At 38.3% G+C, this 57,671-nt stretch carries 49 protein-coding genes and 1 pseudogene (1 of these 50 running past the window's edge); 36 read left to right on the top strand and 14 right to left on the bottom strand.

Features of this window, described 5'->3' with window-relative positions; genetic code table 11:
- The 22 genes and pseudogenes from J2Y67_RS20785 to J2Y67_RS20680 form a co-directional block, all read left to right on the top strand.
- Positions 1-385, top strand: partial view of a trans-sulfuration enzyme family protein gene (locus J2Y67_RS20785; RefSeq protein ID WP_310177149.1) — the end only. It extends 788 nt beyond the left edge of the window; the window shows 385 of its 1,173 coding nt (coding positions 789-1,173); the start codon falls outside the window, past its left edge; it ends in the stop codon at positions 383-385.
- Positions 386-402: 17 nt separating this feature from the next.
- Positions 403-1,383, top strand: coding sequence for a 1-aminocyclopropane-1-carboxylate deaminase/D-cysteine desulfhydrase (locus tag J2Y67_RS20780; RefSeq protein ID WP_310177147.1), 981 nt, complete (start codon positions 403-405; stop codon positions 1,381-1,383).
- 131 nt (positions 1,384-1,514) lie between these two features.
- Positions 1,515-2,690 (top strand): MalY/PatB family protein, encoded by a 1,176-nt coding sequence (locus tag J2Y67_RS20775; RefSeq protein ID WP_310177145.1) that lies wholly within the window; start codon positions 1,515-1,517, stop codon positions 2,688-2,690.
- Between the two features lie 28 nt (positions 2,691-2,718).
- Positions 2,719-4,191, top strand: a complete 1,473-nt coding sequence (gene nhaC, locus J2Y67_RS20770) for a Na+/H+ antiporter NhaC (RefSeq protein WP_310177143.1) — start codon at positions 2,719-2,721, stop codon at positions 4,189-4,191.
- A 262-nt stretch (positions 4,192-4,453) separates the two neighbouring features.
- On the top strand, positions 4,454-5,419 hold the full coding sequence (trxB, locus tag J2Y67_RS20765; protein WP_310177140.1) for a thioredoxin-disulfide reductase: 966 nt from the start codon (positions 4,454-4,456) through the stop codon (positions 5,417-5,419).
- A 15-nt stretch (positions 5,420-5,434) separates the two neighbouring features.
- Positions 5,435-5,776: a thioredoxin family protein gene (locus tag J2Y67_RS20760; protein WP_310177138.1), complete on the top strand. Its 342-nt coding sequence runs from the start codon at positions 5,435-5,437 to the stop codon at positions 5,774-5,776.
- A gap of 446 nt (positions 5,777-6,222) precedes the next feature.
- Complete coding sequence (locus J2Y67_RS20755; RefSeq protein WP_310177135.1) at positions 6,223-7,041, top strand: amino acid ABC transporter substrate-binding protein; 819 nt, start codon at positions 6,223-6,225, stop codon at positions 7,039-7,041.
- Positions 7,042-7,052: 11 nt separating this feature from the next.
- Complete coding sequence (locus J2Y67_RS20750; RefSeq protein WP_310177133.1) at positions 7,053-7,736, top strand: amino acid ABC transporter permease; 684 nt, start codon at positions 7,053-7,055, stop codon at positions 7,734-7,736.
- A gap of 21 nt (positions 7,737-7,757) precedes the next feature.
- Positions 7,758-8,501, top strand: coding sequence for an amino acid ABC transporter ATP-binding protein (locus J2Y67_RS20745; protein ID WP_310177131.1), 744 nt, complete (start codon positions 7,758-7,760; stop codon positions 8,499-8,501).
- 285 nt (positions 8,502-8,786) lie between these two features.
- Positions 8,787-9,986 carry an NAD(P)/FAD-dependent oxidoreductase gene (locus J2Y67_RS20740; RefSeq protein WP_310177129.1) on the top strand — a complete coding sequence of 400 codons (1,200 nt, stop codon included), beginning with the start codon at positions 8,787-8,789 and terminating at the stop codon, positions 9,984-9,986.
- Positions 9,987-10,012: 26 nt separating this feature from the next.
- A complete protein-coding gene (locus J2Y67_RS20735) occupies positions 10,013-10,594 on the top strand; it encodes a hypothetical protein (RefSeq protein WP_310177128.1) in 582 nt (193 codons plus the stop codon).
- 27 nt (positions 10,595-10,621) lie between these two features.
- Positions 10,622-12,070, top strand: a complete 1,449-nt coding sequence (locus J2Y67_RS20730; protein ID WP_310177126.1) for an MBL fold metallo-hydrolase — start codon at positions 10,622-10,624, stop codon at positions 12,068-12,070.
- 366 nt (positions 12,071-12,436) lie between these two features.
- Positions 12,437-13,240 (top strand): annotated as a pseudogene (locus J2Y67_RS20725) (sulfite exporter TauE/SafE family protein).
- Positions 13,241-13,370: 130 nt separating this feature from the next.
- The gene (locus tag J2Y67_RS20720) at positions 13,371-13,748 is read left to right on the top strand and encodes a RidA family protein (RefSeq protein ID WP_310177125.1); all 378 of its coding nucleotides are present in this window, start codon (positions 13,371-13,373) and stop codon (positions 13,746-13,748) included.
- Positions 13,749-14,077: 329 nt separating this feature from the next.
- Entirely contained in the window at positions 14,078-15,559 is a 1,482-nt protein-coding gene (locus J2Y67_RS20715; RefSeq protein WP_396954113.1) for an amino acid permease, read from the top strand.
- Positions 15,560-15,939: 380 nt separating this feature from the next.
- Entirely contained in the window at positions 15,940-17,112 is a 1,173-nt protein-coding gene (locus J2Y67_RS20710) for a MalY/PatB family protein (RefSeq protein WP_310177123.1), read from the top strand.
- Positions 17,113-17,155: 43 nt separating this feature from the next.
- The gene (locus tag J2Y67_RS20705) at positions 17,156-17,737 is read left to right on the top strand and encodes a cysteine dioxygenase family protein (RefSeq protein WP_310177121.1); all 582 of its coding nucleotides are present in this window, start codon (positions 17,156-17,158) and stop codon (positions 17,735-17,737) included.
- Positions 17,738-17,874: 137 nt separating this feature from the next.
- The gene (gene pyc, locus J2Y67_RS20700; RefSeq protein WP_310177118.1) at positions 17,875-21,324 is read left to right on the top strand and encodes a pyruvate carboxylase; all 3,450 of its coding nucleotides are present in this window, start codon (positions 17,875-17,877) and stop codon (positions 21,322-21,324) included.
- A 355-nt stretch (positions 21,325-21,679) separates the two neighbouring features.
- Positions 21,680-22,195, top strand: a complete 516-nt coding sequence (locus J2Y67_RS20695; RefSeq protein ID WP_310177115.1) for a DUF3189 family protein — start codon at positions 21,680-21,682, stop codon at positions 22,193-22,195.
- Positions 22,196-22,252: 57 nt separating this feature from the next.
- The gene (locus tag J2Y67_RS20690) at positions 22,253-23,287 is read left to right on the top strand and encodes a HEAT repeat domain-containing protein (protein ID WP_310177113.1); all 1,035 of its coding nucleotides are present in this window, start codon (positions 22,253-22,255) and stop codon (positions 23,285-23,287) included.
- Positions 23,288-23,350: 63 nt separating this feature from the next.
- Positions 23,351-24,703 carry a glycosyltransferase family 2 protein gene (locus J2Y67_RS20685; protein WP_310177166.1) on the top strand — a complete coding sequence of 451 codons (1,353 nt, stop codon included), beginning with the start codon at positions 23,351-23,353 and terminating at the stop codon, positions 24,701-24,703.
- Complete coding sequence (locus tag J2Y67_RS20680) at positions 24,700-27,939, top strand: hypothetical protein (RefSeq protein ID WP_310177110.1); 3,240 nt, start codon at positions 24,700-24,702, stop codon at positions 27,937-27,939. Before J2Y67_RS20685 ends, J2Y67_RS20680 begins: the two co-directional genes overlap by 4 nt.
- A 42-nt stretch (positions 27,940-27,981) precedes the next feature.
- Here J2Y67_RS20680 and J2Y67_RS20675 read toward each other — a convergent pair whose 3' ends face one another.
- The 5 genes from J2Y67_RS20675 to J2Y67_RS20655 all read right to left on the bottom strand — a co-directional run bounded on the left by J2Y67_RS20675 (position 27,982) and on the right by J2Y67_RS20655 (position 35,192).
- Positions 27,982-31,011 carry an efflux RND transporter permease subunit gene (locus J2Y67_RS20675; protein ID WP_310177109.1) on the bottom strand — a complete coding sequence of 1,010 codons (3,030 nt, stop codon included), beginning with the start codon at positions 31,009-31,011 and terminating at the stop codon, positions 27,982-27,984.
- Between the two features lie 121 nt (positions 31,012-31,132).
- Positions 31,133-31,708, bottom strand: a complete 576-nt coding sequence (locus J2Y67_RS20670; protein ID WP_310177106.1) for a YitT family protein — start codon at positions 31,706-31,708, stop codon at positions 31,133-31,135.
- Positions 31,709-31,821: 113 nt separating this feature from the next.
- Positions 31,822-33,225, bottom strand: coding sequence for a peptide MFS transporter (locus J2Y67_RS20665; RefSeq protein ID WP_310177104.1), 1,404 nt, complete (start codon positions 33,223-33,225; stop codon positions 31,822-31,824).
- Positions 33,226-33,561: 336 nt separating this feature from the next.
- Positions 33,562-34,563, bottom strand: a complete 1,002-nt coding sequence (locus J2Y67_RS20660; protein ID WP_310177103.1) for an inorganic phosphate transporter — start codon at positions 34,561-34,563, stop codon at positions 33,562-33,564.
- Positions 34,564-34,574: 11 nt separating this feature from the next.
- Positions 34,575-35,192 carry a DUF47 domain-containing protein gene (locus J2Y67_RS20655; RefSeq protein WP_310177102.1) on the bottom strand — a complete coding sequence of 206 codons (618 nt, stop codon included), beginning with the start codon at positions 35,190-35,192 and terminating at the stop codon, positions 34,575-34,577.
- 336 nt (positions 35,193-35,528) lie between these two features.
- Between J2Y67_RS20655 and J2Y67_RS20650 the strand changes: the two genes are divergently transcribed.
- Both J2Y67_RS20650 and J2Y67_RS20645 read left to right on the top strand, forming a co-directional pair.
- Positions 35,529-36,230 (top strand): pirin family protein, encoded by a 702-nt coding sequence (locus J2Y67_RS20650; RefSeq protein ID WP_310177100.1) that lies wholly within the window; start codon positions 35,529-35,531, stop codon positions 36,228-36,230.
- 171 nt (positions 36,231-36,401) lie between these two features.
- Positions 36,402-36,659, top strand: a complete 258-nt coding sequence (locus tag J2Y67_RS20645) for a GlsB/YeaQ/YmgE family stress response membrane protein (RefSeq protein ID WP_310177099.1) — start codon at positions 36,402-36,404, stop codon at positions 36,657-36,659.
- Between the two features lie 38 nt (positions 36,660-36,697).
- Here J2Y67_RS20645 and J2Y67_RS20640 read toward each other — a convergent pair whose 3' ends face one another.
- Positions 36,698-37,621, bottom strand: a complete 924-nt coding sequence (locus J2Y67_RS20640; protein ID WP_310177097.1) for an RluA family pseudouridine synthase — start codon at positions 37,619-37,621, stop codon at positions 36,698-36,700.
- A 127-nt stretch (positions 37,622-37,748) separates the two neighbouring features.
- Here J2Y67_RS20640 and J2Y67_RS20635 point away from each other — a divergent pair, with 127 nt between their 5' ends.
- From J2Y67_RS20635 to J2Y67_RS20625, 3 genes are all read left to right on the top strand, one after another.
- Positions 37,749-38,147 (top strand): YhcU family protein, encoded by a 399-nt coding sequence (locus J2Y67_RS20635; RefSeq protein ID WP_310177096.1) that lies wholly within the window; start codon positions 37,749-37,751, stop codon positions 38,145-38,147.
- Positions 38,148-38,338: 191 nt separating this feature from the next.
- A complete protein-coding gene (locus J2Y67_RS20630; protein WP_310177095.1) occupies positions 38,339-40,078 on the top strand; it encodes a phospho-sugar mutase in 1,740 nt (579 codons plus the stop codon).
- A gap of 214 nt (positions 40,079-40,292) precedes the next feature.
- Positions 40,293-41,015: an SDR family oxidoreductase gene (locus tag J2Y67_RS20625; protein ID WP_310177094.1), complete on the top strand. Its 723-nt coding sequence runs from the start codon at positions 40,293-40,295 to the stop codon at positions 41,013-41,015.
- 271 nt (positions 41,016-41,286) lie between these two features.
- On the opposite strand, the gene J2Y67_RS20620 is transcribed toward J2Y67_RS20625, so the two are convergent.
- A complete protein-coding gene (locus J2Y67_RS20620) occupies positions 41,287-41,541 on the bottom strand; it encodes a YhdB family protein (RefSeq protein ID WP_310177092.1) in 255 nt (84 codons plus the stop codon).
- 151 nt (positions 41,542-41,692) lie between these two features.
- Here J2Y67_RS20620 and J2Y67_RS20615 point away from each other — a divergent pair, with 151 nt between their 5' ends.
- Together J2Y67_RS20615 and J2Y67_RS20610 are read left to right on the top strand one after the other, a co-directional pair.
- Positions 41,693-42,667 (top strand): M14 family zinc carboxypeptidase, encoded by a 975-nt coding sequence (locus J2Y67_RS20615; RefSeq protein WP_310177090.1) that lies wholly within the window; start codon positions 41,693-41,695, stop codon positions 42,665-42,667.
- A gap of 90 nt (positions 42,668-42,757) precedes the next feature.
- Positions 42,758-44,173 (top strand): SpoVR family protein, encoded by a 1,416-nt coding sequence (locus tag J2Y67_RS20610; RefSeq protein ID WP_310177088.1) that lies wholly within the window; start codon positions 42,758-42,760, stop codon positions 44,171-44,173.
- Positions 44,174-44,244: 71 nt separating this feature from the next.
- Here J2Y67_RS20610 and J2Y67_RS20605 read toward each other — a convergent pair whose 3' ends face one another.
- The 3 genes from J2Y67_RS20605 to J2Y67_RS20595 all read right to left on the bottom strand — a co-directional run bounded on the left by J2Y67_RS20605 (position 44,245) and on the right by J2Y67_RS20595 (position 47,983).
- Complete coding sequence (locus J2Y67_RS20605; RefSeq protein ID WP_310177086.1) at positions 44,245-45,351, bottom strand: putative glycoside hydrolase; 1,107 nt, start codon at positions 45,349-45,351, stop codon at positions 44,245-44,247.
- Between the two features lie 128 nt (positions 45,352-45,479).
- Positions 45,480-46,613 (bottom strand): alanine dehydrogenase, encoded by a 1,134-nt coding sequence (gene ald / locus J2Y67_RS20600; protein ID WP_310177084.1) that lies wholly within the window; start codon positions 46,611-46,613, stop codon positions 45,480-45,482.
- A 116-nt stretch (positions 46,614-46,729) separates the two neighbouring features.
- Positions 46,730-47,983, bottom strand: a complete 1,254-nt coding sequence (locus tag J2Y67_RS20595) for a PucR family transcriptional regulator (protein WP_310177082.1) — start codon at positions 47,981-47,983, stop codon at positions 46,730-46,732.
- A gap of 475 nt (positions 47,984-48,458) precedes the next feature.
- Here J2Y67_RS20595 and J2Y67_RS20590 point away from each other — a divergent pair, with 475 nt between their 5' ends.
- The 4 genes from J2Y67_RS20590 to J2Y67_RS20575 all read left to right on the top strand — a co-directional run bounded on the left by J2Y67_RS20590 (position 48,459) and on the right by J2Y67_RS20575 (position 52,633).
- Positions 48,459-49,859, top strand: a complete 1,401-nt coding sequence (locus J2Y67_RS20590) for an amino acid permease (protein ID WP_310177081.1) — start codon at positions 48,459-48,461, stop codon at positions 49,857-49,859.
- A 492-nt stretch (positions 49,860-50,351) separates the two neighbouring features.
- Positions 50,352-51,221, top strand: coding sequence for a permease (locus J2Y67_RS20585; protein ID WP_310177080.1), 870 nt, complete (start codon positions 50,352-50,354; stop codon positions 51,219-51,221).
- 14 nt (positions 51,222-51,235) lie between these two features.
- A complete protein-coding gene (locus J2Y67_RS20580; RefSeq protein ID WP_310177079.1) occupies positions 51,236-52,132 on the top strand; it encodes a TIGR03943 family putative permease subunit in 897 nt (298 codons plus the stop codon).
- A 102-nt stretch (positions 52,133-52,234) separates the two neighbouring features.
- Entirely contained in the window at positions 52,235-52,633 is a 399-nt protein-coding gene (locus tag J2Y67_RS20575; RefSeq protein ID WP_310177077.1) for a FixH family protein, read from the top strand.
- Between the two features lie 77 nt (positions 52,634-52,710).
- On the opposite strand, the gene J2Y67_RS20570 is transcribed toward J2Y67_RS20575, so the two are convergent.
- The 3 genes from J2Y67_RS20570 to J2Y67_RS20560 all read right to left on the bottom strand — a co-directional run bounded on the left by J2Y67_RS20570 (position 52,711) and on the right by J2Y67_RS20560 (position 55,173).
- A complete protein-coding gene (locus J2Y67_RS20570; protein ID WP_310177075.1) occupies positions 52,711-53,076 on the bottom strand; it encodes a cytochrome-c oxidase in 366 nt (121 codons plus the stop codon).
- 164 nt (positions 53,077-53,240) lie between these two features.
- Complete coding sequence (locus J2Y67_RS20565; RefSeq protein WP_310177073.1) at positions 53,241-54,497, bottom strand: DUF445 domain-containing protein; 1,257 nt, start codon at positions 54,495-54,497, stop codon at positions 53,241-53,243.
- 115 nt (positions 54,498-54,612) lie between these two features.
- Positions 54,613-55,173 (bottom strand): DUF3939 domain-containing protein, encoded by a 561-nt coding sequence (locus tag J2Y67_RS20560; protein ID WP_310177071.1) that lies wholly within the window; start codon positions 55,171-55,173, stop codon positions 54,613-54,615.
- A gap of 110 nt (positions 55,174-55,283) precedes the next feature.
- Here J2Y67_RS20560 and J2Y67_RS20555 point away from each other — a divergent pair, with 110 nt between their 5' ends.
- Positions 55,284-55,970: a response regulator transcription factor gene (locus J2Y67_RS20555; RefSeq protein ID WP_310177069.1), complete on the top strand. Its 687-nt coding sequence runs from the start codon at positions 55,284-55,286 to the stop codon at positions 55,968-55,970.
- 212 nt (positions 55,971-56,182) lie between these two features.
- Here J2Y67_RS20555 and J2Y67_RS20550 read toward each other — a convergent pair whose 3' ends face one another.
- A complete protein-coding gene (locus tag J2Y67_RS20550; protein WP_310177066.1) occupies positions 56,183-56,494 on the bottom strand; it encodes a HesB/YadR/YfhF family protein in 312 nt (103 codons plus the stop codon).
- 264 nt (positions 56,495-56,758) lie between these two features.
- Here J2Y67_RS20550 and J2Y67_RS20545 point away from each other — a divergent pair, with 264 nt between their 5' ends.
- Together J2Y67_RS20545 and J2Y67_RS20540 are read left to right on the top strand one after the other, a co-directional pair.
- On the top strand, positions 56,759-57,016 hold the full coding sequence (locus J2Y67_RS20545; protein ID WP_310177064.1) for a CGCGG family putative rSAM-modified RiPP protein: 258 nt from the start codon (positions 56,759-56,761) through the stop codon (positions 57,014-57,016).
- Between the two features lie 88 nt (positions 57,017-57,104).
- Positions 57,105-57,440 (top strand): hypothetical protein, encoded by a 336-nt coding sequence (locus J2Y67_RS20540; protein ID WP_310177062.1) that lies wholly within the window; start codon positions 57,105-57,107, stop codon positions 57,438-57,440.
- Positions 57,441-57,671: the final 231 nt, after the last annotated feature.

Raw genomic sequence — 57,671 nt, 5'->3', positions numbered from 1 at the left:
TCAAAAACATAGCAAGGTGAAGGCTGTCTATTATCCGGGTCTTGAATATCACAATGGAAGAGAGATTCATTTTTCCCAAGCAAGCAGCGGTGGAGCTGTCTTAACATTTGATTTAGGAAGCTATGAAAATGTGAAGGACTTTTTTGCCCATGTAAGCATTCCTATAGTGGCCGTTAGCTTAGGCGGTGTAGAATCGATATTATCTTATCCTTACACGATGTCCCATGCCGTAATTCCTGAAAAAGAGAGGCTTGAATTAGGGGTGACAGTTGGGTTAGTTCGGCTGAGCTGCGGCATTGAAGATAAAAATGATCTTCTAAATGATTTATTTAAAGCCTTGGATCATGTAAAAACAGACAATGTCTTACAGAAAAAAATACTATAAGGAATGGAAAATGCTTTATGGAGAAAATAAAGATCGCCAATGTACCCACAAAGGTTGAAAAAGTGGACTTTTTCAATAAACACTTAAACAAATCAGTTTTTATCAAGCGCGATGACCAGACGGGAATGGGATCATCGGGGAACAAAATTAGAAAGCTGGAATATTTATTAGCTGATGCTAAAAACAAAAAATGTGATTATTTAATTACCTGTGGCGGAATCCAATCGAACCACGCGAGGGCAACTGCAGTGTTGGCGGCTAAATACCAAATGAAGTCCTTATTGATTTTAAAAGAAAGTGAAGTAAATAGAACGGAAGGGAATCTATTTCTTAATAAATTAGTTGGTGCAGCAATTAAGTTGGCAACTGAGGATGAGTATCAGGATTTAACGCCAATGATTGCAAAATTGACGAAAGATTTGACTAATTCCGGACACACCCCCTATGTCATTCCGATGGGAGGCTCAAACGGCATTGGTGCTCTAGGGTATGTAGAAGCCTACTATGAAATACTCCATCAAGAACAGGAATTAGGAATCGTGTTTGACACGATTGTGGTTACGAATGGGTCGGGCGGTACCTATGCCGGTTTGTTATACGGAAATAAAGAAAGCAATCAAAATAAAACCATTATTGGCATGAGTGTTTTAAATCAGAGGGAACAAGCCGTTCATGATCTATTTCACATTATAGAGGATATGAATCAATATAGAGCCAATCATTTCAGTTTTTCGGCTGAGGAAATCAACATTATTGATCGCTATATAGGTTTAGGTTACGGTAAGAGCCAATTGGATGAACTGAGATTTATAGAGAAATTCGCACAAGAAGAAGGAATTATCCTTGACCCGGTATATACCGGGAAGTCGATGTATGGTTTGTACAACGAACTTAAAAATGGAAAACTTCAGGGAAGACAAAACATATTGTTTATTCATACCGGCGGGATTTTTGGCTGGACGGACGAGAAGATTAATATGTTGTATGGAGCTATTTAAAATTGTCTGTTTTTTGGACATATCTCGGGATGTGTCCGGCAGATTTTTTAAAAGCTTATTTGATCATGTTAATGGTCATCGCAAAAATGTAAACGCATTCGCGGTGTTTTTAGAAAAATGAGGAGGTAAGTATGATTCACAACTTTGATGAAACGTTAGATCGAATTGGTTCTGATTCCGATAAATGGGACAATGAAGGAAAAGGCGGCACATTGATTCCACTTGGCATTGCTGATACCGATTACAAGGCACCACGTGAAGTATTAGATGCTGTAAGGGAAAAGGTGGATTTTGGCGTATTTGGTTATGGATATTTTCCTCATGATCGATTTACTAATGCTATAAGAGGTTGGTATGGCCGCCATCATAAAATCGATATTAGGGAAGACGAAATTAGTTATGCGCCTGGATTAATGACAGGGGCGTTATGGATGTTTTTAGATGCTTATACCAATCCGGGAGACAAAGTAGTGATACAGCCTCCTGTCTATGCCACCTTTAAAAAAGTAATTGAGAATTTTAATAGAAGAGCAATCGACAATCGATTAATTTACCACAAAGGAGATGGTTATCAGATTGATTTTGAAGATTTAGAAGACAAACTAAAGAAGCCCGATGTGAAAATACTCCTTGTATGTAATCCTGCCAATCCAATCGGGCGGGTATGGACAAAAGCGGAAATGCAGAAAATATATGATTTATGCCGTGAGAATAACGTAATTATTATAAGTGACGAAATTCATAGCGATATGATTCACAAAAGTTTGCCTTTTCACTCCTTTTTAGAGATTTGTGAGGAAGAAGATCAAAATGTGGTGGTAATGAACTCTCCAAGCAAAACCTTTAATTTAGCATCTTTCTTCAGTGCATATGTGATTGTAAAAAATAAAAATATGAAAAAAGCATTTGATGATATTTACACAAAATACCACTTTGATTATAACTATTTAGGAGTTGAGGCCTTAATCACTGCTTATAATAAATGCGATTATTATGTGGATGAATTAAATGCTTATTTACGAAGCAATATTGATTTTTCGATTGATTATATCCAAAAACATTTACCGAAGTTAAAAGTTCAGTATCCTGATTGTTCCTATTTGCTATGGATTGACTGTGTAGGGCTGGGCCTCACCGGTACGGAATTGGCTGAATTTTTTACAGACGCTGGGGTTAGAGTCAATGATGGGAGTTCATACGGAAAAGATAGTGGTAACTTTGTAAGAGTAAATATTGCTTGCACAAGGGCTTTACTTGAGCGAGCATTGAAACAGATTAAGCTAAACTATGACAAATATGGTTTTTAAAAACTAATTGAATTGTGAGGTTTTGCGTATGGGGAACAAACCTGAAAAGCAAGGAAATGCAACTGTTTCGTGGGATGATAAATCGTATAAATTTCCGGTATCATTTAAATATGCAGTGGTTTCTGTCTTAATCTTTTTCGGTCTGCTGCTTACAGGAACACTTGGTTTTGGTGCATCTCTGGAATTAATGTTTTTGTTGTTATGGATTGTCGTGGCCTTGCTAGTCATGAAACTAGGATACAAATATAATGAAGTTCAAAATATGGCTTGGGAAATGGGAAAGCAATCTTTTGAGCCGAATACGATTATATTAGTAGTCGGCGTCATGATTGCTACCTGGATGGCTTCTGGTACAATCCCTTATGTTATGTATTGGGGCTTAGAATTAATTTCACCGCAATACTTTTTAATCACGGCTTTGCTCCTAACATCAGCAACATCTCTTGCAACCGGAACTTCATGGGGGACTTTGGGTACAGTGGGTTTGGCCTTAATGACAGTTGGTAATGCACTTGGAGTTCCCCAAGCAATGACAGCAGGTGCCATTATTTGTGGTTCCTTCTTTGGAGATAAGTTGTCACCATTGTCTGATAGTACCATTTTAGCAGCTACCGTTGCCGGCTCTAAAGTAATGTCACACGTAAAACATATGTTATGGTCTACTGTCCCGGCGTATATTCTAACAGCAATTATATTTATCATTTTAGGCTTAAAGTATGGAAAAAACGGATCGAATATGCAGGAGATTCAACAAATCACTGGTGTGATATCAAAGCATTTCAATTTATCTTGGATTTCATTGATTCCTCTCCTGGTTGTACTAGTGATGCTCATAAAGGGCATTCCATCTATTGTTTCGCTGTTAATGGGAGTGTTTAGCGGCATGGCTGTCGCTGTTTTTGCTCAGGGATATAATTTAACAAAAATGTTTGATATCATGACCAATGGATTTGTGTTTAAAAGCGGCAGTACGTTAGTTGACCCCATCCTAAGCAGAGGCGGGCTCTACAGTTTAATGAGCTCATTCCTTGTTGTTCTTTTGGCCATGTGTGTAACGGGAATGCTGGAGCAATCTGGGATTCTGAGTTCTTTAGTGGAGCCATTAGTTAAACGAACACACGGCTCTACTTTTAAAATAACTTTAGTGACTATGTTGATTGCCTTAATCACAAATATGATTGGCTCATCGATGTTATTAACTGCAATTGTAGCGGGTTCACTTATGAAAAATGTCTTTAAAAATAATCATTTGGCGCCAGAAAATCTTTCGCGTAATATCGAGGATGTTGGAACGATGGGCGCACCAGTTATTCCATGGAATTCCAACGCAATCTATTGTTCGCAAATGTTGGCCGTATCGCCATATGCCTACTTCCCATATGTCTTTCTAGCCTTCTTTGTCCCATTATTCGATTTACTTTATGGTGTCACTGGATTTGCAATAAAGAAGTTAAAGCCTGAGAAGCTCGAAGATGTTGAAACAGTAACTAAAGCGATCTAAGTTAATAGGTTTTTATGTAGGCGATTCCTGAAGACATTATAGGAATCGCCTTTTCATTAAAACCTTCTTGGCTTTTAATCTACCGTTTGAAATAGGAGTTAGTACATATTTTCTTAGTTTTAAAAAAATTTTTTTCAAACATGATAGGAAATAGGAATGATTAATCTATAAGAGACTTAAAAAATAGTGATTTTACAAGGTATTAAAGATTGGCACGAATATTGCAAGTTAAATTCATGACTAATAGATAAGGAGGGAAGAGATGTATAAAGTTATTATTCTAGGGACTGGACCTGCTGGGTTAACCGCAGCAATCTATTTAGCCCGTGCTAACATAAGTCCTTTGGTCATTGAAGGGCCTGAACCAGGGGGGCAATTGACAATGACAACAGATGTTGAGAATTTTCCTGGTTTTCCTGAAGGGATTATGGGACGAGAGCTAATGCAGAACATGCGAAAGCAAGCTGAGTTTTTTGGAGCAAAGTTTAAAAGAGGATGGGTTAAAAAAGTCGACTTTTCCAATAACCCTTTTACCTTAACGGTGGAAGGAATAGGGGAGCTTAAAACGCAATCATTAATCATTTCAACGGGAGCTTCTGCGAAACTTTTGGAAATTCCGGGGGAAAGAGAAAATATTGGCCGTGGGGTAAGCACCTGTGCAACATGCGATGGATTTTTCTTTAGAGGAAAGAAAATTATTGTTGTCGGCGGCGGAGATTCTGCTATGGAAGAGGCAAACTTTTTAACGAAGTTTGCTTCGGAGGTTCGGGTTGTCCACCGCAGAAAGAAGCTTCGCGCTTCCCAAATTATGCAAGACCGTGCCAGAAGGAATCCCAAAATTACGTGGAGCTTAAATTCCATTCCTGAAGAAGTGATCGCAGGGGATCGACACGTTACTGGCTTGAAAGTAAAAAACAGCGAAACTGGAAAAGAGGAAATTCTAGAATCTGATGGTATTTTCGTTGCAATCGGGCATAAACCGAACACAGCATTTTTAGACAATCAAATTAAAACGGACGATATGGGATATATCGTGGTGAATCCTGGTACAACCGAAACCAATATTCCTGGTGTATTTGCCTGCGGGGATGTTCAAGATCATAAATACCGCCAAGCCATTACGGCTGCGGGAAGTGGTTGTATGGCTGCTCTGGATTGCGAAAAATATCTTGATGCAAGTGAATTATATAGTGGAAACAATCAATCTATCATGGAGAACCAAATATAGGGGAGGATTTTAATAATGAAAGAGATTAAAACAAAACAAGAGTTTGAAGAGGCGATTTTATCAACAAAACCAGTTATGGCTAAATTTTATGCCGAATATTGCCCAGATTGTCAGCATACCGATTTATTTATGCCAACTTTGGAAGAAGCATATAAAGAAAAAGTAGATATGATTACAGTAAATCGTGAACATTTTCCAGAGGTTTTAGAGAAGCTGGATGTGTACGGAATCCCAAGCTTTATTGCTTTTCAAGAAGGGAAGGAACTGGACCGCTTTGTAAGTAAACTTGGAAAAAGTCAGGAAGAGGTTGAAAAGTTTCTTAATCAAATTGTAGAGGCAAGTGGAAAACTAGGATAGAAAATCCTTGCCTATGGCCAATAAATATGGAGCAAATCACTCTATATTTATTGGCCATTCTATTAATCCCAATGATCTTATTAACTACTTTTTATAGAAGTTATGTAATCCTCTTGTGACTCTAAGGGGGAATTTTTTGAGTAATTGAAAAAATATTTTTCAAATTTGGGAATAGAAGAACAGTACTAAATGGTAGCTTTTCACTATAATCATCGCGGAATTGATAATTTCACATTTTATTTGCAACCATGAATGTTGAATTAACAAGGATTTTATTTTGGCACAACTCTTGCATAAAAAGTAACTGAATAGAAGGAGGTGGAGTCAATTTGAAGAGGGTAGTTATTGTAGTGAAGAAAATTTTCTGAATATTGGAACAATGAGGAAAAATCTAACGAACAGTCTGCAATTCATTCATTTTTTAAAAATATAGGGGGGAACTTTTTATGAAAAAGAGTATAATCTTCATTGCTTTTTCGCTGATCGCAGCACTTATATTAACGGCATGTGGAAATTCTCAAAAACAAACATCAGCCAAACCTGATAAGGCGGCTGAGAGTAAGTCCCTACTAGAAAAAATTAAAGCAGATGGTACGATTAAAATCGGTACAGAAGGAACATATGCCCCGTTTAGTTACCATGATGCATCGGGAAAATTGACTGGTTTTGATATCGAAATTGCTGAAGAAGTAGCAAAAAGACTTGGTGTGAAAGCTGAATTTGTTGAAACTCCATGGGACGGAATTTTTGCGGGACTTGATTCGAAGCGCTTCGATATCATTGCGTGTCAAGTAGGTATTCGTCCTGACCGGCAGGAAAAATACGATTTTTCCGACCCAACTAATGTGTCAAAACCTTACTTAATTGTTAGCAAAGATAATAACACGATTAAAACATTTGAAGATTTGAAGGGGAAAAAATCAGCTCAGTCACTAACAAGTATGTTTAAAGACATGGCAGCTTCCAAGGGCGCTGAAATCGTCGGTGTTGAAGGATTTAATCAAGCTATTGATTTATTAATTTCAAAACGTGTGGATGCGACGATTAATGATGGCCTGTCTTATCTTGATTACAAGAAGCAGCAGCCTAATGCCCCGCTTAAAGTTGCAGCCGAACTTGATGAACCTACACAAATGGGAATTATGTTAAGAAAAGGGAATAAAGAATTGGTTGATGCTATTAATAAAGCACTTGCCGATATGAAGAATGATGGAAAGTATTTAAGCATTTCAAAAAAATACTTTGAAACCGATGTTTCCAAATAAGGAGTGTTCTAATGTTGGATCATGAAAGAATGGATCGAATTATTGACATCGTTGTCAACTCATTTTTACCGATGTTAAAAGCAGGAATTGCTTTTACCGTGCCGTTGACACTCATCTCTTTTTTTCTGGGACTGATTCTTGCTCTGCTTACTGCACTGGCTCGAATCTCGGGAATTAAACCTCTGGACGCTGCTGCACGATTTTATGTATGGGTGATTCGAGGAACACCGCTGCTTGTTCAGCTGTTTATTATTTTTTATGGTCTTCCAAGTATTGGGGTTACCATTGGTCCGCTGCCATCCGCTATAATCGGTTTTACGATTAATGTGGGCGCCTATAACTCAGAGATTATTCGAGCAGCTATACTTTCCATTCCCAAAGGTCAATGGGAGGCAGGTTACTCAATCGGGATGACCTATCGCCAGGCATTAAAAAGAATTATTCTCCCTCAGGCAACAAGGGTATCTGTACCGCCTTTGGCAAACAGTTTTATAAGCTTGGTAAAGGATACATCGTTGGCCGCTACCATTACGGTGACGGAAATGTTTAGAGTGGCTCAGCAAATTACCGCAACAACCTACGAACCATTGATACTTTATTGTCTAGCAGGATTTATTTATTTGATTTTCAGTACAGTTCTTTCGAACGCTCAAGGACGTATGGAAAAACGACTCGATCGTTATGTAGCGGGCTAATTTGATAGGGGGGAAATATACATGATTGAGATAAAGAACCTGCATAAACAATTTGGACAAACAGAGGTTTTAAAGGGAATCGATCTAAAAATTGAAGAAGGCAATACAGTTTGTATTATTGGGCCATCGGGTTCAGGGAAAACAACTTTGTTACGTTGTCTGAATTTATTGGAAGCGCCTACAATAGGGACCATTAAGCTTGGAAAGTTTTCTTTGGATTTTAAGGAAAAAAAATCCGTTCCAAAAGATCAAGTGATTAAGTTCCGTCAACAAACCGGTATGGTTTTTCAAGGGTACAATTTGTTCCCTCATATGACAGCACTTGAAAATGTGATGGAAGGTCTTGTTTACGTTCGTAAACAAAACAAAGAAGCCTCACGTACGAAGGCTCTTCAATTGCTGAAAAAGGTAGGATTATCGGAACGGGCGAACCATTATCCATCACAGCTATCCGGTGGACAGCAACAGCGTGTAGGAATTGCACGGGCGATGGCAATGGAACCTGAAGTCCTGCTTTTTGATGAACCTACTTCCGCGTTAGATCCTGAGCTAGTAGGAGAAGTACTTAAGGTCATGAAAGAACTTGCTAAAGAAGGAATGACGATGGTTGTCGTGACTCATGAAATGAATTTCGCTCGTGAAGCAGCAGATAAAGTCGTATTCATTGATAAAGGTGTGATTGTTGAAGAAGGAACACCGCAACAAATTTTTGAACATACAGGGCATGAACGAACATTACAATTTCTAAATAAACTTTGTTCATAGGTAGGGCCTAAGATTGCAAATTTAATTTGCAATCTTTTTTTGAATAATTAAGAAAATATTTTCAAATTTGGGAATCGAAAAACAGTACGGATAGGTAGATTTCCACTATATTCATAGCGGAAATGAAAAATTCTCATCTAATTCAGAAGTAGGAAGCCTGAATTACCAATGATTTCAGTTTGGCACATTACTTGCATAATATAAAACCGAAAAGAGGGAGGCGGAGGAATTTAAAAAAATAGAGCTTGAATCTGCGTAAACTTAGGTGACTAGAGGAGGGTTTATATGAATGATTTGACAGACTACAAAGTGATCATTGTAGGCGCCGGAAGTGCTGGTATTACAGTGGCAGCACATCTATTAAAGGAATCACGGGGGCTTTATGGAAAAATTGCCATTATTGACCCTGCTGAAAAACATTATTTCCAGCCGCTATGGACACTGGTTGGTGGCGGGGTTGTTGATAAAAGGGTAACAGAAAGAGAACAGTCCACTTTAATTCCAGATGGCATTGTTTGGATTAAAGAAGCGGTTGAAGATTTTTTTCCATATGAACAATCAATCGTAACATCATCTGGCAACAAATTGAGTTATGACTATTTAGTGGTTGCAGCAGGTATTCAAATTGACTGGAACAAGGTGAAAGGTTTAAAAGAGAGCATTGGCAAGAATGGCGTTTGCAGTAACTACTCTTTCGATTATGTCGATAGTACTTGGGAAAATATCCGCAATTTCAGCGGCGGTAATGCCATCTTTACAAATCCGAATACACCGGTTAAATGTGGTGGTGCACCGCAAAAAATTATGTATCTGGCGGATGATTACTTTCGCAAATCAGGGGTCCGCTCGAATTCCGCCATCCACTTTTTCTCTGGAGCGGGCAGTATTTTTGGAGTAAAAAAATATGCCGATACATTGAACCAAGTAATTAAAAGAAAAGGAATTGAAACGCATTATCAGCACAATTTAGTGGAAATAGATGCACAGCAAAAAAAGGCCGTTTTTAAAAACCTTTCGACGGATGAATTGGTAACGATTTCCTATGATATGATTCATGTCGTCCCTCCGATGAGTGCGCCCGATTTTATTAAGAAAAGCCCGTTAGCTGCAGAAACTGGCTGGGTGGATGTGGATCCCTATACATTGCGCCATAAAAAATATGGAAATGTCTTTGGAATAGGCGACTGTACCAATTTGCCAACTTCAAAAACGGGTGCCGCTATTCGCAAACAAGCTCCGGTCCTTGTTCAGAACTTGTTATGTCTAATGAACCAAAAGACTGTTATGCAAAAGTACAACGGCTATACTTCGTGCCCACTCGTAACGGGATATGGAAGCTTAGTTTTAGCAGAGTTTGATTATGAATCTCAACCGGATGAGAGCTTTCCTTTTGATCAAGCCAAGGAAAGATACAGTATGTATCTATTAAAGAAGCAGGTACTCCCGATTGTCTATTGGAACGGAATGCTAAAGGGACTGCTTTAAAAAAACGTGTTAGTGAGAGGAAGATTATGCAGAAAACTACTATTGATCACTTATCTGATCTCCAACCATTACTTTCATTATTAAGCCAAAAGGAAATACAAAATAGTTTAATCCAAACACTGGAAAAATTACCCGAACTGGTTGACCAGTATTCTGCCTTAGAACGAAACATCGCTTTTATAAAATCTACTCTAAACGATAAAAAATCGATGGAATATTTATTGGGTGGATTAGAAGATGAATTCAGGAAATACATTCCCACTAGAGATTCATTGGAGGCATTGATGGCACTGGTCCATAACCTTCCGAAATATACTAAATACTTGTCAATGGTAGAACCAATCATGGATTTCCTATTATCGATCTCCCGTGATCAGGAGTCCGTTGATTATTTATATAAGGGGGCACAAGAACTCGCAGGTCCGATTCAGCAAAAAGTTGAAAATGGCTTGGATTTGATTCAGCGGGCAAAAATGGAAGCGGACAATGACCATTCACCTGTGACGATCTTTACAGTATTCAAATTAATCAAAGAACCTGCCGTTCAGCGGAGTATTCATTTTGTTAAAGCACTTTTAACCATTGCTTCTGAACCTAAATCAAAATAATCGACTTCAAAAGGAGTGTTCACTCTCATGTTAATTAAATATTTTTATGATGAGAAATTGGCGCATGCCTCTTATCTAGTCGGGTGTCAAGCTAAGGGAGTGGCCATTGTGATTGACCCTTCCCGTGACATCCATTCCTACTTGAATACAGCGAAGGCCAATGGATTATCGATTACAGGTGTTACAGAGACACATATACACGCTGATTATATTTCTGGTTCAAAGGAGCTTGCTTCCAAAACAGGGGCCAAACTTTATCTGACAGATGAGGGGGATGCCGATTGGAAGTATCAGTTTGTCGATCAGTATGATTCCCAATTGCTCAAGGACGGGGATTGCTTTTCAATTGGGAATTTAACCTTTGAAGTAATGCATACTCCTGGGCATACACCGGAGCATCTTTCATTTTTATTGACAGACGGCGGCTCAGCGGCCCAAGCTCCTATTGGCTTATTTACAGGTGACTTTGTTTTTGCCGGGGACGTGGGCCGTCCTGACTTGCTGGAAAGAGCTGCCGGTGTAAATGGTTCGGCCTATTCACTGGCAAAAAAAATGTTTAAATCCTTGCAGCGATTTAAACAGCTTCCAGACTATTTACAAGTCTGGCCGGCACACGGAGCGGGGAGTGCGTGCGGGAAAGCATTGGGTGCAGTGCCTTCATCAACCGTTGGATATGAAAAGCTAGCCAACTGGGCACTCCAATATGAAGAGGAGGATCTTTTTATCGAGGCATTACTTACCGGACAGCCTGAGGCGCCAAAATATTTCGGAATCATGAAAAGGCTGAATAAACTAGGGGCTACCCTGATCGAAAACCTTGAGCCTGTCCTTCATTCACAACCTTCGTTAACCGTCGTTCAGGAATGGACCCAAAACGGTATTGTGGTAGATACCCGGCAAGCGTTGCTATTTGCAGAAAAACATAGAGCGGGAACCATCAATCTTCCCTACAATCAATCCTTTGTGACTTGGGCTGGATGGCTGCTTGATTATGATCAGCCGATCTATTTATTGGTAAGTAAGGATAAAGAAGCAGAAACGTTGAGAGCATTACGATCGATTGGTCTTGATCAGGTTAAAGCTGCAATGGACAGCACGTTCATTGAACAGCTCGAATGGAACGAAAGGGATGTCGCGGATTATCAAGCAGTTGAACCGAAAGAGATTATGGATAAGCTTGATGAGTACTATGTCCTTGACGTTCGTCAGAACAGTGAATGGATGGAAAGGCATATTCCGCAGGCTCACCATATCATGCTTGGACATCTAAAAGACAGAATGAACGAGATTCCTAGAGAAAAACCCCTTCTTGTCCATTGTAAATCGGGCGCAAGATCGGCGATTGCCGTTAGTCTATTGAAAGCAAATGGATTTGACCGGGTCCTTAATTTAACAGGCGGGTTTGATCAATGGATAAAAGAAAATAATGAAGCATTAAATTCTACTGAACTTACTGTTAAAGGAAAAAGTAACTAGTTTAAGTGATTAAAAAAACATAGCCATTGTTTTTTCCCTAACTAAATGGATATGTTTTTTCGCAAAAAGGTAAAAATGTCTCTTTAAATTTTTGAAAAGTGAAAAAATAATTCACCCATAGGAATTTGGAAAAGGCTCTATTAGTGGATTTTCGTGATTATCATCGCAAATTTGATAAATTTTTCATTTAAAAGGGAAGAGAAAGGTTGATTTTACAAGGAATATAAGTTGGCACAACACTTGTAATATTAACTAGCGACATGGAATAGGAGGAGGTGGAACAAATCTGACTGAATAGATTGGTGTTTTTATTTTACGAAAGAAACAGCTTTATACACAACGTGGAATGTAAAAAGGAGTTATGGAATGACAATTCTACAATGGATTCTCACAGTTACCTCAGGCGGAATTATTGGCTTTACGTTAGGACTTATTGGCGGTGGCGGTTCCATTTTAGCGGTTCCTCTTTTGCTTTATATGGTCGGGGTGAAAGATCCGCATATTGTGATCGGAAGTACAGCCCTTGCTGTTTCCATTAATGCCTTCTTGAATCTTATCCCTCATTCACGCGCAGGCCATGTTCATTGGAGACCAGCAATCGTATTTGCTATACCAGGTGTAGTTGGAGCCTTCTGTGGTTCTTATCTTGGCAAGCTTTTACAGAGCAAGCAATTGTTGTTTCTTTTTGCCTTACTGATGATTTTTATGGCCATTAAAATGATCCTACCAAAAAAGACTGTAAAACAGCTAGCAAATACAGAAACAGAAGGTATAAGTTAAATGGATAAATTGAATGGAAAAAAATTAACCCTATTTGGTGTGATGACAGGATTGGCATCTGGATTTTTTGGCATTGGCGGCGGTTTTTTGGTTGTCCCCTCCTTACTGGCAGCCACAAATATGGCAATCGTTGAAGCAATCGGTACATCTTTGTTTTCTGTAGGAACTTTTGGGCTCACAACGGCGCTAAATTACAGCCTTTCTGGATTGGTTAATTGGTTCGTCGTACTGGCACTTGTATGCGGCGGATTTATAGGGGGAATCTTTGGTACAATCGTTGCAAAGCGTTTAAGCCAACAACGACAAGCCCTTAACTATATCTTCTCTGCTGTGGTCATAACCGTAGCCATTTATATGATGATTAAAAATGGAGACGCTTTGAAATTATGAATCTATATTTTGTAGAGACAACAAGAAGGAATCGATTTATTTTTCGCTATATTGAAAGTATGCTAATTTCCACTATTGCACAGTAGAAATGTGATATTAAGATTAAATTAGAAAAGGTAGAGTGATTACTATGATGAAAGTTATCTCAACAAATAAAGCACCGCAAGCGATTGGGCCATACTCGCAAGCCATTCGTGTGGATGGATTCCTATTTCTATCGGGGCAGATCCCGCTTGATCCCGAAACGGGAAATGTAGTTGAAAATGATATTAGACTTCAAACTCAACAAGTTTTAAAGAATATTCAAGGCATTTTAGAAGAGGAAGATTATTTACTTACGAATATCGTAAAAACGACTATTTTTATAAAAGATATGAATGATTTCCCTGTTATTAACGAAGAGTACAGTCAATTTTTGCAGGGGCATAACCCTGCACGGTCTACTGTAGAGGTAAGTCGTCTTCCTAAGGATGTAATGATCGAAATAGAGGCTATTGTTAAGAAATAAATTTTGCTGTGATCAACGATTTTTTAGAACATAGGTGATCTTAGGTCAATTTTGAGTCTCGAGTTCTGCCTAAATCACCTATGAAACTTTACGATCGTACATAAGTCCCTTCTTCAAGCCCCTTTGGCAGAACTAAATGAAAGCGTTATCGTATCGTTCTCTTTGCATCTTATGCTCCAGTGTCACCTTGTATGTGATGATGATCCTTAGATTATACGCAATTCTCTTTCATACGGATGAGCGTTACAAACGATTCTTTGTCTGGCTTTTAAATTTTTGCAATACTTTATCATTTCTGAAAGTAATTTTATAAAATCGGAGGTACTTATATGGGTAAACTGGCACTTAAATTAAATATGATCCCAAACAAGGAAAAATCAAATGGACAGCAGTTACACCGCAGTCTACAGTCCAGACATTTAACGATGATGGCGATTGGGGGTGCAATCGGAACAGGGTTGTTTGTATCAAGTGGGTCAGCGATCAGTAAAGCAGGACCCGGGGGAGCGCTAGCAGCCTATATTCTAGTGGGAATCATGGTTTATTTTGTGATGAATAGTTTAGGGGAACTAGCATCCTTTTTACCTGTTCCGGGGTCATTTGAAACCTATGCAACAAGGTATGTGGATCCTGCCTTCGGGTTTGCTTTAGGATGGAATTATTGGTACACCAATGCCATTACGATTCCGGCCGATCTCTCAGCAGCTGTTCTGATTATGAAATATTGGTTTCCAGACTCCTCTGCCTTATTATGGAGTACGATTTTCTTAGTTTTATTACTAGCTCTTAATCTATTATCCGTTAAGGGATACGGGGAAAGTGAATATTGGTTTGCAGGTATTAAGGTCGTTTCGATTATTTTGTTTTTAATCATCGGAACAGCCATGATTTTCGGGATTATGGGAGGGCATACCGAGGGTTTAAGTAACTTTACAAAAGGAGATGCTCCCTTTCACGGCGGATTTTTAGCCTTCTTTAGTGTGATTATTGTTGCCGGTTTCGCCTTTCAGGGGACTGAAGTGATTGCAACAGCTGCCGGTGAAACGAATAATCCATCTAAAAATGTCCCGAAAGCCATTCGAACCATTTTCTGGCGGATTCTAATTTTCTACGTCTTAACCATATTCATTATTGGTTTGATCATTCCTTATACGGATCCCAATCTGCTTAAAACGGGTATTAGTAATGTTTCAATTAGTCCATTTACCCTTGTGTTTAAACGTGCCGGATTAGCGTTTGCCGCATCGGCCATGAATGCAGTCCTGCTTACTTCTATTTTATCTGCAGCCAATACCGCCATGTATGCATCTTCACGTATGCTTTGGTCATTGGCGAAGGAAGGAAAAGCTCCTCGTATGTTTGCGAAGGTTAATTCCCGTGGTATTCCAATGGCTGCATTAATGGTATCGGTCATCTTCGGGTTTATTTCCTTTCTTTCCTCTATGTTTGGAAGCGGTTTCGTTTTTATGTGGCTAGTGGCTACTTCGGCTATGACTGGATTTATTAAGTGGTTCGGGATCGCTGTGAGTCATTACCGCTTTCGCAGGGCTTATATTGCTCAAGGAAAAGATCCTAGTGAGCTGCCGTATAAAGCAAAGTTATTTCCTCTAGGTCCAATGATCCCCTTCTTGTTTATTATTGTTTTAGTCCTTGGTCAAAATTTATTTACGGAAGGCAAGATTGATTGGGGATCGACCATCGCGAATTATATCGGCATTGTTTTCTTTGTAGGTCTTTGGATTGGTTATAAAATGATTAAAAAAACTAAGGTTGTACCTCTTACGGAATGTGACTTTGAGAATCGCGAGTAAGTTGATCCTAGCTGGATTTCAATCATGAGATTATCCTTCCTTTCTAAGGAAGGATTTAGATTGTCGAGAAAGGGTATTTTTCTCGGCAATTTTTTATTTTATTAGAATCTAAACAAGAATTCTTATTGATTGTCCCTGCTAACTGGCCTGTTAAAAAGGCTAACGAGAGTTTTTCGACAGCCTGTCCTTCCTTTTAAAGGAAGGATTTTTTTTCGGATATGAGATGGATTTTTATCAGATTTGCTAAAAGACGGCCAAGAGCAAATTTGAATGAATAAATCAAAGATAGTTGTATCAATGCTTGAGGATCCTTTTTATAGTTGGCACGGTTTTTGCATTATAGTTTGGCGTAAAGAGTTAATTAGTTAGGGGGATACGAAATGAATTACAACTTCGATCAGGAAATTAATCGGATGAAAACTGCTTGCGAAAAGTGGGATGACCTTGAGACACGCTTTGGTGTGAATGATGTCCTGCCCATGTGGGTAGCTGATATGGACTTTAAGGCACCGCCTGCTGTGATTGAAGCCTTAAAGGAAAGAGTAGAACACGGGATTTATGGCTACACCTACCGCCCGGACTCGTATTTTGAAGCCATTGTGGATTGGGTGTTAAGAAGGCATCAATGGTCCATTAAAAAGGAATGGATCACCCATAGCCCAGGCGTTATTCCGGCTTTGGCCTTTCTCCTGCGTTCCTTAACCCAGCCAGGTGATAAGATCATCGTTCAATCACCCGTATACCACCACTTCTTCCGAGTGATTGAATCACAAGGGCGGACGGTAGTGAACAACCCTCTATCCTTTAAGGATGGACGATACACGATGGATTTTGCCGATTTAGAAGCTCAAATTGATTCGTCCGTTAAGATGTTAATCCTTTGCAGCCCGCATAATCCGGTGGGGAGGGTATGGACACAAGAAGAGCTCATACGTCTTGGGGAAATCTGTCTAAAAAATAATATTTTGATTGTTTCGGACGAAATTCATTTTGATCTCGTCTACAACGAGTATAAACATATTCCAATCGCCTCGATTTCAGACGAGTTAGCTAAACAGACGATCACATGCTTTTCTCCAAGTAAGACTTTCAATATTTGGGGAGTCCAAACATCTGTTGTGATTATTCCAAATCGTGATCAGAGAGAACGCTATAATCGTGAAATCAACAGTATGGCGATCGGCTGGGCAACCCCTTTTGGTATAGCCGCTTTGGAAAGTGCCTATCGATCTGGGGGAGAATGGCTGGATCAGCTGATTGATTATTTAGAAGAAAATGTAGATTTTGTTCGGTCGTATTTGAAAAAGAATATCCCTCAAATCAAGCTTGTCGAACCGGAGGGGACTTACCTGCTATGGCTGGATTGCAGGGAACTTGGATTCAGTATGGAAGAATTGGATCAGTTTATGCTGCAAAAAGCAAGATTGGCCATGAATGAGGGTCACATTTTTGGTCAAGGGGGAGAAGGCTTTATGAGAATGAATATCGCATGTCCCCGCACCACGTTGGAAAAGGCTCTATGCCAGTTAGAACAAGCCGTCAATCAACTTTAACATACAGGAAAATAAAACATCAGAATATTGAGGAGGAATTAGGATGGATTACGCGAATGGATATGATTTCAAAGAATTTGTTCAGGATATGACTCATATGGTTGAACGGAGTCAGAATGATAAAGATTGTGTTTTGGAAGCGGAAAGGCTAGTTGGTAAATTAATTCAATCTCATTCCTGGCTGCCTGCCGAGAAGAGAAAGCCAAGTGCTGGGGGATACTCGCGGCATCCGTTGTATTGTGATCCTAAGGATCGTTTCGAAGTGATCGCGCTCGTCTGGAAGCCCGGCCAGAAGACCACTCTTCATGATCACGATGAAACATGGGGAGCAGAAGGAGTTATAGCGGGACAGGTCAAAGTCACGAATTATATACGATTAGAGGAGTTATCAGGGGGGGAAATCGTTAAGTTGCAGCAGATAGATACCATCGTTGTAAACGAGCAGAATACAGGAACGCTATTGCCTCCGGCCGACTGTCATATTCTAGAGGGGGTGGGGGATCATCCCGCCATCACGATCCATGTTTATGGAAAGCAATTGAGGAAATTTCGGGAATTCACTCCGTTAGAAGAAGAAGGGCTCTATCTTGCACAAGAAAAGAATGTGGAATACACCGCTGTATAGAATCGATTAAATAGTTAAAGTATGGTCCGATCGGTCTATACCTTAAAGGATCAGGATTAAACTCGAAATTTATTATAGGTCAAGATAAAAAACGATGATTCCTTTCGGTTTTTTATCCTTGAAAGGAGAAGCTAAAAATGCATCAAGTGACTCGAAAAATTAAGAAAGTGTTAGTAGCAAACCGAGGGGAAATTGCGATTCGTATTTTTCGTGCGTGCACAGAACTAAATATCCGTACAGTAGCCATTTATTCAAATGAAGATGCAGGATCTTTTCATCGTTATAAGGCTGATGAGGCTTATTTAATCGGAAAAGGGAAAAAGCCAATTGAAGCCTATTTAGACATTGAAGGAATCATTAAACTGGCCAAAACACATGAAGTAGATGCCATTCACCCAGGGTATGGGTTTTTGTCCGAAAACATTCAATTCGCCAAACGTTGTGAAGAAGAGGGAATCATCTTTATTGGTCCACAATCAAGACATCTTGATCTATTTGGTGATAAGGTGAAGGCTCGTTATCAAGCTATTCAAGCTAATATTCCCGTGATCCCCGGGAGTGATGGCCAGATTTCAAGTCAGGAAGAAGCGGAAACGTTCGGCCGGAACTATGGTTATCCCCTTATGATTAAAGCCGCATTGGGCGGAGGCGGCCGTGGTATGCGTATCGTTCGAAGCGCGGATGAATTAAAGGAATCTTATGAACGTGCTAAGTCTGAAGCAAAGACAGCGTTTGGTAATGATCAGGTTTATATCGAAAAATGTATTGAAAACCCTAAGCATATTGAAGTACAAATTTTGGGTGATCAAGACGGCAACATCGTTCATTTATATGAGCGTGATTGTTCAATCCAGCGTCGACATCAAAAGGTAGTGGAAATCGCACCGAGTGGCACCTTATCTGAAAAATTGCGTAAACAAATTTGCGAGGCAGCTATTCGATTAATGGAGAATGTTGGCTACCAAAATGCTGGAACTGTAGAGTTCCTTGTGTCAGGAGATGCGTTTTATTTCATTGAAGTGAATCCAAGGGTTCAAGTGGAGCATACGATCACCGAAATGATTACAGGGATTGATATTGTTCAGTCGCAAATTCTGATTGCGGATGGATACTCCCTACATAGTAATGAGATGGGTATTCCTCTTCAGGATGACATACAAATCAATGGTTTTGCCATTCAATCACGGGTGACGACAGAAGATCCACTCAACCATTTTATGCCGGACACAGGGAAAATTATGGCGTTCCGTTCAGGTGGCGGGTTTGGTGTTCGTCTTGATGCTGGAAATGGGTTTCAAGGGGCGGTCATCACTCCTTATTATGATTCCTTGCTCGTAAAAGTAACGACATGGGCAGATACGTTTGAGAAGGCGGCATCTAAAATGTTGCGTAACCTTCGTGAATTTCGTATCCGCGGGATTAAAACGAACCTTCCCTATTTGGAAAATGTGGTAAAGCACGAAAAGTTTTTAAAAGGTGACTTTGACACATCCTTTATTGATACGACACCAGAATTATTCCTATTTCCAAAGAGCAAGGACCGTGGGACAAAATTACTGACGTATATCGGGAATGTCACAGTAAATGGGTTCCCTGGTATCGGGAAAAAGAAGAAGCCTGTATTTACAAAACCCTCCTTACCTAAAACCACCTACTCAGAACCCATTCCATCTGGTACGAAACAAATTTTAGATGCTGAAGGTGCTGAAGGTGTCGTCAAGTGGATTAAGGAACAAAAAGATGTATTGTTAACCGATACGACCTTTCGTGATGCGCATCAATCTCTGCTGGCAACCCGCATACGGACCAATGATTTAGAAAGGATTGCAGAGCCAACTGCACGCTTAAACCCTCACCTTTTTTCGGTAGAAATGTGGGGTGGTGCCACATTTGATGTATCGTATCGTTTTCTAAATGAAGATCCTTGGGATCGTCTATTACAATTACGCAAGAAAATGCCCAATCTATTATTCCAAATGCTTCTTCGTTCTTCCAATGCGGTTGGTTATAAAAACTATCCAGACAATGTAATTAAAAAATTCGTTCAAGAATCAGCGGATGCCGGAATTGATGTGTTCCGAATCTTTGATAGTTTAAATTGGGTGAAAGGCATGTCATTAGCGATTGATACCGTAAGAGACAACGGTAAAATTGCCGAAGGTGCCATGTGTTATACAGGAGACATTTTAGATCCGACGAGAAGAAAGTATGATTTGGATTATTATAAACAGCTTGCTAAGGAGTTAGAAGAATCGGGTGCCCATATTATAGGGATTAAAGACATGGCTGGTTTATTAAAGCCACAAGCGGTTTATGAGCTAATCTCGTCCTTGAAGGAAACCGTAGACATTCCTATTCACCTGCACAGCCATGATACAAGCGGCAACGGAATTTATATGTATGCGAAGGCCATTGAGGCAGGTGTGGATATTATCGATACAGCCGTTAGTTCGATGGCAGGTTTAACTTCACAGCCCAGCGCTAATTCGTTATTTTATGCGTTAGAAGGTCAGGAACGGAAGCCAAACATCGATATTCAGAGCCTTGAACAGCTCTCTTATTATTGGGAAGATGTTCGTAAGTATTATCAACCTTTTGAAAGTGGAATGAATTCACCTCATACAGAGGTATATGTTCACGAAATGCCAGGAGGTCAATACAGCAACTTGCAGCATCAGGCAAAATCAGTTGGATTAGGGGATCGCTGGGATGAAGTAAAAGATATGTATTCAAGGGTGAATCACTTATTTGGAGATATCGTCAAAGTAACACCATCTTCCAAAGTCGTTGGTGATATGGCCCTATTTATGGTACAAAATAATCTAACGGAGCAAGATATTTACGAGCGGGGAGAAGCAATCGATTTCCCTGATTCGGTGATTGAACTACTTGATGGATCTTTAGGTCAGCCTTATGAAGGCTTCCCAAAAAAACTTCAACGCATTGTTCTTAAAGGAAAAGAGCCGATTACCGTTCGTCCCGGAGAACTATTAGAAGAGGTTGATTTCGAACAAATAGAAAAAACGCTTTTTTCTTCGCTGAACCGTCCCGTTACCAGCCAAGAAGCCATTGCTTATGCCTTATATCCAAAAGTATTTATGGATTATCAGAAGAACGTTGAACAATTTGGGAATATTTCCGTTTTAGACACGCCTACTTTCTTATACGGAATGCGACTTGGTGAAGAAATGGAAATTGAAATTGAAAAAGGGAAAACATTGATTGTCAAACTTGTCTCCATTGGGCAGGCTGGGCCGGATGGCACACGCACGGTGTACTTTGAACTAAACGGTCAATTCCGTGAAATCATCATTAAGGATAACAGTATTAAGACAACCATTGTATCTAGATTGAAGGCTGATCCAGCCAATTCGAACCATTTAGGTGCTACTATGCCTGGTACAGTTATTAAAGTACTAGTCCAAGAAGGAGAAAAAGTATCAAAAGGTGATCATCTAATCATTACAGAAGCCATGAAAATGGAGACCACTATTCAAGCTCCATTGGAAGGAATCGTAAAAAATATCCATGTGTTAAGTGGAGAGGGCATCCAACCAGGTGACCTACTTATTGAGCTGACAAATTAATGCATAAAAAATATTATTAAACCAAAGTGAAAAAACTTGAATTTTAGGAACTCAGGAATGGATTAAAAACAAAAAATTTTAACTCTAACCAAGTGGTTGGAGTTTTTGTATTGGCCGTATTTTTCATTTAAGGATATTTTGGGGCCTAATTGTAGTAATTATAGGGAACCTGCTTGGGGAAATTTTTGGGCTTCCCATTCTGAAGAGGGGCCGAAACTAGGAATTCCACAAATGATTTAAAGTCGTGCCCAATTGGGGTAGTAGGTGCTGTTATTCCACTTTTTGTCGTTATAAAAATAATCAAAAGAAAAACTGTCCATAATATACATACATAACAAGAAAAGGAATGATGGCCATGATTTATATTTATAATGATTACGGTGGAACACATACAACCGCATTGGCAGCGGCCTATCACTTAAAACAATTACCTCAATCGGAAAGAAAATTAACAACAGAGGAAATTTTAAATGTACAATATTTTAATAAATTAACCCATGCTGATTTTGGAAAAATCATTTTTCATGGAAGTGACGAAGAGGGAAATCCTGTTTATACCATAGGAAGGAAAAGAAACAAACTGGTTGTTCCAGCTTTAAAAGAATTAACCTTATTACTACAATCAAAGTTTGAGTTTGATGAAAAAATCATTTTCTCTAATACTTCTCCAACCGTTCCATTTGTGATGTCCATGGGTGGGTTTTTTTCAAGAGGGTTAAAGATTGACTCCATTGGTGTTCCGCTTTTGGTTAAAGGGGCGAAGAAGTGCTGCGACAATGTTTTCCGGCTTGTGGAGAATACGAAGGAAATTGGTAGAACTACTTTTACTGAAAAAGTGATAATATTAGATAACGAAATGTACAAGTCGTAACAGGAAATGGTATTAAAACGAGAATGCTTGTGCTACTGCTAAGGATGAAAGAAAATAATGCATAATGAGCTTTTTTATCTGGGGATTACGACCCTGACTTTTATTAGTTTGTTGGTTATTTTATTAACGTACCTAATCATACGAAAATCATTTGATATAAAAAAAAGAAGAACCATTGAAACCTTCAAGGAAAAATATAATTCAATTATTTATAGGCTGTTGACCGATGGCGGATATTCAAGAGAATTAAATCCAAAAAATAACCATCAGCTAAAAGCGATTGAGGAAATGCTTAGCCGATATGCGAATGTTTTAGAAGGGGAGCAGGAGAAAAAAGCCCTATCTGAATTAGCCTCTCTTTATCTAGAAAGTTATTATCGAAAACGGCTCACAAGTAAAAGATGGAGCCGGCGGATGAATGCATTGTATCATATTGAGGATTTCAATATTAAGCCTCTTTTAGAGGATGTCCATAAGGTGCTAAAGAAAAGTAGGCTTTCTAATGAGGAAACCGTACATATTTTAAGAATTCTTGCTTCATTTAAATTCAATCAATTCTATGAATTGTTAACAAAAGACTTTTCTAATTTATCTGAGTTTGAATACCGAAGTATCGTCATCCGCATAGAACCAAAACAAATGGATCAATTTGTTCTAAGTTTTCATCAACTGCAAACCTCTTTGCAAATGGCGCTTCTTGACGTTATCTCTATAAAAAAGGAATTAAGCTATCAATATTTTATCGAGAAGGTTTTTTTAAACTATTCCGGGGAAATCAAACTCCGAGCATTAAAGGCATTAGCAGGTATCGGGGTTGTTAAGGATATTGATTTATATCTGGAATTAATGTATTCCGATAAATGGCAGGAGAGAATGCTGGCAGCGAAGCTAATCGGTACATTAAAGGAAGAAAAAGGTATTCCAAGATTAATGGAACTTTTACATGATCGAACATGGTGGGTTCGTCACCAAGCGGGACAGTCCATTTCCCAGTTTTCGAACGGAAAAGAGATCTTAACAAGGATTTTTGAAACAACAAAGGATCCCTTTGCAAAGGATATGGCTTGGGAGTGGATCCATAAAGGAGTTTAAATTTTGCCAACAATTCAATGGGGAGATATTGTCACATTTTTTGGATGGTTTATTGCTGTATACATGATTATTGTCATCGGCTTTTATTCCATTATTTTAATGATCTCAATGTTACAGCTGCGAAAAGAATATCAACTTGACCGGGATCAAGCATATGAGGACTATATGGATGAAATCTATTCAAAACCGGTATCCATTATTGTTCCCGCATATAATGAGGAAGCCGGGATTGTCCAGAGCGTCAGGTCCCTGTTAAGTGTGAATTATCCAGCGTTTGAAATCATTGTTGTAAACGACGGCTCAACAGATACGACACTGCAAAAAATGATTGAGCATTATGATATGAAGGAAATAAAGAAAGTGATTCGAAAACACGTAGAAACGAAGCCGATAAAAACAATCTATCAATCCGCCATTCTTTCGAACCTTTTCCTGATTGATAAAGGGAATGGGGGGAAAGCTGATGCCCTAAATGTGGGCCTTAATTTTTCTAATTATCCCTATTTTTGCTCGCTCGATGGCGATTCCGTCCTCGAGCCGGACGCATTTTTAAAGGTAATGAAGCCGATTATCGATTCAAATGAAGAGGTGGTTGCCTCTGGCGGCAGTGTCCGAATTGCTAACGGATGTAAAATCCAAAATGGACATATTATAAAAGTTGGCTTATCAGATAAACCCTTAGTAGTCATGCAAATTATTGAATACCTACGGGCGTTTTTGATGGGGCGGATTGGCCTGAGCAGACATAATCTTCTCCTGATTATATCTGGGGCATTTGGAGTTTTTTCTAAACAATGGGTAATCGAAGCAGGGGGATATAAAACCGATACTGTTGGTGAAGATATGGAATTAGTTATACGGGTTCATCGAATGTTAAAGGAAAGGGGATTAAAGAAAAAAATTGTCTATGTTCCCGACCCTGTATGCTGGACGGAAGTCCCCGAAACCATATCGATTCTTCGGAGGCAAAGACGGCGCTGGCATCGTGGGCTATTCGAAAGCCTTTGGATCCATCGGAAACTTACCTTTAATCCAAAGTATGGGATGATTGGGTTTATTTCTTTCCCTTATTTTTGGATTGTGGAGTTTTTTGGCCCGATTATTGAATTTTTAGGCTATATATTCATGATTCTTTGTTTATTTTTTGGGGGAATCTATATTGAATTTGCCATTCTGTTATTTCTCCTTTCTTGTTTATACGGTTCCATTTTTTCGATGGCCGCAGTCCTCTTGGAGGAATGGAGTTTAACCAAGTATCCAAGAGTATTCGATATTATTAAGCTTTTTTTCTATTCTTTAACCGAAACCATCTGGTATCGCCCGATGACCGTTTTCTTTCGATGTGAAGGAGTTTGGCAGATGCTTAAAGGCGATCAAAGCTGGGGAGAGATGAAAAGAAAAGGTGTTTCCGAATGAAAAAGCAGGTTCATTTAATCATTTACGTCTTCCTATTTTTGCTGATTGTTACAAGCCCTTTTTGGCTTTGGTTTATCCAGCCTGCCAAAAAGTTAAATGTTTTAATAATGGATAAGACCGTTCCGAATCAGTCGTATCGTGAACATAAAGGATTGGTTTGGATTCTTAACAATGAAAAATATGTAAAAAATAATGAAAAATCCTATTCGGCCAGTTCAGATTATAAAGGATATGAACCGGGGAATGGAAGCAATTATAAGATTATGCCTTTTCCTAAGGACTTATCCCGCTATGATGTTTTTTATTTGACGGATCAATATGGGGTGTATAAGGAAGATTTTAATCGTCAAAATCCATATGGGAAAAAATCAGCGAAAATTTATGGGGGATTAACCTCACATGATGTTAACCAAATCGAAAAGTCTCTGATAGCGACAAAAGGAAAAACGTTAATTGCTGAATTTAACACGTTTGCCAGTCCTACATCCGAATCTGCCAGGGCAAAAATATCAAACTTATTAAATCTCGATTGGTCCGGCTGGATTGGCAGGTATTTTTTTGATTTAAACAGTACAGAAGTTCCAGAATGGGTTAAAAAGCAGTACGAGGAAAAAAATAAAAAGTGGACCTTTTCTGGTCAAGGGTTTGTTTTTGTCAGTAAAAATAATTATATTGTTGTATTAGATCAAAAGGAATTGACGGATAGTGGATTACTTTTTCATGTAACAGAGAAAGGAAAAAGTCAATTTAAAGAAGATCTTCGCGGCAAGTATCAATATTGGTTTGATCTTATCCAGCCGAGAAATGATGAAGAAGTTTTGGCTTCCTATCAACTCCCGGTTACGAAGGATGCAAAGCGAAAATTGAAAGGGTTCGGCATTCCAATTCGTTTTCCTGCAGTGATTTCTCATCGAAATGTTCAATACACTTCTTATTATTTCGCTGGTGATTATGCTGATGAAGCGGAAGTTCCTGGAATCTATCAGACAAAAGGCTTTGATTTATGGAAAAAGCATTTTGGAGTGGGAGATTCATTTTACTGGGAAACCTATGTGCCCATGCTAAAAAAAATATTAAAGAATGGTCTGCACCATCCTATGAAGCAAGAATTGGTTGAATCAAGTGTTACGGATGGCATAAAGACAAATAGTCGAACGGGTGATTCCTATATCCAAATAAAGCGGAATGGGAAATGGACAAACTATCTTATTAAAGGTGTAAATATGGGAATTGGAAAGCCGGGGCATTTTCCGGGGGAGACGGCGATTACGAAAGAGGAATACTTGCGCTGGTTTAAGGAAATTGGTGCTATGAATGCCAATGCTATCCGTGTTTATACACTTCATCCTCCGGCATTCTACGAGGCTTTTTACGAATATAATCAAATGGCGAAAAAGCCATTATTCCTATTTCATGGGACATGGGTCAATGAGGAAAATCTTCTTCGGACCCAAGATGCATTTGCTAAAGTAAATGTGGACGATGCCAAAACAGAAATCAGGAATATGATTGATATCATCCATGGCCGCGCTAAGCTGGCCGTGCGTCCAGGACATGCGTCCGGAACGTATTCCTATGACATTTCAAAATATGTTCTTGGGATCATCGTTGGAACAGAATGGGATCCCGCCATGGTGGCGAATACCAATTCAAGGCATCGTAATCTGAACCAATTCACCGGAAATTATGTTAAAACGGCTTGGGCATCGCCTTTTGAAATATGGCTTGCCGGGTTGATGGATTATGCTGCAGAATATGAAGCGAACCAGTACCACTGGCAGCATTCCATCAGCTTTACGAATTGGGTAACAACCGATTTGTTAAAGCATCCGGCAGAACCATTAGAAAATGAGGATTTGGTTTCAGTTAATCCCAATCATATCCAGGCAGGGAATCGATTTCATGCGGGGCTGTTTGCCTCCTATCATATCTATCCTTATTATCCTGATTTTCTCAGCTATGAGAAAAAATATCTTAACTATGTGGATAAAAGGGGAAAAAAGAATAATTATGCCGGTTATTTACATGATCTGCTGGCAGCCCACCATATGCCCGTACTTGTAGCTGAATTCGGTGTTCCATCCTCAAGAGGGTTAACCCATAAAAACGCATATGGTATGAATCAAGGTTTTCATTCAGAACAGGAGCAGGGAAAAATCAATCAGCGATTATTTCAATCGATTGTCGGTGAGGGCTATGCGGGCGGCCTAGTCTTTTCCTGGCAGGATGAGTGGTTTAAGCGAACATGGAATACGATGGACTTAGATAATCCAGACCGAAGACCATTTTGGGATAATCAGCAAACAAACGAACAGCACTTTGGCTTATTATCGTTTGAACCGGGAAATTGGGAAACGGCCATCACGGTTGATGGCGGACAAAAGGATTGGGACATGGCAGGTATTAAAAACACTTATAAAACAAATAATGCCAAACTTCCAATAAAAGAGGTGCGCTTCACCTCAGACAGTGGGTATTTGTACTATTTTCTTTCCTTTAATAAGCCGGTGAATTTTGAAAGTGATAATACGTATTTACTTTTTGATACGATTGATCATCAAGGACAAACCAAAATAAATACAGGAACGAATAAGGTAAATTTAGATTTTGGTGCTGACTTTTTCGTTAAGTTAGCCGGCCCGAAGAATTCGAGAATGATGGTGGATAGTTATTATGATCCCTTCTATTTTCTGTATGCTAACCAACTCAAGATTATTAAACAAGTTCCGTACGCACGTCAAAAGGATAATGGGGTATTCTATCCAATCCGCCTTGCCCTTAATAAAGAGCAGATCATTCCGTCCACAAAGCAAAGGATTCCTTTTCAAGGGTATGAGACGGGAGTGTTAAAGTTCGGTGATGCTAATCCGTTAAGCCGGGATTTTAATTCATTAACAGATGTCAGTATCAGTAAAAATAAAATGGTTTTAGAAGGCCGAATTCCTTGGCAGCTATTAAATATTAAGGACCCAAGTTTAAAAGAGGCGATGGGGGATATTTGGAAGAGTGGATTAACCGGAAGTGTGAAGCTTGAAGGGATTAGAACAGCCATTGTAATGATGGAAAATGATACGGTTGTCCAAACATTTCCGAAAACGGTAAATGGTCGGCTTCAGCAGGCAGATGCAAACCTATATACATGGAAAGAATGGGAGCAGCCTGCTTATTATGAACGGCTCAAAAAATCATATAATATGATGAAAAACACTTATCGTTCAATTGATATTAGTAAATAGAAGAAGAAAGGCTGGAGATACCAGCCTTTCTTTTTAAATTTTTTAAATAGAAATTTCCTCAGACTGTTCTTTACGGATTCGTTGTTTTTTGGCTTTTTTAAAGTGGAACAATTCGTAAATCACTGGAATTACAATAAGAGTTAAAAGGGTCGCAACAGCAAGTCCGCCGATCACGACAATGGCGAGACTTTGAGAAACAAGACTTCCTGTTTCTGCTTTTTTAAATAAAAGCGGAAGCATGGCTGAAATGGTTGCAACTGCAGTCATCAGTATAGGTCTCATCCGAATCGAAGCAGCTTCGACAATCGCATCCCGGATAATCATCTTTTGTTCATTTTGTTTGATGCGATCTAAAAGAACAATCGCATTGGTGACAACAATTCCAATCAGCATTAAGGCACCGAGCAATGATGTAATGTCAACGGTGATTCTGCTGATAAGTAAGGCAAGTACAGCCCCAACAGCCGCGAGCGGTAATGAGAATAATATCGAGATCGGGGCACGAATTGTTTTAAAGGTAATCACCATGATTAAAAACACGATTCCAATCGAAACACCCATCGTCATAAATAAATCAGTAAAATCATCTGCTTGTTGTGCGCTTGCTCCACCAATAAAGATTTCGACACCTGAAGGAAGCTTTATCCCCTTATGATTCTTTTTATCTCCGTTGATTATTTTAGAGATTTCTGTAGAAACCTTTGAAAGTTTCTTTGGATCAACTGTCGCGGTGACTTGAATATAAGGCTCGCCGTCCTTATGGAATTGGTTTGTTGGTTTCTCCTCTCTTATTAATTGTGCTAATGACGAAACAGGAGCAGAACCGGACGAGGTCATTACAGGAATATTTTTTAAATCTTTTGGTGATTTTGGATCTAAAACTGGATTTAGAAATACTGCCATTTTTTGGCCATCTAAATCTACGGAACCAAGCGGCGTCTGATTTAGCATGACGGAAAGCTGCTGGGCTACCTGTGCAGGATTACCTTTTTCCGGGTTCACTTTAAGCGAGTAAACGGTCTTTTTGGCATCTTCATTGGTAGCTAATTTTTCAATTCCGTCAATTTCTTTTATTTTTTCTTTAATTAATTTAGAAACGGACTCAAGTTTAGTTAACTGGTCACCGACCACATCAATTGTAATTTGCGGGTTTCCGCCTCCCATTAAGGATGAAGCTGCTACAGTAAGAGTTGCTTTTGGATATTGATCTTTTTGAGCCTCTATTTTTTTGATTAATTGATCCGTATCATCCTTCTCTTTTAAAACGATATTCATGTTTGCCTTAGTAGGAGAGTCAATTGCCCCAAACTTTGCGGCATCCTCATTGTTCCCCAGCATCGTAAATTCATCTTTCACTTCCTTTTGGGCAAGAATAAATTTTTCGAGCTTTAATGTTCCATTTTTCACTTCTCCGATTGGCGTATCATTTGGGTAATTAAGTACTGTTTGAACAAAATCAGCTGAAGAATTGTCTACAGCACCTTTCGGCATGACAAAATAAACACCGATCGAACCAACAAATAACAAAAAGGATAATGTGAGAATAATCCATTTATGGTTAAGCGACCAAGTAACCAATCCGATAAATTTTTTTGACGGTTTATGTTCATGAAGTTTCGCATTTTTTAAAAGCCCTGCACTCATTAAAGGAACAACGGTTAGGGCAACAATTAATGAAGCGAGTAATGAGTAGGTAATCGTTAAAGCAAATGGCATTAAAAAGTCCTGCAGCCCGCCACTGACCAAACCAATTGGCAAAAATACCGCTACCGTTGTCAGGGTGGAAGCCGTAATTGCTGATGAGACCTCTTTAGCTGCATCCATCACTAATTGGATTGAAAATTTCTCATTTTGCATTTTCCTGAAGATATTTTCAATGACGACGATGCTATCATCCACTAAACGACCAACAGCCACGGCAACGCCGCCCAACGTTAAAATATTTAAAGTAACACCGGAGCGGGATAACAAGAATAAGGTAAAGGCTAATGACAATGGAATCGAGACGATCGTAATAAACGTTGAACGGATATTCCGCAAAAAGAGCATAATGACAATCGTTGCAAATAGGGCTCCAAGCAGGACTTCCTTCATCATCGATGTAACGGATGTTTTCACCATATCCGCTGTCGCCACAATCACGGATGTTTCAAGCTGGTTGTATTTTTTGTTTATTTTTTTCGTGACCTCTCTTAAGTCTTTACTTATGGCTACAGCATTTGATTGACTATCCTTTGTCACAATCAGTAATAATCCGTCTGCTCCGTTGATTCGGGTAATGGTATCTTGTGGTTTGGTTACTTTAATGGAAGCAATATCCTTTAAATGAACCCCTGGTGCAACGGATAGTTTTTCTAAAGCAGATAAACGGTTGATATTTCCAATCACTTTAATATTACTTGCCTTACCTTCAATGGTTTTCTCACCAATTGCAATGGCATTATTTTGTCCTTGAAGAACACCCATAACAGATTGAATCGTTACTTTTTTCTCTGATAATAAGGTGTTATTTACTTTTACAGAAACATAGGAGCTGGCCATCCCGTAAGTTTGAATGGATGCTACGCCTTTAATATCTTTAAAAAGTGGTACAATTTTTTTGTCGGCAAATTTTAGATTTTCCGGGGTTAATCCGTCTTTAAAGGTTACAGCTACATCCGCAATGGGTATCATGGAGGTATTTAATTGAACGACAGTGGGCTTTGAAACATTTTCAGGCAAGTGTACGTTCGCCAATACTTCTTGTACTTCTTGTTTTGCTTCTTTCATGTCGGTTTTGGAATCATAATTAATATCAACTTTAGTGTAACCATCACCTGTTGTTGAAAGGATATTCTTTTTCCCTTTTACACCTGAAATCGACTCTTCAATTGGGGTTGTTACCTGATCCTCCATTGTTTTTGAATCAGTGCCTTGCCCCATTACAATAATCGATATTTGTGGATTGTCTGCAGAAGGTAAGAATTCCATCGGTAAGGTGAAATAACTTACCACACCCATGATTAGAATTAGTATCGACATAATCCACATAGCGGCTTTGTTTCGGAAGGACCATTTTGTAAACCAAGACATATTTCATTCTCTCTCCTCTTATGGTTATTTTTTCCTATACAACCATAAGAATATTAACATAATAAAATGGAAAATAAAACTATTTTTTTAATAATTTTCTAGAAAGTTTTTGTGAATTTTGTTAATGTATTTGCGGCCTCCCTTGAACCGTTACGGTGGTCATAAGCCCAACAAAGATAATGGTTAATAGCGAATAAAAGAATTTTTCGAGTCCAACCACTTGGATTCCGCTTGTGATCACAAGGCCATCTATTAAGAAAATAATGATTCCTATATTAATAGAAGTAAATCTGGTTAGAAGCTGCGCAAGCAGGTCTGTTCCTCCTGTGCTAGTTTCATAACGAAGCATTAGGCCAATGCCAATTCCAACAAGAATGCCGCCGATAATGGTACTTGGTAAAATACCGATATTTATTTTTCCATTCATAAACGAAAACAGATCAATACAAAAGGAAGAAATAATGAGTCCATGCAAGCTGTAAAAAAAATAACGCCGCTCAAAAAACCACGCCAAGATGTAGAGGGGGAGGCTTAAAATAATCATACATAAACCTGTCGGCCACCCGTAAAAATAGTGAATAATCAATCCGATGCCAATTACTCCTCCATCCAGAAGATGGTAAGGAACTAAAAATCCATTTACACCTAAACTTAACAGCAAACTGCCAATAAGCATTGCTACTATTTTTTGCTTCATCTAACATTCCACCCCATACTAGTCCCTTTAAATAAAATATGAAAAAGGAATTTTATTTAGAAGTGAAAGCATGAAAAAGAGGAAGAATCGAATGATTCTTCCTCTTTTTGATCTTATTTTGAGCTCTCTTCTGTCATACGTTGAAGTTTTCCTGATAATGCTAATAAGATTAATCCAAGTACAATTGCCAATAAGCCAATTACACTGAAAATTTCAAAGTAACCTAGTGATTGTGTTAATGCTGCTAATTGTCCAGCAAGAATGTTTGCAATCCCAGAACCAGCAAGCCAGACACCCATTAATAGGGAAGCAAGTTTGATAGGTGCAATTTTACTTACAAGTGATAAACCGACTGGAGATAGAAGTAATTCTCCAAGTGTGTGCATTAAATAAGTTAAGACAATAATCATCATGTTTGCTTTGATAGCGATATGATTCTGATCGCTGCCAGTTTTTAAAACAGCAAGTAAAAGAATCATGTAACCTAAACCAAGGAGTACCATCCCTAATCCCATTTTTCTAGGTCCGCTCATATCTCCGCGTTTTGTATAAGAAAGCTTTAACCAGAGAGCGGAAAGGATTGGTGCAAGAATAACAATAAATAATGGGTTTAAAGATTGGAACCATTCAGTTGGTACGGTAAAACCGAAAAGGTTACGGTCCACAAAGCGATCAGTATAAAGGGTTAATGAACTGCCGGCTTGTTCAAATCCAGCCCAGAAGAATACAACAAATAAAGTCAGGATGATAATTACGGCAGTACGTGCCTTTTCTATTTTTGTTAAAGGCTGTTTGTTTAATGTTGTGTTTGATGTTTTCGAAGCAACTTTACCGGTTGGCTTTTTACCAATTTCGCCTAAATAGCGATTTCCAAAGAGGTTAAAGATTACCTGTCCAACAATCATCCCAATGGAAGCTGCTAAGAATCCATATTTAAATCCGAAGTGATCAACACCATTAACTGTAGTTTTAAACAGGTTACTTGATAAATAACCAACCACTAATGGAGAGAAAAAGGCACCGATGTTAATACCCATGTAGAAGATTGTGAAAGCGCCATCACGGCGGCGGTCATCTGGAGCATATAATTCTCCGACAAGTGTAGAAATATTTGGTTTAAAGAAACCGTTTCCAACGATTAATAAGACTAACCCAAGATAGAATGCAGCTTTACTTTGATTAGCAAATAATGCAAAGTTTCCGGCTGCCATGACAATCCCGCCAATAGTAATGGCAAGTCGTCTCCCTAGAAATCTATCAGATAAATATCCGCCAACCATTGGTGTAAAATAAACTGCACCTGTAAAGAATCCATAAATACTCATTGCAGTAGCATCACTAAATCCTAAACCACCGCTGACGAATTCTGATGTAAGGTATAAAACAAGGATTGCGCGCATTCCATAATAGCTGAATCTTTCCCACATTTCTGTGAAGAATAGTAAATATAGGCCTGGTGGGTGCTTTTTCGCAGCTTTAGCCTGCTCGGACTGTTTGATTGAAGCTGTATTGTCCATTGTATACCTCCTAATGTCCATGATAAAAAGATTATGTTATTATTCTAAATTAATAAATAGAGGTAGGTCAATAGAAAGTTATAACAGTGGAAAGAGTTGATTTATTAGGAATTTATCGAATTATATATATCATTTCTAATATACTGAAAGTATAGATTAATTATATTAATATAATTTTTGAATTAATCAATTGGAATTAGCACAAAAAAAGCTTGCTCCGTTGTGGAACAAGCTTTTTGAAAAAGGAATTAGTGAAAGAGAACTTTTTTAATAAAATTTCTATACAAATAGCGGCAAAAAAGACCAGAGATCTTAGTGAACTCTGGTCTTGAAGCATTAAAAAATCAGATTAAGAAGAAAATATAAAGCGGATGCTAATAAAGCTGAGATTGGCAAAGTAATAACCCATGTAATGATCATCCGCTGCGCCGTATCCCATTTAACCCCTTTAATCCGGTGTGCAGAACCAACCCCTAAAATACCGGATGAAATAACATGTGTTGTACTAACTGGTAAATGAATATAGGTAGCACCAAAGATAATGGCAGCACCTGTCAGGTCAGCGGCAACCCCGTTAATCGGACGGATTTTCATGATTTTCCCGCCAACTGTTTTAATAATTTTCCAGCCGCCAATCGATGTTCCGAGTCCCATTGCGATTGCACAGGATATTTGAACCCAAAGTGGAACTTCTGCATTATGAGGAAGAATATTATTTGCAATTAATGCCATAGTGATAATCCCCATTGACTTTTGCGCATCGTTTGTTCCATGGGAATAAGATTGCAAGGCAGCTGTCCCAATTTGAATATATCGGAAGTTTCGATTGGTTTTTGTTAAATTGAAATTTTTAAAAACAACTTTAAAAATGCTGTAAACAATATAACCAACAACGAAAGCTAAAATTGGTGAAAAAATAAGTGCCTCAAGAATCTTTAAAAATCCGCTATAGTTTAACGATGCAAACCCTTCTGCAGCAATGGCTGCTCCTGCAATCGAACCAATAATGGCATGAGAGGAACTGCTTGGGATTCCAAAATACCAAGTAATTAAATTCCAGGCAATCGCGGAGAGGATTGCTGCGAGAATAACGACTGATCCATTATGAAGGGTAAACGGGTCGACAATATCCTTTGAAATAGATTTTGCGACACCAGTAAAGGTCATTGCCCCAATAAAATTCATGACGGCTGCCATAAGGATTGCATGTCGTGGTTTTAATGCTTTTGTTGATACAGCTGTGGCAATGGCATTGGCTGTATCGTGGAACCCGTTAATAAAGTCAAATGCCAGGGCACCAATAACAATTAATATCGTTAGGATAAAAATTAAACTCATATTTTTGCTCCTTATGCATTTTTCATAATGATGGTTTCAAGTGTATTGGCAACTTCCTGACAGCTGTCAGCAATATCCTCAAAGGTTTCATAAATTTCTTTGTACTGAATAATCCGGATTGGATCCTTTTCAACGGCAAATAAATTTTTAATCGATTGACGTAAAATATTATCACACTTAGATTCAAAATCTTTAATTTTAATGGCATGTTCTCTTATTTGAGGCAGTTTTTTATTGGAAAGAAGTCCAACAGCTTTATCGATTTCGTGCACACTTCCTTGAATGGCTTCAACAAATTTAAGCATGAATTCATCAGCTTGTGTTATGGAGTACATTTCGAATAATGCTGCGCAGCCTTCAAGTCCATCTAGTACATCATCCATACTCATGGTTAGATGGAGAATGTCTTCCCGTTCAATTGGAGTAATGAAGGCGTCGTTTAACTCTTTAATGATTTCATGAACAAATGAATCCCCTTTTGATTCATATTCCTTCATTTTTTCCGAAAAGATCTTTAAATCACTGATGTTTTTTAATTTATATTCTGTAAAGAAATTTACACTTTCTTTTGAATTAGAAGAAATATTGGATAACAAAACTGAAAATTTGTCATGTTTTTTAAATGCCATAGTCTATTTTACCCCCATATAATTGTTCAAAAGTTGTACATCAACGAAAAACATTTTATCTGAAAAATGTCGAAAAAAGAATTATTTTTAACAAACTTTACAAAAACTTAACATTAGAATTTTCTGAAATTACCAAGTGAGTAAGATTTAACAGATACCCAATATTTTTCACAAATAAATAGCTTTTTATGTACGATTGAAAGAAAGGGGACTTGGTTGACGAATGATTTAAATCGTACTATAATTATCTCGAATTAGAGATAATGAACTTTGAGATTTTCTAACAGCTCATATGGATAGAATAATCAATCATTAAGTCGTAAGGAGTGTATATACATGTTTGATATTTACAAGGCTGAGGAACGATATACCGCAGATCATGGCTGGCTAAAAAGTAATTTTAGTTTTTCTTTTGCCGAGTACTATGACCCGACCAATATGCAATTCGGTCCAATGCGTGTTCTTAATGATGATATGGTCCAGCCGTTGAGAGGATTTGGAGCCCATCCGCACCGTGAAATGGAAATTGTTTCAATTGTTTTAAAGGGACAATTAAAGCATGAGGATAGTACAGGGAAAAGTGCTGTCACAACATTTGGCGGTATTCAACGAATGTCAGCAGGAACTGGAGTCATTCATTCAGAGGTAAATCCTTCTGCAGACGAGGAAGTAAACTTTTTACAATTATGGTTTATGCCTGAGGAAAATAGCCTCACACCATCATACGAAAAAACAAATTTTGATCCTGCTAAAATGAAAAATACTCTTTTACCAGTAGTTTCTATACGAAATGGTGAAAATATAGCTTATATCCATCAAGATCTTACGATTTATTTATCGGATTTAGAAGCAGAAAAGGATCTAAGTTTCCATCAGGAAGCGGGACGCAGAATCTTTTTCTTTGTGATGGAGGGGGAAGTAATCCTTAATCAGGAGTATCACTTGAAGAGACGGGATTCTGCTCGTATAACTGAAACAGAGTCAGTGCAAATAAAGGCGTCAAGCAATGCAAGATTCATGCTGATCGATTTGCCTTAAATCATTAATCCCTGCCCCCTAAAATAAGAACCGGATTTTTAATCCGGTTCTTATTTTTTATTATGATTAGAAGGATATAATTTGGGTACTTTATACATACAGGCACTTCAGTAAATGGACCTGAATGCTTGTATCAAATGAAAAATGAATACTAAAAAGGAGTGTTCGCTAGTGAGCTTCATTTGGTCATTAATTGTAGGTGGTATAATAGGCTGGGTAGCAGGTCTAGTTGCGGGACGAAATATTCCTGGAGGAATTATTGGAAATATAATTGCTGGTTTTGTTGGAGCGTGGCTTGGTTCATTAATTTTAGGGAATTGGGGACCAAATGTCGCAAACTTTGCCATTATTCCGGCAATCATCGGAGCAGTAGTCTTAGTCTTCCTCCTAAGCCTTGTCATGAGAGCTTTCCGAAAAGCAGATCGATAAAAGCAAAAAGCCTCCTTTATCTTGGGGGCTTTTTGCTTTTATAAAGTGTAAAGGTCGATATCCTGAAATATGACTGGCTTATCAGTAAAGGGAGCATGGCAAACGATTTTTTCCTCGGTAAAAGGATGTAAAAATTCAAGTTTGGCAGCATGAAGTGCTTGTCTTTTGAAAAAAGGTAACCCTCCATATAGCGTATCTCCAATAAGGGGATGTCCAATATGACTAAAATGGACACGGATTTGGTGGGTTCTGCCAGTATCAAGCCAGCATTTTATATAGGAAACCTGTTTTTTAGTGTTCTCTTTTATAACCTGATAATGGGTAACAGCTTCCTGCCCGGAAGAAGACACCCGCCTTCTTGATGCATGGTGGCGGTCGCGTCCGATTGGATCTTTTATTGAACCCTTTTTTTGTTTAAACAACCCCTGGACAAGGGCAATATAGGTTCTTTTAATTTTACGATTTTCCAGCAATCGGTCCAATATGGCGCCTGCTAATGGATGCTTTGCAAAAAGTATGGCACCAGAAGTATCTTTATCTAAGCGATGGATTTGCCGGATATTTCGCATTTCTCCTTTTGACTGCAAATAAAAGGAAGCAGCATTGACAAGAGTGTTGGTATCCTTCGAAAGGTCATTTGGATGAGTGTTTAGGAATGGCGGCTTATTCAAAACAAGGACATGATCATCCTCATATAACACGGAAACCTCCATATATTGAGGAGGAATATTAATTTCCTCCTCTTCAAACAAATTAATTTGTAATTTACTTTCAGGTGTAAGCGGTTTGTTCCAATCAGCTTTTTGACCATTTACTAAAACCTTTTGTTCCATGCGAAATTGATGAGTTAACTTTTTCGGGGAATTCCATTTCCTTTGAAATAGTTCTTGAATGGTTATTCCATCCCAAGTTTTTGGAATTATTATTTCAAACCAATTGCCTTTTTTACACGTTTTTAACATTTTATACTCCTTAAAAAGCGGGATTTGCTTGGGTTTAATTACCACAGTTTTAAGATAAGAAATTATGTTATTCTATTGTTAAATTAAATATACATTAGAAAATAGCAATAGCAAAGGTGGGTTACAAGTGAAAATTGTTTTTGCCTCAACACCAAGTCAAGAGGAAGAAATCCGCGGACTTGTGAGGTATATCTATTCAACTGTTTTTCCACTCTATTTTTCGGATGATGAAATTCGTACATTTGAAGAGCTTAAGGTATTGCATACCTCAAGTGAACAATTTGAAGATTTTAGCACATTAAAAGATGCTTTCCAAGTTATGACCAGCATTCAGACGATTATTTCCATCCTCGAGTCTCCCACGCTTGATGATCATTATTCATCCCTTTTTGATAAGAATGTTTCAAATTTACAAGAATTTGGTCTATTCTTTCCATTTGAATATGATCAATTTGTGGAAGCAAAAAGTATGAAAAACAGTATATTCAGTATCTATACAAAAGCAGCCAATGAATTAATCATCTAAGCACCTGGATTCCAGGTGCTTTATTTTTTATCCATTATACACTTGTGCTAAAAATGATGAAAATTTAAAATAGTAATGGAAAAATTTGTTCCAACCGCGAAAAATGTCGGAATAAATCCAGCGATTTTAAAAGGAGTAACTAACTTGAACTTCGAAACAATATAGAGTAGAAAGAATCAGGAGGAGATAAAATGGATTGGAAAGAAAATGCAACAAGATGGATCAACTTTGAGGGGTTAGATTTAGAGTTAAAAAAACAATTATCGGAACTTAAGAAAGATGAAAAACTTCTGGAGGAAGCTTTTTATAAAAATTTAGAGTTTGGTACCGGCGGAATGAGAGGGGAAATTGGTGTCGGCACAAACCGAATGAACCTTTATACAGTAAGAAAGGCTTCGGCCGGATTAGCTGCATACATAGAAGAAAATGGTCTTGAAGCAAAGAAACGAGGAGTGGTCATTGCATATGATTCCCGGCATAAATCTCCCGAGTTCGCAATGGAAGCGGCAAAAACATTAGCAACAAAAGGCATTCAAACCTATGTGTTTGATGAATTAAGACCAACACCCGAACTATCCTTTGCCTTAAGGTATTTAAACGCATTCTCCGGGATTGTTGTTACAGCAAGCCATAACCCTCCGGAATATAACGGCTACAAGGTATACGGGCATGATGGCGGGCAACTTCCGCCTGAAAGTGCTGATCAGGTTATTGCACGAGTCAATGAAATTGAAAATGAGCTGTTAATTGAGGTCGATTCAGAAAAGAACCTTCGGGATGCCGGTTTAATCAAAATCATTGGGTCGGAAGTAGATCACGCTTATTTAGAAAAATTGAAAACCATCTCGGAAAACCCAACATTTGCAAACGAGACGGATATTAATATTATTTTTACGCCACTTCATGGAACCGCCAATAAACCAGTACGGAATGCACTGACTGCTTTTGGGTATAAAAATGTAACGGTTGTAAAAGAACAAGAGCAACCGGACCCTGAATTTTCGACTGTAAAAAGCCCAAATCCTGAGGAGCATGCAGCATTTGAGTTAGCGATTCGGGAAGGTAAAAGAAAAGGTGCGGATATTTTAATAGCAACAGACCCAGATGCAGACCGGTTAGGCATAGCGGTTCTAAATCATGAGGGAGAATATGTAGTCCTAACAGGAAATCAGACGGGTGCACTACTGCTGGACTATTTGCTTACACAGAAAAAAGACAAAGGTACACTGCCACAAAACGGAGTGGTTTTAAAAACGATTGTAACCTCTGAACTTGGCAGGAAAATTGCTGAATCCTATCAATTGGAAACCGTTGATGTGTTAACGGGCTTCAAATTTATCGCGGAAAAAATTAATCAATATGAAACAACCGGTGAACATACCTTCTTATTTGGGTATGAGGAAAGCTATGGGTATTTAATTGGCGACTTTGCTCGTGATAAGGATGCTGTTCAAGCAGCGCTTTTGGCTACGGAGGTTTGTGCTTATTATAAAAAACAAGGAATGACCCTCTATGAAGGAATGATGGGGGTATTTGAAAAATACGGTTATTATCAAGAAGGACTGCGTTCTTTAACCTTGAAAGGAAAAGGTGGAGCAGAAATGATTGGACGGATTTTAGCCTCCTTCCGTTCTGAGCCGTTAACTAGCCTTGGATCTCTAAATACTTCCACTTCAGAGGATTATTTAACTGGAATTCGTTTGACCAAGAACGGCGAGGAAAGAATTGATTTGCCAAAATCCAATGTTTTGAAATATACGTTTGAGGATGGCACATGGGTTTGCTTAAGACCGTCTGGAACGGAACCGAAAGTGAAATTCTATTTTGGCGTAAACAGTACAAGCTTAGAAGAAAGCAAACGTAAGCTTGAGAAGATTGAAAAAGATTTCATGGGGCTTGTTAATGAAAAAATAAATATGGTAACTAAATAGAGAGTTCGCGGCCAGATAGGTTTAACTGTGACTAACTAGCGTAAACCGCTTGCTATTTGACGTAAAAAGTGCGCCAACTAGCGTAAAACGGTGGTCAATTGGCGAAAAGCGTGTGCTAACTAGCGAAAAGCGGTGCCCAATTGGCGCACCCCTAGCTTCAACTAACGGAAACACGATAACACCCAGAACGACAACTTGAAAGGAAGTTTCGATAATGTTAAAAGAGCAAATTGCCATCGTGACAGGAGCATCTAGAGGCATAGGGAAAGAAATAGCTTTAAAATTGGCTGAACAAGGGATGAAATTAACGTTGGTCGGCAGTTCTGCCCAGGTTTCGGAAACAGCAGAAGAACTGAAAAATAAAGGTTTTTCATATATCCTCCCCGTTCAGGCGGATGTTTCAAAAGAACAGGATATGCAAGAGGTTGTAAAAAGGACCATAGAGGAATACGGTCACATTGATCTCCTTGTTAATAATGCAGGAGTTGGCTTTTTCAAATTAACAGAGGAAGTTACGCTAGAAGAATGGAAAAAAGTATTTGAGGTCAATGTCCAAGGGGTCTTTCTCGGGATAAAAGCGGTTTTGCCGCATTTGAAAGAACGAAAGTCAGGGACAATTATTACGATTTCCTCTGATGTTGCTAGATACACGATACCAAACGGTGCTGCCTATACATCAACAAAATATGCAGTACAAGGATTTTCCGGGGCTGTCGCACAAGAGGTCCGTGAATATGGTATCCGCGTAGGAACGATCAATCCAGGGATGGTGGATACCTATTTTGCAGAATCAACCCAAGGCCTGCCAGAGAAAAAAGATTGGCTAAAGGTCGAAGATATTGCGAATGCCGTTGTCTATATGGCATCCGCACCAAAATATATGCTCATTGACGAAATTGTCCTACATCCGTTAATCCAACAATATCCAATAGCATAATTTTAAAAGCCTGAAGAGTAATTGTCTCTTCAGGCGTTTTTTTTCAATTCGTGTCTTGGTGGAGACAGTATCTCGAGATTTTAAGCAGAAAGTGTCGCCAACAGCCCTTATATGATTACAGGATCGGACTCAGGCGGCATTATTTGCGGTTCGAAACGGAGTCATCAACCAATAAGAAAAACGGCCTGCAAATGGCCGTTTTTTTGGTGGTGGAATTCTTTAGTCCGGTTGTAAATATTTTTCTCACACAAAACTGTATTCACTTGCTGTTTCAGGAAAGACTATACATCGGAATCTCATTTAGGTCAGTTTCTGCCGCTTCGTTTGCATGGTCGATGTATCGAAGTAAGGCATATAATTTTTTTTCTAATACAGAGTAATCGTGTTCAAAATGGTAGGCATGCAGGAATTGTTCTATTTTTTTTGATAAAAATTGGTCTTTTGTTCGAACCATTAAGATTAACAAATTATCCCATTCGGACCGGTGTGTATAATACAACGCTCGGTCATAATCCACTTTATTCATTTAGTTGTCTCCTCCTTGTTAGGAGTTGAGTTTATTTTATGCTTTTCTGACGATTTCTTTCGCAGAAAATGTTGGACACCCTTAATTAACGCGATTTTCAATTTTTACCTGTATAAATTTAAAAAGTGTAACCACTTTTAAGGGGGAAGCGATGGTCAGATTAATCCTATGCTTCATGATTTTTTTTACACTTCATCCTGAAAATGTTTTTGGGGAAGGCTTAGTGGAGGTTAAGAAGCCTTATACGTACGAAATCTTAAAACAGGACCTTTCAAAAATTCAGAGAAAATATAAGCGAGTGGTGGAGATAAGATCCATTGGTACCACTTATTTTGAAAAAAATATTTGGGCAGTCAAGCTTGGGACGGGGAAAAAAAATATTGTCCTTATTGGCAGCCATCATGGGCGGGAATGGTTGACAAGCATGGTGACGATGAAAATGCTCGAAACATATGCTGATGCCTATGAAAAGGAAAAAAAGTCGGCTGATATTTTAAACGAAGTGTCGATTTGGTTTATTCCAATGTTGAATCCAGATGGTGTCATGATACAACAAAATCATTTCGATGAATTTTCTCAAATACAACTAAAAGAATTATTAAAAATGAATGAGGGAGTACGAATTTTTAAACGGTGGAAAGCAAACGGTATTGGCATCGATTTAAATCGCCAATACCCGGCTGGCTGGGAAGCATTAGAGAACGAACCGGGAAGACCGTCCTATAAATCCTATAAGGGAAAGGCTCCTTTAGAGGCAAAAGAGGTACTCGCCTTAACAAAGTTTATTCATCATATTCAGCCAGCGGCGGCTGTTGCCTACCATACTGCCGGCAGAGAAATCTTTTGGAAGTTTAAAAATGGAAAACATCTAAAACGTGACCGAAAAATAGCGAAAAAAATATCAAAATTAACCGGCTATAAATTAGGTAAACCTGATAAAGATGCAGTGGGTGGGGGTTTTACTGATTGGTTCATTACCACCTATCACCGGCCGGCTTTCACGATTGAGATTAGCTATCTTGTTGGTGAAACAAACCCGCCATTATCTGTATTTAAAAAGGAATGGAAACGAAATAAAAACGTGGGCTTGATGCTTGCAAAAGAAGTAAACAAATTAAAGGAATAACTAGCCTTTTGTCTAGGTTTTTTCTATCTTGTTTCATCATTCCTGCCTTTTCTTCATACATTGTGGTAAGAGGAAAAGGGGGAATGGCTCATGAATGCGGAAGAGCGCAAAGCACTTGAATATGCTATTGGCGAGATTACAGAAATCGCAAGCGGCTTTGGCCTGGATTTTTATCCGATGCGTTACGAAATTTGTCCGGCGGAAATCATTTATACATTTGGTGCATATGGAATGCCAACCCGGTTTTCACATTGGAGCTTTGGCAAACAATTTCATAAGATGAAGCTTCACTATGACCTGGGATTAAGTAAAATATATGAGCTTGTTATCAATTCAAACCCATGTTATGCCTTCTTGTTGGACTCTAACGCACTGATTCAAAATAAATTGATTGTCGCTCACGTACTTGCCCATTGTGATTTCTTTAAGAATAATGTTCGTTTTCAAAATACGAAGCGGGACATGGTGGAAAGTATGGCCGCAACAGCAGAAAGAATTCGGAAATATGAAATACAATACGGGAAAAAAGAAGTAGAGACCTTTTTAGATGCTGTGCTGGCTATTGATGAACATATTGATCCATCCTTGATGAGACCAAAATTGGCCTGGTCGATGGATGATTTAGGAGAGGAAGAGAGCGGGGACTACCGCAGCTCTTCTCCATATGACGATCTATGGTCTTTGGATGATAAAGATAAAAAGATAGAAAAAAAACCGACAAAAAGGAAATTTCCGCCAAAGCCTGAAAAGGATTTATTGTTATTTATTGAAACGTACAGCAGGGAGCTTGAGGACTGGCAGCGGGATGTTTTAACGATGATGCGCGAAGAAATGCTGTATTTCTGGCCGCAGCTTGAAACAAAAATCATGAACGAAGGCTGGGCATCCTATTGGCATCAGCGGATCTTAAGAGAGCTGGACTTAACGAGTGATGAAGCGATTGAATTTGCCAAATTAAATGCTGGAGTCGTTCAGCCATCTAAAACAGGCATTAATCCCTACTATCTTGGCATCAAGATTTTTGAGGATATTGAGGAACGTTATAATAATCCAACAGAAGAAATGAAACGCAGGGGAGTTCAGCCAGGCTCCGGAAGGGAAAAAATGTTCGAGGTCCGTGAGGTAGAATCTGATATATCCTTCCTGCGCAATTACTTAAATAAAGACCTTGTGATGCGTGAGGATATGTATCTTTTCCAAAAACAAGGGAGGGACTATAAAGTTGTTGACAAACAGTGGGAGCATATTCGCGACCAGCTTGTAAACATGCGTGTCAATGGGGGATTTCCGTACATTACCGTAAATGATGGAGATTATTTGAAAAACGGGGAACTTTATTTGAAGCATTGGTATGAAGGGGTAGAACTGGACGTAAAATACCTTGAAAAAGTATTGCCTTACATCCAACAGCTTTGGGGAAGACCCGTACACATGGAAACGAATGTCGAAGAGAGAAAAATGTTATTCACCTATGATGGTAAGGGAGTACACAGGAAATATATATAGTGGAGTAAACAAAAACCAAGGTACCCGTTCAAAAGGTACCTTGGTTTTTCACGTTCTGTGGATTCTTATTATTAGTACGGTGTATAATCCACGTTTGGTGTGTATTGATTGCTGGCATTCCAGAGCAAGAATTCATGAATTCCCTGGGAGTGCAGCCCGCGAATTTGGTCTTCAATTTCTTTCTTGCCATACACCATGTAATTTCCTTTTCCCAGCCATGCAGCGGTGAAATCCTGAAGCCACGGCCTAGAAACAGGCGGATTACTTAACTTTTGTAACCGGTCCTTTTCTACCTTTGCATATTCTTTAACAAGCTCATAGGGCTGTAAATCAGGTTTCTTAATTCCAAAAATCCCTGTCCAATGACTTGGATAGATCATTGCAGAAATAACATCAACATTTTCAGCAATTTTAGAAAAATTTTGGCCAATACCAGGTGCTTCTGGAATGACAGTGGCGTTGCCAAAAACATCTACAGATACTTTAACATGGTAAGGTCTTAACTTTTCTGAAGCATATTTAACAAAACTTGAAACCGCCGCAATTCGATTTCGTCCATCCTTGGAAGGAAAGGTACCTTTTTCATAGCTTAGCTGTTTTTCAAAGGTTTCAAACTTCTCCGGAAAACGGACATAGTCAAATTGAATTTCTCGAAAACCCATATTGGCGGCGATGATAGCTATCCCAATATTATAGTCCCAAACCTCTTTCAAAAATGGATTGGTGAAGGAATCCCCCCGCGAGTTTTTCCAAATCCCATTGGCTGCTCTATAGGTGAGCTTTGGATTCTTGTTTGCTAATATACAGTCTTTAAAGACAACAATCCTCGCAATGGGAAAAATTCCGTTCGCTTTTAATGAGTCCATTAATCCTTTCGGGTTTTGAATATAAGGTCGGCTGACAGTAAAATAGGGTGAATCCTTCGGGGGAAGAAAGGTCATATTGCCGTAATCATCTTTAATATCAATAACCATTGCATTTAATTCTGATTGGTTGACAAATGAAAGCAATTTTTGAAACCGAGGACCTCCAGTATTTTCTGCTTTTACATAAATCCCACGAATCGGCTGCCCTGATTCTAATAGATTGGCTGCAGTTTGATTTGCAAAAATATGGTTTGGAACGGGATAAAGTGAAAAGACAAATAGAACGATCATAGAAACCAAAATTCTTTGCATCGGATCACTCCTCATCAATCATCTTGCTTTTATCGTTCTCTCTTGCAGCCATATTCATTCCATAGGAAATCATAAAAATCCCCACAAGCAATTTACCTTGTGGGGATTACGATAATCCAATTGTTCGATTAAATAGAAGCTAATTCTTTATCTAATGCATTTTCAACTGTTACATAGTCATAGCCTAAATCTTTTGCAACTGCTTCGTACGTAATTTCACCGTTTGCAACGTTTACTCCAAGCTTTAAGGCATGGTTGTCAGAGATTGCTTTGAATACACCTTTGTTAGCAATTTGAAGGGCATAAGGAACTGTAACATTCGTTAAAGCAATGGTTGAAGTTCTAGGAACCGCACCTGGCATGTTTGCTACTGAATAGTGAACTACGCCATGTTTAACAAAGGTAGGGTTGTCATGTGTTGTTACATGGTCGCTTGTTTCAACAATACCACCTTGGTCAATCGCAACATCAACGATGACAGAACCAGGCCTCATGGCTTTTACCATTTCTTCAGTAACAAGCTTAGGAGCCTTCGCACCTGGGATTAATACTGCACCGATTAAAAGGTCAGCCTCAGCAACGGCCTCAGCAATATTAAATGGATTGGACATTAATGTTTTCACTTGGTTTCCAAAGATATCATCCAATTGACGTAAGCGATCTGCACTTAAATCGATAATGGTTACATCTGCACCTAAACCGACTGCCATTTTAGCTGCGTTAATACCCACAGCTCCGCCGCCAATGATGGTTACTTTACCACGGTTAACCCCTGGTACACCTGCTAGAAGGATTCCTTGTCCGCCGTAGAATTTTTGCAGGAATTGAGCTCCAATTTGTGCCGCCATGCGTCCTGCAACTTCACTCATTGGTGTAAGAAGTGGAAGTGTTCTATTAACGGATACTGTTTCATAGGCGATTGCGATTACGCCGCTATCTTTAAGCGCTTTTGCCAATGGTGGCTCAGCAGCTAAGTGTAAATAAGTGAAAAGAATTAAACCTTGACGGAAGTATTTATATTCACTTGAAAGAGGCTCTTTAACTTTCATGATCATTTCAGCTTTTTCCCAAACTTGGTCAGCGCTATCAATAATTTGAGCGCCTGCTTTTGCATAATCTTCATTGGAGAAACCGCTTCCAATCCCAGCGTCTTTTTCAACGAATACTGTATGACCTGCATTTAAAAATGAAACAACTCCAGCTGGTGTAAGTGCTACTCGGTTTTCATTGTTTTTAATTTCCTTAGGTACTCCAATAAACATTCTATAAATCCCCCTTAAGAACTTAGGTTATTGTTGCTCAGGTTTTAGTATAGAATGTTTGCCGAAGATTTTCTTTGTGAATAAAGGAGAAAAATTTTTCTCCTTTTTGGTGATTTTCACAAATGATGATATTTTTCTAATTTCAAATCCAGGAATAGTAGCATTTTCTGATTAGGGTCCTTAAAGTTAATTTCACCAATTTCAGTAATCCGCTTCAATCGATAATTTAAAGTATTAGCGTGAACATTCAATTCCTTTGCAGCTTCCGGAATATTCGTGTCTTGATTTAGAAAAACCTCCAGAGTTTCTACAAGATTGCTGTTGTGCTTTTGGTCATATTCATGAAGTAATTTTAACGAACGGTTTTCATATTCCTCATTTTTTCTTCTCTCTAGGAGCAAATCGAAAAATTGGTAAATCCCCAATTTTTGATAATGGAAAATATTTTTTGTCTCAAGTGGAAATTTTTCTTTAATCGATAAAACTTTTATTGTTTCCTGATAGGCTTTCCCAATCTTTCCATAATCCTCAGAAATACTGCTGAAAACTGGAGTAATATTCTTGACGTTGTAACGTTCATTCATTTTCGACACAAATGATTGAGCAAAATGGTCTATTTCCGCCAGTGGCCGATCACTTTTTGGGGCGGATACAAGTAGTATGAGCTGGTTACAATCAATGGTATAAAGCATAATGGTTAAGTGCTGGCTTGTTTTTAACAGATAGGAAATCGATTGCTCCTCTTTTCGCGTAATGTTGTGCTGAAATTGAAAAACAAGAACAGCATAGGAAGGGGAGGGAGTAATTTTTAATGTTTGGAAATTCTGAATAATTTCTTCTGTAACCGTTAAATGACCCGTTAATAACCTCCAAAAGAATTCTTGAAAATGCTCGCCTTTTTTATTTTTTCTCGTCTGCAATTGAAGTAATTTATTTTTTACCGCATCGGCGGCTTTTTTGAGCAGACCAAAATCTTTGTCGGTCAGTGTTTTATCAATTTCAATCGCCCAAATAAAGCCCAATACTTCTTCTTGTTTCCAGATCGATATCGCTACTCTATCACTAAGACCAATATCGTCCATGCTTTTTACACGAATGGGCTGGTCTGTTTTTAACAGAGCGGGGATGGTTCCTTCCTTCCATAATTGATTAATTACCTTTTCCGGAACTCTTCTGCCGATTATAGTAGAAATTCTCGCAGGGTCCGTTCTTTCGTCATGGGTGCTGTAGGCTAGAAGACGGTGGTTGGCATCTTCGATGGTAACTGGGCATTGAAGTACCTGACTGATTAGATCGGCAAACTCATCTAAACTATCAAAGTCAGCCCTAAAAGGATCATTAAGTAAAGAATTCAAGAGTCTTCCCCCCATTAATAGAAAACAATTCAATCAAAATTTGGTGTATTTTGTTTAAATATACAAAATGACAGCGAAAAATTCTAGTTTTTGCACAAAAGAAATAAATAGTAGCAATGTTAAAATAATTATAGGTATTTGCAAAAATAAAAAATATTTGTATAATTGTAAATTGTAAGCGGTAACACCAATAGAATAGGGGTGATTTCATTTTTAGTAGGACGATTGTATCTTTCGGTGTATAGAAATTATATAATATTTTTACTATATCAATAAAGTATACCTCTGTGAAAAGTATTGAAATCAATCATTAATATTAGTCGCTTTTGGAAATTATAAGAAAAGCGCAAGCGCCTTGGTCAGCCGCGAAGCAACCTAGGAAAAAAGCAGTTCATTTTTTCCCTCGAGGGGCTAGGCGCTGGAGCTAGACAATTCTCGAAGTCGAAAATTTTATAATTTCTTATCTTAATTAAAAAGAGGAGATGAACTTATGAGTAAAAAACCTCAAGAAAAAGACCTTCATCGTGGTTTGGAAGAAAGACATATTAATTTAATGTCGCTAGGCGCTGCAATCGGGGTTGGATTATTCCTGGGTTCTGCAACAGCTATAAAAATGGCTGGGCCAGGAATTATTCTTGGATATGGTTTTAGTGGATTAATCATGTTTTTTATCATGCGTGCTCTAGGGGAAATGGCTATTCAAAAACCTGTAGCAGGGTCATTTAGTAAATATGCACGAGATTACTTGGGACCGCTCGCAGGATACATTACCGGCTGGAATTATTGGTTCTTATGGGTTGTAACCTGTATGGCAGAAATTACCGCTGTCGGAGTTTATATGAAATATTGGTTTCCGGGGACTCCGGGTTGGATATGGGCATTGGCAGCGCTAGTCATCATGGCAACTGTTAATTTCCTTGCCGTAAAAGCATATGGTGAACTGGAATTTTGGTTTGCACTTATTAAAATTGTCACTATTTGCTTAATGATTGTTGTTGGCTTAGGAATGATTTTCTTTGGATTAGGTAATGGTGGAGTTGCCACAGGAATACACAATTTATGGAATCATGGCGGATTTTTCCCACATGGTATAAAAGGAATCTTAATGTCATTGCAAATGGTCATGTTTGCTTACCTGGGAATTGAAATGATTGGGGTTACAGCAGGAGAGGTTAAGAACCCGGAAAAGACGATTGCAAAGGCGATTGATTCTGTTTTCTGGCGTATTCTAATTTTCTATGTTGGTGCGCTCTTTGTTATTATGTCCATTTATCCTTGGCAAGAAATTGGAACGAAGGGAAGCCCATTCGTATTAACTTTCGAACAAATCGGAATTAAAGGTGCAGCAGGAATTATTAACTTTGTTGTCCTTACTGCAGCTCTTTCTTCTTGTAATAGTGGAATCTTTAGTACAGCAAGAATGTTGTTTGACCTTGCGAAGCATGGTGAGGCTCCAGAGAAGTTTGGAAAAGTTACGAAAACAGGTGTCCCTGGTTTTGCTATTATTGCATCAGCTGTTGTTTTATTATTAGGGGTATTCTTAAACTATGTTGTACCGGCACAGGTATTTACATGGGTAACAAGTATTGCAACCTTCTCTGCTATTTGGACATGGGCAGTTATTCTGTTATCCCAGCTTCGTCATCGCAAACATATGAAACCTGAGGAACAGAAGCAGTTGAAATATAAGCTGCCGTTATACCCGCTATCGTCTTATGTTTCACTCGCTTTTCTAGTGTTTGTGGTTGGAATTATGGCGGTCAATCCAGATCAAAGGATTGCGGTAATCGTGGGACCTATCTTTATTGGAATTCTGATTGCCACCTACTATTTAAAAGGATTTCATAAAAGAACTGATGCTCAAAAGAAGAGTAACAATCAAGCTAGCTAGATGAAAAATGGATCCAGAAATGGATCCTATTTTTATTTAAATTAGACTGATTTATTTATTTTTAATGATTTATCCGTTCCTGAAAGGCTCCAAGCGGTAGACCAGCTCCGCGCTGAATTTGGTAAAAAGTTGATTGTTTTTCATAATCCAATTTATGGGGACTGGGAAGGGGCAATTTACAATTATGATTACAGTAAATCAGATGTTGAGAAAACCAAGTTAAGACATGCTGGGCTTGTTCCATATCAACCATAGAAAGTTTGCAGCCACCTACTATTTGGCTGCATTTTTTTGTGATTCCAGTTTTTTTCGTTGGACGATATTTATGAATGATAGTATAGTAGTTTGCATGAGTTCACACAGGTAGAAAGCTCAATGAGTTTTTATTTATTAATTGTTTTTTAATCTAATTCTAAATGTTATTTGCTATGCTAGTGATTGTTTTTTACTATCCTATTTCTGCTAGCTGTTTTTCGCCAGAGGAGGAATTCCATGGATCGATTATTGCAATTAAATACGATTTTTATCAGTATAGTAATTGAAGCAATCCCTTTTATTATCATTGGAGCTTTAGTTTCTGCATTGATTGAAGTTTTCGTTTCCGAAAATACGATTATTCGAATCATGCCTAAAAATAGATTTTTATCTGTTATTACTGCAAGTTTAATTGGAGCATTATTTCCTGGTTGTGAATGCGGAATTGTTCCAATTACTGCCCGCTTAATAAAAAAAGGTTTGGCGCCGTATTCCGCTATTTCATTCATGCTTTCCGCCCCGATCATTAATCCAATCGTTCTCTTTGCAACATTTATTGCATTCGGTGACAGCTGGACGATGGTCTGGTACAGGGCAGGTTTGGCAATTGGCGTTTCTATTTTAGTCGGTATTATTCTATCTTTTTTCTATAAGGAAACCCCTTTAAAATTGAATTATATCGAACATATACATGACCATTCACATCAAAATACGAAACAAAAACTGATTAGTGTCATCACCCATACAATTGATGAATTTTTAAGTGTTGGAAAATTTCTAGTCATGGGTGCTTTAATTGCCTCAGCAATGCAAGTATTTATTCCAACAAAGATTCTTGTTACTTTGGGAAATACGAAAATTACCGCTTCATTGATTATGATGGCTTTAGCGTTTATATTATCGATTTGTTCAGAAGCGGATGCATTTGTAGCGTCCTCTTTTCGAAATAGTTTTGCTCAAAGTTCAATTGTCGCCTTTTTAGTATTTGGGGCCATGGTGGATATTAAGAATCTGCTCATGATGTTTGGTTCCTTCAAACCGAAATTTGTTATGCTTCTCATTTCTTTAATTTCGGGATTGGTATTCGTCGGGTCACTTCTTTTGTAAAGGATGTGGGATAAATGTATCGAATTGTGATTTTACTGCTTTTCACTAACTTATTTTTTATGTTGCACTCAACGGGAAACATCTCAAAATATATAAACCAAAAATATTCATTCCTTTCATATAGTATGATCTACGTTTTATTTTTCTTGACCATTGCGGAAGGAATTCGTTGGTATATTGCAAGTAAGAAGAATGAGACGGAACATCAACATAATTGTGATTGTCATCATGAACATGACCATCATCACCATCATGAACATGGAGAGGGCACGGAGAAAAAGTTCAATAAGAAAAAATTTAAAAAAATCTTGGGCTACACTTTTGTATTAATACCTGCTATCTCAGGTGTTGTTTTGCCCGTTGCTACTCTTGACTCTCAATTAGTGGATGCAAAGGGATTTTCATTTCCTGCATTAGAGGACGGAAACGACAAGTACGGGACTCATCAAGTTCTAAATCCTGATATGAGTAAATTCATGAATCAAGGCGACTTTCAAGATTTAGTTCACAAGGAGTCTAAATCCTATGTTGGAAAAAATAATATTACTTTAACAGATAAAGACTTTTTAGTAGGATTGGAAGTTATTTATAATTTTCCAGGGACTTTTGCAGGAAAAACGATTACATTGAAAGGATTTTCGTACAATGGTCCTGGATTACAATCCAATCAACTTTTCTTACTTCGATTTGGGATCATTCACTGTGTAGCAGACTCCGGGGCTTTCGGAATGATGATTCAATTCCCTAAAAACATACACATTCCAAATGACCAATGGTACCAGGTAACAGGAACCATGGATACGTTTTTTTATCAACCAATGAAAATGAAAATTCCTGTTTTAAAAGTAACTAGCTACAAAACCATTCCGAAACCAAATGATCCTTATGTTTATCGAAACAGCTTGAATTAGGGATAGGTTCAATTTGAAGTGAGATAAATCGTTTTGTTTCATACCAAATTAGTGGTAAGCTTTTAGGAAGTTAGGAAAAATGTTTTTAAAAGGGAGATTATCATGAAAAAAATAATGATTGGATTAGCGGTATTGTTAGGGCTTCTCGCTGGTTGTTCGAATCAAAGCGGGTCCAATGCGACTAACAGTAGTGATATGCCGCAAGAGGTAAAGGTAGCCATTAAGTTAGTTCCGGAAAATATACAAGTAAATGAAAAAGCAAAAATAGAAGCCATTGTCACACAAGGAAAAGAAAAGGTATCAGATGCGGATGAAGTGAAATTTGAATTTTGGAAGTCCGGTCAGGACAAGCACGACATGCTTAAGGCCAAAAATGAAGGGAAAGGGGTCTACTCTATTACGAAAACCTTCAAGGAAAATGGCCAATATTTTGTTACCGCTCATGTTACGGCAAGAGATATGCATACCATGCCAAATCAAAAATTTACAGTTGAAAAATAACGTGTAAAAGAAGGCTGCCTAATAAAACAACGGCAGCCTTTTTCTATCTTTATATAGGAAATAAAATTAGTTCAATATTACTTTTTTAAATTTTTTAAAATATTGATGGCAAATAGGATAATCCCTAAAACCATTAACGTGCCCCCTGTTGCAACTGCAGGACTGGCTGCCGCTGTCCCCGAAACCAAAAAGGCTAGGCCGATCATCATAATCGGCAGACTGATATTATGAAGCCAAAAGTGGACCTTTGCCAATGTCGTTTCTCCTGCGGCAGGAAAAGCTACATAAATAAGACCTGCTAATGCCATTGACATCCAGCCTAGTAAATTAATGTGGACGTGAACAGATGAGAAGGTGAACTTTTCCGTCATGGACATGTACATACCAATTAAGACCCCAATAACAAAATACACGACAGAGATTTTGATAAACTTAATCCCCATTCTTCATCCTCCTTTTTCACTTAAAATTTATGACTACAGTAGTAAATATGACTTGGAAATTTGAAAAAGAACTGACTTTTGTCATGGACAAAGTTGATTTTTTTATAAGCAGTTTATAGGAGCAAATAAAAAGCCGCCTTTTTTAATAAAGGCAGCTTTTTAAACTAAAATAATAATCTTAGGGCGACTAAAACCAGACCAATTAAAAATCCGCAAACCGCTCCATTTACGCGAATCCATTGCAGATCTTTTCCCACATTCGTTTCAATCATGTGAATCAGTGTCTTATCATCTAATTTTTCAAGGTTTTCTTCGACCAGTTTTCCAATTTTTGAATGATTTTTTTCAACAAAGATGGAAATTTGTTTCTTTATCCAGTTCTCTGCCAGTTCAATTTTTTCATCATCTGATTTAAAATCATTTATCGAATTGTTTATAAAGGGCTGGAGATGTCCTTCAAAAAAGGCAGGGTCTTGAATAAAATCGATTGCTTTTTGTTTAAATTGTTGAAGAAAGGAAATAATCTTCTCTTCCGGTTCCCATCCCGTTACTAGTTTTTCCTTTACATTATTTAGTTCAGTAATCAAAGCTTCATCACTTTTCATATTTTGCAGTTTATCGTTTAAAGATATCAGAAGTGTGACTCGATTTTGATTATAAGGATCTCGAAAACTATTTATTCCTTTTTGAATAAGGTTTTGAATGATATTACCCAACTTTTCTTCATTAACCAGATTGCTGAAGGACTTTAAAGCAAATTGCATAAATCCGTCTGCTTTAAAATTTTCGATTGCCTGGGCAGCCATTCTTCCCAATCGGTCTTTGGTGGTATCTTTCCTGGCCCATTCATCCACTTCATTTAAAATATAATCAAGAGCTTTTTCATCATATTTTCGTTTCGTTATTTCATCGATAATGACGGGAAGATAGACTCTCATATCCAGACGGTTAATCAATAACTTAAGTTCCATTTCAACCAGAGGAGCTATTTTTTCGACATTCACTTTATCAATTAAATAATGAATCCCATTGATGATATTTTTACGAGCTGAATCTGTTTCCAGTTCTCTTTCGGCAATGCCTATTAGTTTTTCCATGAATGGGATGACTGCTACTTTTTTACGAATACTTTCCTTTGTTAGCCAGTCATTTTCAAGCATTGAGATAATCGCGGCGATAATTCTTTCCCTGTTTTTCGGCAGTATGGCTGTATGTGGAATTGGAATTCCTAATGGGTGCCGAAAAAGGGCAGTAACTGCAAACCAGTCGGCAAGACCACCCACCAATCCCGCTTCGAAACCGCCTTGGAGCAGGGTGCCCCAAATGGAGGATTGTAATGGAATGGTTGCAACAAAACCAACGGCCATTATGAGAAGTGAAATGGTTGCTAAACGCTGTGATTTTTTCTTGCGTGTGAACATTTTATAACTCCTTCAACTTTAACCTTAAATATTGTCTTCTATAGCTATTATCTCAATAAAGCTGTAAAATGCAATTTTTGAATCTTGAAAAAGGTCGAAAAAACTCCTCTTATCATTAAGAAGAGCTGTTTGTTTCTGGTTTTACATGAGTAATTAAGCCGTCCAGTTTCGTAATGTAAAATTGGATATCCGGAACAGCTTTAAGATAGTGGTGCTCGAGTAATTGATAATAATTGACCCGCCGCTCAGCGTCGAACTTTAGCATCGGATATTCTTTATGGTCCTTTACATATTGGTCCACAGCTTTTTGAACGATATCCATCACAGGAGGGATATGTTTTTCACTTTCTTCGAATAAATCATAGGTTTCCTTTGACATATAAAAATTTTTTGAGGGAATACCTCCCAATATTGGGGCAATGTGTTTATAATCGATACTATGGTCATCACGAACAAGTATGGTCCGGTAAACACCCTTCGGTAATTGATCGGAAAATTTTCTCACAGCATGGCGGATTTCCTCCATCGTTACTTCGATGGGTGAGGATTGTTCAGACTCATCCTCTCTTTGTTTTAAAGTTTGCGACATCCCTTTTTTGTTGCTGGATATATTGCGAATAAATCCTATAATGCCGATTACTATAAGGATTCCGACAATAATAAATAATAGTTTCATCTAATCACCCCTCTATAGTATAGTATAGATTAAAAATTGCTATAGCCTTCAAATGATTTTTTCAGTAAATTGGAAGTAAGAGAATTTTTTCAAGAAGGGCGGGTGATTCCATGAGAATTTTAGTTGTAGAAGATAACGAAAGTGTTTGCAGTATGATCGAGATGTTTTTTATGAAGGAAGGCTATCAAGGGGAGTTTGTACATAATGGATTGGAAGGGTACGACCGTTTTCGCGGAGGCGACTGGGATTTACTCATACTTGATTGGATGCTCCCGGGAATGGATGGAGTCAGTCTTTGCAAGAAAATTAGAGAGGTAAGCAATGTGCCGATCATCCTTTTAACGGCAAAGGATACGGAGTCGGATCAAGTATTGGGATTAGAAATGGGTGCAGATGATTATGTTACCAAACCTTTTAGTCCGCTTACGTTAATGGCAAGAATAAAGGCTGTCTCCAGAAGGTTTAAACAGGATGTCAACATCCCTGAGAGCCTGTATCTAGAAACAGAGCATTTCAGAATAAGTAAAGAAACAAGGGAAGCATTTTTAAACGGTCAAAGAATTACCAGTTTAACACCGAAAGAATTTGATTTATTATTTTTCTTTCTCCAAAATCCTCGTCAGGTTTTTTCACGCGAGCAATTATTGGATAAAGTTTGGGGCTATCAATATTATGGCGATGAACGCACGGTGGATGTACATGTAAAGCGATTAAGAAAGAAAATTGGTACGGATGAACAGCCTTTTATTCACACCATTTGGGGCGTTGGTTATAAATTTGATGAAAACACTCACTAGTGAATAATAAAAAGGTATCCGTGAAATTTCATGGATACCTTTTATATTTAGATATGAAAGAAAATTTCGACTTTGAGAATTGTCCAGCTCCAGCGCCTAGCCCCTCTAGGTCGCTTCGGCCCAGCCGATGAAGTCAAAGAACGACTTCACCGTCTGGGCCTCCAGCGCTTGTCGGGGCTGACCAAGGCGCTTGCGCTTTTCTTAAAGTAAGGTCAATTTACAGTCGAATTTTCCTGTTCTCTATAGGTCACCTGAAGCTCATCAAGACGGTCATCCACAGATAAAAGGGTTTGTGTATCCTCAAAAAACCATACGTCATTTCCCTCAACAAAAAAGGTAATCCCATTAATCTCTTTTGAATATCCCATATTTGCCGGCATTTCAGCTGAAAAGGCAAGGCTATATCCTTTATTTTTCTCACCGAAACCGGCATATTGAGGAAACATCCGAATATTGAATGGTTTATTCATCTCAAATTCCTTTGTAAACCAAGCGGTAGCTTTTTCATCAATTGTTATGAACATATTTATGCACCAACCTTTTCTTAGTGTAATAACCATTATAAATGAACCAAAATTTACTTGACCTCTAATGAAAGAATATTATTTCTTTTGATTATTGCCTGTGATATTAGGCACGGAATTTGTTAAATGGAAGTATTTTTAAAAAAATGTTCAATTTTTCGCTTTAAAATGTTCAAATATGTGAAATAATGCAACAACTCTGTTTACCATAACTGCTTTAATTAAACTTAGCTATCAACTTTTTATTCGATGGAGGTTTTGAAAATGGATAAGGATTGGACGAAGGACCTTGAGCATGATGAATATGAGCAGGATATTGACTTGATCCTAAAAGATGCCCTGCAGGCAGTGGAGGATACAAAGGAGGGCTGTTTTGTTAATCTTGTTACATCAGAAACGTTTGGGAATCCCGTTGATTATTTGCAGCCTCTATTAGAAAAGGTGTACTCCAATAAAGTGAAAATAAAATTTATTGATCAATGTGGATGCGGGGGATATGTATTAAGAGTATGGAGAATTTAACCTTATTGATTGTTCCTGATTTTGTAACATATTAATTATAAAAACGATGATAAAATAGGATTACCTTAAAAAAAAGGAGTTTTTGACTATGGAGCAAAAGCTTGAGAAGTTAACGGAAAACATGAATGATATCAAAACATTAATCCATACATTTAATACAACGTTAGAAAATATTGAGCAGAGACTTTCGAGATTGGAAAAGGTTGACAGTATTGAACATAGGGTAGCGGTAAACCAAATCGACCTTTCAGATATAAAAGACTCGCTTCAGCGCATTGAAGAGTTACAAGGTACGGTATTAGAAAAAGTGGAGAAAAAACAAAATAACACGGAAGAAATTCATTATCTTAACCGTCGGCTGGATTCGCATCTTGTCAAAATTGCAAAAGCCGAGGAAGAAATTATCATGTTAAAGGATAAATAAAGATAAAGAAAACTCGCTGACTGGCAAGCCCCTAAGGGCGGTTCATGAGGCGTAGTTCGTCGAAAAGCACAGCTTTTCGACTGCGATGCTTATGCTCCGAAGCTTCCTATCGGCTAAAAAAACCGGGCGAAAAACATGATATTATCCCTCCTGTGTAGCCAGTATGAAAAAAAACCATACTGGCTAACACAGGAGGGATTTATTTTGGCTAAAAAAGGGCAAAAATTCATA

This window comes from Neobacillus niacini, assembly GCF_031456445.1.
Classification (GTDB): Bacteria; Bacillota; Bacilli; order Bacillales; family Cytobacillaceae; genus Neobacillus; species Neobacillus niacini_I.
Note: the sequence above shows the minus strand (reverse complement) of the source record. Positions and strands in the feature narration are given on the sequence as shown.

Coding starts and splice junctions, on each gene's coding strand:
- J2Y67_RS20585 (WP_310177080.1), top strand. CDS start 50,352: ATGGATCGATTATTGCAATTAAATACGATTTTTATCAGTATAGTAATT.
- J2Y67_RS20655 (WP_310177102.1), bottom strand. CDS start 35,192: ATGGCATTTAAAAAACATGACAAATTTTCAGTTTTGTTATCCAATATT.
- J2Y67_RS20775 (WP_310177145.1), top strand. CDS start 1,515: ATGATTCACAACTTTGATGAAACGTTAGATCGAATTGGTTCTGATTCC.
- J2Y67_RS20685 (WP_310177166.1), top strand. CDS start 23,351: ATGATTATTGTCATCGGCTTTTATTCCATTATTTTAATGATCTCAATG.
- J2Y67_RS20715 (WP_396954113.1), top strand. CDS start 14,078: ATGGGTAAACTGGCACTTAAATTAAATATGATCCCAAACAAGGAAAAA.
- J2Y67_RS20650 (WP_310177100.1), top strand. CDS start 35,529: ATGTTTGATATTTACAAGGCTGAGGAACGATATACCGCAGATCATGGC.
- J2Y67_RS20705 (WP_310177121.1), top strand. CDS start 17,156: ATGGATTACGCGAATGGATATGATTTCAAAGAATTTGTTCAGGATATG.
- J2Y67_RS20620 (WP_310177092.1), bottom strand. CDS start 41,541: ATGAATAAAGTGGATTATGACCGAGCGTTGTATTATACACACCGGTCC.
- J2Y67_RS20780 (WP_310177147.1), top strand. CDS start 403: ATGGAGAAAATAAAGATCGCCAATGTACCCACAAAGGTTGAAAAAGTG.
- J2Y67_RS20560 (WP_310177071.1), bottom strand. CDS start 55,173: ATGAAACTATTATTTATTATTGTCGGAATCCTTATAGTAATCGGCATT.
- J2Y67_RS20760 (WP_310177138.1), top strand. CDS start 5,435: ATGAAAGAGATTAAAACAAAACAAGAGTTTGAAGAGGCGATTTTATCA.
- J2Y67_RS20720 (WP_310177125.1), top strand. CDS start 13,371: ATGATGAAAGTTATCTCAACAAATAAAGCACCGCAAGCGATTGGGCCA.
- J2Y67_RS20545 (WP_310177064.1), top strand. CDS start 56,759: ATGGATAAGGATTGGACGAAGGACCTTGAGCATGATGAATATGAGCAG.
- J2Y67_RS20565 (WP_310177073.1), bottom strand. CDS start 54,497: ATGTTCACACGCAAGAAAAAATCACAGCGTTTAGCAACCATTTCACTT.
- J2Y67_RS20740 (WP_310177129.1), top strand. CDS start 8,787: ATGAATGATTTGACAGACTACAAAGTGATCATTGTAGGCGCCGGAAGT.
- J2Y67_RS20550 (WP_310177066.1), bottom strand. CDS start 56,494: ATGTTCATAACAATTGATGAAAAAGCTACCGCTTGGTTTACAAAGGAA.
- J2Y67_RS20710 (WP_310177123.1), top strand. CDS start 15,940: ATGAATTACAACTTCGATCAGGAAATTAATCGGATGAAAACTGCTTGC.
- nhaC (WP_310177143.1), top strand. CDS start 2,719: ATGGGGAACAAACCTGAAAAGCAAGGAAATGCAACTGTTTCGTGGGAT.
- J2Y67_RS20640 (WP_310177097.1), bottom strand. CDS start 37,621: ATGTTAAAAACGTGTAAAAAAGGCAATTGGTTTGAAATAATAATTCCA.
- J2Y67_RS20625 (WP_310177094.1), top strand. CDS start 40,293: ATGTTAAAAGAGCAAATTGCCATCGTGACAGGAGCATCTAGAGGCATA.
- J2Y67_RS20670 (WP_310177106.1), bottom strand. CDS start 31,708: ATGAAGCAAAAAATAGTAGCAATGCTTATTGGCAGTTTGCTGTTAAGT.
- J2Y67_RS20750 (WP_310177133.1), top strand. CDS start 7,053: ATGTTGGATCATGAAAGAATGGATCGAATTATTGACATCGTTGTCAAC.
- J2Y67_RS20590 (WP_310177081.1), top strand. CDS start 48,459: ATGAGTAAAAAACCTCAAGAAAAAGACCTTCATCGTGGTTTGGAAGAA.
- J2Y67_RS20735 (WP_310177128.1), top strand. CDS start 10,013: ATGCAGAAAACTACTATTGATCACTTATCTGATCTCCAACCATTACTT.
- J2Y67_RS20690 (WP_310177113.1), top strand. CDS start 22,253: ATGCATAATGAGCTTTTTTATCTGGGGATTACGACCCTGACTTTTATT.
- J2Y67_RS20575 (WP_310177077.1), top strand. CDS start 52,235: ATGAAAAAAATAATGATTGGATTAGCGGTATTGTTAGGGCTTCTCGCT.
- J2Y67_RS20605 (WP_310177086.1), bottom strand. CDS start 45,351: ATGCAAAGAATTTTGGTTTCTATGATCGTTCTATTTGTCTTTTCACTT.
- J2Y67_RS20630 (WP_310177095.1), top strand. CDS start 38,339: ATGGATTGGAAAGAAAATGCAACAAGATGGATCAACTTTGAGGGGTTA.
- J2Y67_RS20540 (WP_310177062.1), top strand. CDS start 57,105: ATGGAGCAAAAGCTTGAGAAGTTAACGGAAAACATGAATGATATCAAA.
- J2Y67_RS20660 (WP_310177103.1), bottom strand. CDS start 34,563: ATGAGTTTAATTTTTATCCTAACGATATTAATTGTTATTGGTGCCCTG.
- J2Y67_RS20615 (WP_310177090.1), top strand. CDS start 41,693: ATGGTCAGATTAATCCTATGCTTCATGATTTTTTTTACACTTCATCCT.
- J2Y67_RS20555 (WP_310177069.1), top strand. CDS start 55,284: ATGAGAATTTTAGTTGTAGAAGATAACGAAAGTGTTTGCAGTATGATC.
- J2Y67_RS20675 (WP_310177109.1), bottom strand. CDS start 31,011: ATGTCTTGGTTTACAAAATGGTCCTTCCGAAACAAAGCCGCTATGTGG.
- trxB (WP_310177140.1), top strand. CDS start 4,454: ATGTATAAAGTTATTATTCTAGGGACTGGACCTGCTGGGTTAACCGCA.
- J2Y67_RS20680 (WP_310177110.1), top strand. CDS start 24,700: ATGAAAAAGCAGGTTCATTTAATCATTTACGTCTTCCTATTTTTGCTG.
- J2Y67_RS20730 (WP_310177126.1), top strand. CDS start 10,622: ATGTTAATTAAATATTTTTATGATGAGAAATTGGCGCATGCCTCTTAT.
- pyc (WP_310177118.1), top strand. CDS start 17,875: ATGCATCAAGTGACTCGAAAAATTAAGAAAGTGTTAGTAGCAAACCGA.
- J2Y67_RS20580 (WP_310177079.1), top strand. CDS start 51,236: ATGTATCGAATTGTGATTTTACTGCTTTTCACTAACTTATTTTTTATG.
- J2Y67_RS20610 (WP_310177088.1), top strand. CDS start 42,758: ATGAATGCGGAAGAGCGCAAAGCACTTGAATATGCTATTGGCGAGATT.
- J2Y67_RS20665 (WP_310177104.1), bottom strand. CDS start 33,225: ATGGACAATACAGCTTCAATCAAACAGTCCGAGCAGGCTAAAGCTGCG.
- ald (WP_310177084.1), bottom strand. CDS start 46,613: ATGTTTATTGGAGTACCTAAGGAAATTAAAAACAATGAAAACCGAGTA.
- J2Y67_RS20695 (WP_310177115.1), top strand. CDS start 21,680: ATGATTTATATTTATAATGATTACGGTGGAACACATACAACCGCATTG.
- J2Y67_RS20595 (WP_310177082.1), bottom strand. CDS start 47,983: ATGGGGGGAAGACTCTTGAATTCTTTACTTAATGATCCTTTTAGGGCT.
- J2Y67_RS20745 (WP_310177131.1), top strand. CDS start 7,758: ATGATTGAGATAAAGAACCTGCATAAACAATTTGGACAAACAGAGGTT.
- J2Y67_RS20755 (WP_310177135.1), top strand. CDS start 6,223: ATGAAAAAGAGTATAATCTTCATTGCTTTTTCGCTGATCGCAGCACTT.
- J2Y67_RS20570 (WP_310177075.1), bottom strand. CDS start 53,076: ATGGGGATTAAGTTTATCAAAATCTCTGTCGTGTATTTTGTTATTGGG.